This is a genomic window from Kosakonia sp. HypNH10 (assembly GCF_029850615.1).
Taxonomy (GTDB): Bacteria; Pseudomonadota; Gammaproteobacteria; order Enterobacterales; family Enterobacteriaceae; genus Kosakonia; species Kosakonia cowanii.
Genome location: NZ_JAOTIU010000007.1, coordinates 1 through 56,995, shown reverse-complemented (window position 1 = coordinate 56,995; position 56,995 = coordinate 1). Strand labels below are relative to the sequence as shown.

Genomic DNA, 56,995 nt, shown 5'->3' with positions numbered 1-56,995 from the left:
ACCGATGGTAGCTGGCAAACGGTCGTCGATCCGGCGGCGTTGCAGGCGCTGGCAGATGGCACCCAGACCGTGACGGCAACGGTCTCCACCAGCGGCGGCACGCTGATTGATAGCCATGACTTCACGGTGGCGATCAATACGCTGCCGAACGTCACGGTCGATCCGGCATTTGTCGATAACGTGGTAAATATCGCGGAAGCGGCCCAGAGCCAGACGCTGACCGGGAGTACCAATATTAGCGGCGCCGGTCAGACGGTGGTCGCAACCCTCAATGGTCAGCGCTTCAGCGGCGTGGTTAACCTCGACGGCAGCTGGTCACTCACTCTGCCGCAGGGGGCGATGGATCTTTTAGCTGAAGGGCCGGGCAGCCTGACGGTGGTCGCCACCGACGTGGCGGGCAACAGCGCCAGCAGCATCGTCAACTTCACGGTCGATAAAACCCCACCGAGCTTAAGCGTAACGCCGATTAACGGCACCGATGTGCTCAATGGCAGCAATATCGCCAATGGCGTAACGCTCTCCGGCACCACATCTGGCGATGCGGCTTCGGTGGTTATCACCCTTAACGGCAAAAGCTACCCGGCAACCATCACCAATGGTAGCTGGAGCGTAAATCTTGATAACGCTGCGCTGGGCGGTCTGGCGAACGGTGCAAGTTCGTGGATCGTGACTGCAACTGACAATGCTGGCAACGTCACCACCGCGATCCGCACGGTCAGTGTCGATACCACCGCGCCTAACGTGGTGATGGATCCGGTTGCCCGCGACAACATTATTGATTTGGCGGAGCAGAACGCTGGCTTTAGCCTGAGCGGGCGCACCGTACCGGCCGAGCCGGGTGCCACGGTCTCCGTCACGCTGAACGGGCAAACCCTGACCGGCGTGGTAGGCGGGGATGGTTTCTGGACCATTCCGGTCGCCCCTTCGGTCATCAACAGCCTGACCAACGGCACGTACCCCATTTCAGTGACGGTGACGGACAGCGCGGGCAACGCGTCACAGCCCGTATCCAGCACCTTCACCGTCGATACCACCGCCAGCGCGATTGCTATTAACCCGGTCGATGGTGATAACCGGATCAGCGCTGCCGACATTGCTGATGGCCTGACCATCAGCGGCACGTCTGTGCGTATCCCGGAAGGGAACACCATTACCGTAACCCTGAACGGCGTGCAGTACACCGCCACCGTAACGGCGGGCGGCTCCTGGCAGCTGACGGTGCCGAATGCGGATGCCGCTGCGATTGCCGATGGCACCGTTACGCTGACGGTTACCGGAGTGGATGAGAACAACGCGGTTGTCTCGAACGAACTGCCGTTTACCCTGATCACCCACGTGCTGCCGCAGCCGGTGGTGAATGCGCCGTTCGGCGATGGCGTGGTTAATGCCCAGGAAGCGGCCGCGGGCGGCAATCTGGCGGGCAATACCGGCATCGCTGGCGCAGGCCAGAGCGTGACCATTAGTATCGATAACGGCACGCCGCTTACCGCCCAGGTGGATGCGAACGGCAACTGGACGCTGCCGCTGACGCCTGCGCAACTCGGTGCCCTCACCCAGGGCAGCCATACCGTGACGGTAACCGCCACCGATGCGGCGGGTAACACCGTCAGCAGCAGTGCGCCGATGACCGTCGATACGGTATTGCCAACTTTCACTATCGACGACGTCACCGCTGATAACATCATTAACAGCGCAGAAGCCGCTGGCGCGGTCACCATCACAGGTACCGGCGTCTATGATGCGCAGTCGGCGCAGACCGTTATCGTGCTGGTCAACGGGCAGAACTATGACGCCATTATCCAGCCGGACGGCACCTGGAGCGTGGTGCTTCCTGCCGGTGCGCTGGCAGGCGTGCCGGATGGTCCGGTCGCGGTGCGCGTTACCGTTACCGATGCCGCAGGTAACAGCAGCACGCAAACCGACACCTTTACGCTAGACGCCTCTCCCGCCAATGCGCCACAGGTGCAGATCGATAAAGTCGCCGGGGATGATTTCATTAATCGCGCGGAAGCGAACGGGCAGAGCGGGGTAACGATTTCCGGCTCTACGCAGAATGTCGAGGCAGGCCAGACTCTGACGGTAACCTTAAACGGCAAAAATTATCCGGCGACGGTTAACGGCGACGGTCGCTGGTCGGTCACTGTCCCGCCAGCAGATCTGGCACAGGTGCAGGATGGTCGTCAGGCCATCTCGGTTGCGGTGAACGATGTGGCGGGCAACAGCACCATCTCCAGCCATAACGTCACTTTCGCCGCACAGCCAGCCTCGCAGCCGACCATCACCCTTAATCCGGTGGCGCAGGATGAGGTGATTAACGCCCTCGAACATGCTCAGCCGCTGAACATCACCGGGTCATCAACGTCGCTGGCAGCAGGGACGGTCATCACCGTTCTGTTTAACAATAAAACCTATACCGGCAGCGTTAACAGCAACGGTAACTGGACCATTACCGTGCCGCAGGCCGATATGCAGGCGCTGCAGGAGACGGCAAACGGCACGCCGTATGTCGTCTCGGCGTCGGCGGTCGATGCCGCGTTGAATCCGGCGAGCGCCAGCAGCAGTGTGACGGTTGATCTCAGCGCGCCGACGCTGGCGGTGGATGTTGCGAATTCGTTCCTCAGCGATGGCAATATCAACATCGCCGACGCGGCCGTCGATCAGACGGTTCGCGGCACCGGTACCCCAGGCGAAACGGTAACGCTTACCCTCAACGGCACCACGCTCTCAGCGCTGGTCAATGAGCAGGGCGCGTGGAGCATGGTGATCCCGGCAGGGAGTTTGCAGGCGTTGCCGCAGGGCCCGTCGCAAATCACCTTCGTCACCACCGATGCCGCGGGCAATAGCAACCCGCAGCCGGTCGACATCAATGTTAAAACCGTCGATGGCCCGACGTTGGCACTCGATCCTATGTTCGGCAATAACATTGTCAGCATCAGTGAAGCCGCCAGCGACAGCACGCTCAGCGGCAGTGCCAGCGGCCTTGCCAACGGCACGCGGGTTGTGGTGACCATCAATGGCAAAGATTATATCGGTGAGGTCAACGATGGGGCCTGGTCGGCGGTGATCCCGCGCGATTCGCTGGACACCAGCGGGCAATACACCGTGGCGGTCACCGGGGTGGATGCGTTTGGTAACCCGGCGACGGTCAATGGCAATCTTGATGTGGTGCTTACCCGGCCAACGGCCGCTATCACCGAACCGCTGTTTGGTGATGACAATATTCTCGGCCAGGCGGAAGCCAACGCCGGTGTGCAACTGACTGGCTCCACCGGCCAGAATGGGCCTGGGCAGTCAGTAAGCATCATCCTTGATAACGGTCAGGAGTTTACCGGTGCCGTCGATAACAACGGCAACTGGATCGTCTCCCTGACACCGGCGCAGCTGATTGCTATCACCGACGGGACGCACGATGTGCAGATCTCGGTCACCGATCGCGCGGGTAACACGGCGGTTTCTGACCCGGTAAGCGTTGAAATCCGCACCGACCCGCTGCCTGAGCCGCAACTGGCACCGCTCTTTACCGACGGCATTCTCAGCGCCACCGAGGCCGCGGGTTCACAAACCCTGAGTGGGCAGCTTAACCTTGATCCTTCGCGTGTAGCCTCGGTCACCGTCAGCATCAACAACGGTACGCCGCTGGCGGCGACGGTAAATGCGGACGGCACCTGGACTCTGAATGTCGACAGCGCCACGTTGCAGGCGCTGCCGGATGGCGTGCTGCCTGTCACCGTCACGGTGACTGATACGGCAGATAACCAGGCGACCGGGCAGGGCAGTTTTGAAGCGATTATCAATGCGCTGCCGCAGGCCAACTATGTGACGCCGTTTGGCGATTTCACCATTAATAGCGCTGAAACCAAGAGCGATCAGCTCATCACCGGTAACACCGGGGTGCCTGGCACCGGGCAAACCGTGTCGGTGGTGCTGGGCACGAAAACCTACACGGGCACGGTCAATGAGAATGGCGACTGGACGGTAACGGTTCCGCAGGGCGATTTAGCGGCGCTGAGCGATAACGACTCGCTGCCGTTTAGTGTCACGGTGCGCGATCGCGCCGGCAATACCGCCACCACCGATGCGCAGCAAACCCCGGATGTGACGGTGCACACCACGGTACCTGCGCCGACGGTTACTAATCCGTTCGGCGATGGCATTGTCAATATTAGCGAAGCGGCAAATGAGGTGACGCTAACGGGTCTCACCGGCGCTACCGGGCCGAACCAGTATGTGACGGTGAAGATCGACGTTGATGGCGTTACCTATACCGCCAACGTCGATGCCAGCGGTAACTGGTCTGTAGTGCTTCCGGCCGGTACGCTGCAATCTCTCGCCCCGGGCGCGCATCAGATCGCGATCTATGCCGAAGATCAGTATGGCAACAGCAACATCAGCACCGTTGATTACCAGGTGGCGTTGACGCCGCCGTCGGTCACCATCACCGCGCCGGTCTTCGCTGATGGCTATGTCAGTGCGGCTGAAGCGGCTGCGGGCACCACGCTGAGCGGCACCTTCTCAACCTCTTACCCGGCTAACGCGCAGGTCAAAGTGACCATCGGCGATCAAACCTTTAACGCCACGGTGAACGGCAACCAGTGGACGCTGGCGATGGATGCCAACGACTGGAGCAGCATTACCGCGCGCGGTCAGCAGAGCGTCACCGTCAGCGTGACGGATGGCGCGCAAAACGTTGGAACTGCCAGCATCACCACCACGCTGCTGCTCGATCCGCCGACGGTCAGCGTAACCGCGCCGTTTGCGGGCGATAACCTGCTCGACTTTGCTGAAAGCCAGACCAGCCAGGCGATCGGCGGCACCTCAACCGGCTTAGCCACCGGCGATACGGTGCGCGTCACCTTTGCCGGCGGAAATGTCTTTGAGACCACCGTGCTGGCAGACGGCAGCTGGGAGCTGGTGTTAACGCCAACCGATCTTGCCCAGCTTCAGGCCGGGGCCATTACCGTTGAGGGGATTGATAAAGCGGGCAACGTCGGCACCGCGAACAATGGCGGCACACTGACTATCGATCTCACGCCGCCAGAATATTCGGTGAATATGGATCTGGTCGCTGGCGACAACTATGTCAACGCCAGCGAGTTCAGCAGCGGAACACTGCAACTCTCTGGTCGCGCCTTTAATCTCAACGGCACCACGTTGACCATCCTGAATGGGCAAACGACGCTCGGCACGGCGACGGTCAACGCCGACGGCAGCTGGACGCTGGATGTGCCGCGCGCCTCTCTGCCGGACGGTAACTACACCCTGACGGTGCAGAGCGATAGCCAACCAGGCGTGTCGGCCTCACAAGCAGTAGTCGTTGATACCATCGCGCCAACGCTGGCGATGACGCAATTCACCAGCGATGACGTGATCAACAGCAGTGAAAAAGCGGTGGCGCAAACCATCAGCGGCACCTCGGATGCCAACGGCAGCCAGGTCACCGTCACGCTGAATGGCAAAACCTACACCGCGCTGGTGGCTAACGGCACATGGTCGGTCGACGTGCCGCAGTCAGATATGGCGGCGCTCGGCGACGGCAGCTACACCATTACTGCCACCCTGAGCGATGCGGCGGGCAATGCGACGAACGCCACACAGGAGTTCACCGTTGATGCCTCTTCGCCGCTGCTGGAGGTGGATGCGCTCGGCGTTCCGGCGGTGCTGAACAGTGTTAACGCCGTCTCCGGCGTGGTTGTACAGGGGCAGGGCGAGCCGGGCAACAGCGTGACGATTCAGCTTGGGCCATTGAGCTGGACCGGCACGGTCGATCAGCAGGGTAACTGGAGCCACACCTTCCCGCAGCTCGATCTCACTACCCTGACCGACGGGCCGCAGGTAGTCACCATCTCCTCAACGGATGCAGCGGGCAACACCTCAAGCAACACTCTCTCCCTCAACGTTGCGCTGAACAAAGGCCTCGGCGTGGCCATTGACCAGGTGTTTAACGACGGGATCCTCAACGTTGCTGAATCATTGGTCACACAGCTGCTTACCGGTAAGGTGAGTGGCGATTATCGCGGCGCGAAGGTATCGCTCACGGTAATCGGCACGGACTTCACTATTAACGATCTGGCGGTAGCGCCGGATGGCTCCTACAGCTTCTCACTGCCGCCTTCTCTCTGGCAGGGGCTGATTACCGATACCCTGCAACTGCAAGTGAGTGTGGTTGATGCCAATGGCAATACCCGGTATGAAACTGTGGATGTCGGGCTGGCGCTGACCGACCTGCCGGTAGTCAACGATGTGGTGATCGCGGGCGATAATGTGATTAACCTCGTCGAAAGCACAGCGGCGCAGACCCTTTCCGGCACGGTGAGCAATGCCGCCAATGTCACAAGCGTAGTGGTGAACTTCGGTGGCCGGGCGATTAACGCTACCGTGGATGCGCTGGGTAACTGGAGCGCCGCGCTTCCCGCTGAACTGCTGAGCACGCTGCCGGACGGCACGGCGACCGCCAACGTGACGGTGACTGATAAGTTCGGCAACGTCATCAAGAGCGATGCCAGCTTTAACGTCGTCAGCCATAACCTGCCGGCTATCTCTCTCGATCCGCTGTTTGGCGATGGCGTGCTGAGCATTCCTGAACTCGCCAGCGGCCTGCTGAGCGGCACGGCGACTAATCTTGCCGGGCGCGAACTGACCATTAAGATTGGTGATGCCACCGCCTTCACCACCAATGTCGATAATAGCGGACGCTGGTCGGTGAACCTGCCGGATGCGGTGAAAGCCGCGCTGCAAGGGCTGGGCAGCGGTACGCAAACCGTCACCATTACTGCCACCGATCAGTATGGTAACCAGGCGTCGCAGAGTGCGGGGCTGAAGGTCAACCTGGTGGCACCAGTACTCAATAGCGTGACGCTGTTTGGTGATGGTTTGCTGAACGTGGCCGATTCGCTGGTCAATCAGACCATTAGCGGGGCAGCCAGCGGTGTGCCGATCGGCAGCACCGTGCAGGTGGCAATTGGCGCGAAGGTCTTTAATGGTGTTGTGAACGCCGACGGCATCTTCTCTATTGCCCTGACGCCGACGGATCTTGCCGGGCTGGTGGATGGCACCTTTACGCCGTCTATTACGCTGCTCACGCCGGACGGTAACAGTTCAACCACGGCCGGTAGCCAGGTGATTATCGGCGTGAAAAATGTGCCGACGGTGGCGATCACTTCGCTGTTTGGCAACGATGGTTTCCTTAACCAGAGCGAAGCGCTGGCGGCGCAGACTATCTCCGGTACTGTTACCGGGCTGACCTCCGGGCAGGTGTCGGTCAATGTCGGCGGCACAACGTATCAGGTGCCGGTCACCGACGGGCGCTGGTCGCTGGCACTCTCTGCCGGTGCGCTGGCTTCAATCGCAGATGGCACCCTGAGCGTGACGGCAACGGTAACCGATGCGGTGGGGAACACCGCGACCGGCAGCCAGCTGGTGAACGCCATTGTGCAGGCGGTGCCTTCGATCGGTATCAACACGCTGTTTGGCAACGGCACGCTGGATCTTAACGATCTGCTCTCCAACCCGATCCTCTCCGGTACCAGCAGCAACCTGGCGGCGGGCACGCAGATCACCGTCAAGGTCGGGCTGCTCTCCTACACCACTACCGTGGGGGCTAACGGCCAGTGGCAACTGGCGATTCCGGCGGTGTCACTGCAAAACCTGCAGGATGGCAACAATGCGCTGCAGGTCTCTGCCAGCGCGACGGATGCAGCGGGCAATATCGCCAATGTGGTACAGAGCGCCAGCGTGGCGATCCAGGCCCTGCCGACGGTGGCGATCACCTCGCTGTTTGGTGATGGCGCCCTGAGCCTTGCGGATATCACCACCGCGCAGGTGATCTCCGGCACCAGCCAGAACGCTGTTGGTTCGCAGCTGACGGTCACGGTTGGCGGTAAAAACTACCTCACCACTGTGGCATCGAACGGCAGCTGGAGCGTGACGGTACCGAAAGTCGATCTCAGCGCACTGGCTGACGGTACCCAGGCGGTGAGCGTTGCGGTGACCAACGCCGCCGGGAAAGTGGCGAACATCACCAGCCCGCTGGATGTCATCACCCATAATCTGCCGACGATCTCTCTCTCTTCGCTCTTCGGTAATGATGGCTATCTGAACATCAGTGAAGCGGCGAACGGTCAGGTAATCGGCGGCAAAATTGGCGGGGTGGTCAGCGGCTCAAAAGTGGTAGTGACCGTTGGCGGCACGGCAATCAACGCCACCGTTGATGCGAACGGCAACTGGACGGCGACGGTAAACAAAACCCTGTTGCAGGGGCTGAGCAGCGGCGCGACGAAAGTGGGCATTTCGGTGACCGACCGGGTGGGCAACACCACCGCGACGGAAGCCGATGTGCAGGTGAAACTGACCCAGCCGACGCTCAGCACTAACCCGATTACCAACCTGACCAGTGTCCTCGGCAACGTCCTGCTAGGGTTGGTAGGGTCGGCAAAACTGACGATCAGCGGTGCGTCAACTAATCTCAATCAAGGGGCGATTGTTCACGTTAATTTACTCAACCTCGCCATGGCGACGGCGATTGTTGGCGCGGACGGCAAGTGGTCGACGCAGCTTGATGTCGGTCTCGACCTGGCGAAAATCCTCTCGCTCAATACGGTGGTAAACCTCTACACCGCAGATGTGGCGGGTAACCTGGCCTACCTCAACGTTGGCCTTAACGGCAGCAACCCAACCACGACGCCGCCGGCGGGCACCAGTGCATCGCTGATGGCAGAAGCCAACACCTTTTCACTGCTGGCAGCGAGCGCGAGCGAAGAGTCGGACTCCTCCTCCAGTGACAGCCTGAATGCGCAGCATACGGCCACGGTGGAAACGGCGCGTCAGCCAGAGACGGAGACGGCGGCTGCCGCTACGGCAAGCGACGAGGTCTACACCATTGGCGGGCTGAGTATCGATCTTGCCGATGGCACCAGTGAGAGCGGCGAAAGTGTGGAGGGGAGCAGTGGCAACGAAACCATTCATCTCTCTTCCCTCGGCTTTGTACAGATCGACGGCGGCGCGGGGATGGATACGCTGGTGCTTGACGGTGCCAACCTGCTGCTGAACCTGATCGAACTGGGGAGCAAAGTCAGCAATATCGAGGTTATCGATCTCGGTAAATCGGGCAGCAACAGCGTCACGCTGGATGTTAACGAGGCGCTGAGCATCACCGACAAACCGGAAGATGATCTGCTGATCAAGGGCAGCATCGGGGATGAGATTAACCTCAAGCATGGCGTCAGCGATACCTGGGCTATCAGCGGGCAGCGCGATGTGGATGGCATTCAGTTCGACGTTTATCACAACAGTTCGCAGGCCAATACCCTCAGCGATGTGCTGATCCAGCATGGCCTGCACGTCAATATGGTCTGACGTTCTGCCGCCTCAGGGATGAGGCGCATTAAGGAAGAGGTCATTACGGGCGCACCAGGGGTGGATGAATGAAAAGAGCGGTAGGGTTGTTGTTGTTGGTTATGCCCGTTACGAGTTTATTAGCAGCACCCGGCGAAGAGCAGGATTTTCGCTGGCAGAGGGCGCCGAGCGAACAGCGCACGGCGCAGCTTACGATCAAAGACGCGATTTTGCGCGCCTTTGCCCGTAATCCAAAAATTGCCCAGGCGGCCGCACAGATCCGCGTGGGCAAAGCCAATTTAACCGAAGCGGAGAGCGCCTGGTTCCCGCAGCTCTCTTTGCAGGGCAACCTGGGGCGCTCGCACCGCACCGACTCGTCGGGGTCATTAAATAACAACGGTTCCGGCGGCGTAACCTTACGCCAGTTGCTCTACGATTTTGGCAAAACTGGCGGCAGCATCGATGAGCAGCACAATCTCTCTGATGCCTGGCGCTACGATCTCTTCAGCACGCTCAATGAGGTAGGGATGCAGACCCTGCAAGCCTATTTGCAGGTTAAGCGTTACCAGGCGCTGAGTGAGGCGGCGCGCAACAATATCCACTCGCTGGAGAGCGTGCTGGAGATGGCGACGCTGCGCTCCGAAGCGGGATTAAGCTCCTCCTCCGATGGCCTGCAAGCGCAGTCGCGCATCGCCGGGGTAAAGGCCTCGCTTGCGCAATATGAGGCGCAGATGCGCTCCGCCCAGGCGGCGCTCAGCGTGTTGACCGGCGTGGTGGCCGATAACCTGCCCGACCTGCCTGAAGATCTCCTCAAACAAAATATCACCCTCGATGCGCTGCCCTATGAGCGCAACAACACCGTGCGCAGCGCGCAGGCGAAACAGCAGGCGGCCGAGCAGCGTATTCGCCAGGCGCAGGCGCAGCACTGGCCGACGCTTTCGGTGCAGGCGGGGCGCACCCGTTATCAGAACGATCAAAGCAGCTACTGGGATGACCAGGTACAGCTGGTGGTTGATGCGCCGCTCTATCAGGGCGGGGCGGTGAGCGCCCGCGTTGATGCCGCGCAGGGCGATCGCGCCAATGCGCAGGCGGCGGTGGAGGCCAGCAAGCTGGATGTTAACCAGCGGGCGGCCACGGCGTGGGCCGATTTGACCGGCGCGCAGCTGCGCCAGCAGGCGGGCGAGGCGCAGGCCAACAGCGCCGGGCGCGCGCGCGGCGTCTACCGTGATGAGTACCGGCTGAGCAAGCGCAGCCTGAACGACCTGCTCAGCATTGAACAGGATGTCTTCCAGGCCGATACCGCGTCGATTACCGCGCGCTATGACGCCTGGGATGCCGCCGTGCGCTATGCCGCCGCGGCAGACAATCTGCTCGATATGTTGGGGGTTGAACGTAGTCGTACCGTGGGCGATGACCTGCCCGCGCTGTAAGCGCACAACACTGGAGTGGTAATGCAAGAGCCGGATACCGAAAGCTGGATTAATGTGATGGTGCGCGCGGCAGGACGTTTTGGCCTGCCCGCCGATGCGCCCGCGGTGCGTCAACAGATGCGCTGGTTTGAAGCGCTGCCGCTCAGCGCAAAGCTTGAGCGCCTGAGCGGATTAATGGGGTTGCAGGTGCGCAGTGTGCCTCTCGCCCGCATGCGCTGGAATGCGCAAAACCTGCCGGTGATTGTGCAACTGGAGAGCGGTGAGTTGCTGCTGCTCGAGTCGCTGGATGCCGACGGGCTGGCGACCTACTGGCTCGATAACGGCGGCGATCTGGTGCGCGAAGAGCCGCTGGAAACGCTGCTCACCCGCGTGAAGCCTGAGGTGGTGATGCTGGGCATCGCCGCGCGCGGGCGCGATTCGCGTATCGATGATTTTACCCGCCCGTGGGAGGCGCACTGGTTCTGGAAGCACTTTCGCCACAGCGGACGCAAGCTTACGGAGATCGCCCTCGCCTCGGTGGTCGGCAACGTGCTGGCGCTGGCCGGTATTCTCTTCTCGATGCAGGTTTACGACCGGGTGATCCCGGCCCAGTCCTTGCCGACGCTGTGGGTGCTCTTTTTCGGCGTCCTGCTGGCGGCGGCACTGGAGTTCTTTATCCGCCTCGCGCGTACCCACGTCTCTGACATTATGGGTAAACATATCGACCTTAATGTCTCGTCGCTCTTTTTCGCCCGCGCGATGGCAATCAAAAACGATGCGCGGCCCAAATCGACCGGATCGTTTATTTCGCAACTGCGCGAACTTGATCAGGTGCGTGAACTGCTTACCTCCACCACCGTCGGCGCGGCGATGGATATCCCGTTTGTGCTGCTGTTTCTCGGCATTATGGCGCTGGTCGGCGGCCCGCTGGTGATCATCCCGCTGGTTGCCATTCCGCTGATTATCATCCCCGGGCTGCTGGTGCAGTGGCCGATGGCGAAGCTGGCGAAAGCGGGGATGCGTGAGAGCGCAATTCGTAACGCGGTGTTGGTGGAGTCCATCGAAGGGGTGGAGGACATTAAAGCGTTACAGGCGGAGCCCTACTTCCAGCGGCAGTGGGAAAACACTCACGCCGTGGGGGCCAATGTTGGCATGAAGCAGCGCGTATGGGGCGCACGGCTGAGCGGCTGGGCCTCAACGGTGCAGCAGATCACCTATGCCGGGATGCTGGTGTTTGGCTGCTTTCTGGTGATCGATGGCGACATTACTACCGGGACGCTGGTGGCCTGTAGTTTGCTCTCGTCACGCACCATTGCGCCGCTGATGCAGCTCACCATGGTCTTCTCCCGCTGGCAGCATGCCAAATCGGCGATGAGCGGCCTCAACGATTTGCTTAAAAAGCCGCTCGATAAAGAGGCGGATAAGAAGTTGGCGCACTGCCCGGTGCTGGCCGGCCACTTTCAGTTGCAGCAGATGCAGTACAGCTATGACGAAGAGAAGGGCGATCTGGCGCTCAACATTAATGAACTGGAGATCAAACCGGGCGAGCGGGTGGCGATCCTCGGCAAAACCGGCGCCGGGAAATCAACGCTGCTAAAACTGCTCTCCGGCCAGGCGCTGGCCAGCAAAGGGAAAGTGATTATTGATGGCGTCGATATGGCGCATATCGATCCGACCGATGTGCGCCGCCAGGTGGGTTATCTGTCGCAGGATTCGCGCCTCTTTTTCGGCACGCTGCGCCAGAACCTGATGCTCGGGCATCCGCATGCTACCGAGGCGGAGCTGATTCAGGCGCTGCGCATCAGCGGGGCGATCAACCTTGTGCAGCAGGATGCCGCCAGCCTCGATCGGCTGATTAATGAGGGCGGTCGCGGGCTTTCCGGCGGGCAGCGGCAGATGGTGCTGCTGAGCCGTTTGATTGTGCGCAATCCGCAAATCGTACTGCTGGATGAACCAACGGCCTCAATGGATGAGCAACTTGAAGCGTGGGTGATCCGCCAGCTACAACAGTGGCTGACCGGACGCACTCTGGTGCTGGTGACCCATCGCCCGGCGCTGCTCAACTTAGTGGATCGGATTGTGGTGATGGAGAACGGAAAAGTGGTGGCCGATGGGCCGCGCGATACGCTGCTGAAACAGGCGGCGCGCAACAGTAACGTGGCGTCCATCGTCTGAGGAGCGGGAAATGAGTCAACTCTCAATGCAGGATGAGCTGGCGCGTCAGGGGCGCTTCTACTCGTCGGTGATCTGGCTGACGCTGCTTGGCCTGCTGGTGTTTATCGCCTGGGCGACGTTTGCCATTCTTGATGAGGTGACGGTCGGCACCGGCAAAATCACCCCCTCAACTCATGCGCAGGTGATTGAAAGCCTTGATGGCGGGATTGTCAGCGCCCTGATGGTGAAGGAGGGCGATATCGTTGAGCGCGGGCAGATGCTGGCGCGACTCGATCCGACCCGTTTTCAGTCTAACTATGGCGAGGCAGCGGCGCGGGTGCGGGCACTGCGCGCCTCCAGCGAGCGTCTGCGCTCGGAGCTGACCGGCGAGCCGCTGCGTTTTAGCGCCGAGTCGATGCGCGAACCGGATCTGGTCGCTCGCGAACGGCAGTTGTATGAGTCGCGGCGGCGCAACCTCAACGAGACGGTGGCGAATCTGCAAAAAACGCATCAGCTGGTGATGTCGGAGTTGCGCATGACACAGCCGCTGGTGGCGAAGGGTGCGGCGAGCGATGTCGAAGTGATCCGCCTGCAACGCCAGGCGACGGAGCTGAAGGGCAAAATCGACGAGGCGCGTAACCAGTTTGCGGTGCGCGCCCGCGAAGAGCAGGTGAAAAATAATGCCGATCTCGATGCGCAGCTACAGGTGATGGCAGGCAAAGCGGATCAGCTGGATCGCGCGGTGCTTAACTCTCCGGTGCGCGGGATCGTGAAAGATGTGCAGATCAACACCGTGGGCGGGGTGGTGCAGCCGGGTGGCAAGCTGATGGAGATTGTGCCGCTGGAGGATCAACTGCTGGTGGAGACGCGCATCAACCCACGCGATATCGCCTATATTCGCCCCGGTTTACCGGCGACGGTCAAAGTAACGGCCTATGACTCTTCTATCTATGGCGATTTGAAAGGCACTGTTGAGGTGGTCTCGCCGGATACATTGCAGGATGAAGTGCGCCGCGATCAGTTTTACTACCGTGTTTATGTCCGCACGCAGAGCGCGGAGCTGAAGAACCGCAGCGGCAAGAGTTTTCCTATTCTGCCGGGGATGATCGCCAACGTGGAGATTAAAACCGGGCAAAAATCGGTGATGGATTATCTGATCAAACCGTTGAATAAACTTAACGAGGCGCTGCGGGAGCGGTAGGGCGGAGAGTTGATGCCCTCTCCCGGGGTGAGAGGGCAGCGCGGGCGAGCACTTAGCGGCCCGCGTTTTTCATGATGCGGGCTTTATCGAGCTGCCATTCGCGCTCTTTTACATCGGTACGTTTGTCGTGCTGTTTCTTACCTTTTGCCACGCCGATCTTCACTTTGCACCAGGCGTTCTTCCAGTAGAGGGAGAGCGCAACCACGGTGTAACCTTCGCGGTTGATGCGGCCGTAGAGTGAATCGAGTTCGCGCTGGTTCAGCAACAGTTTGCGCGTGCGCGTCGGGTCACAAACATAGTGGCTGGAGGCGACGGTCAGCGGCGTGAAGTTAGCGCCAAAGAGATAGGCTTCGCCATCTTTAAGGATCACGTAGCTATCACCAATGTTGGCTTTACCGGCACGTAAGGATTTTACTTCCCAGCCCTGCAGTGAAAGCCCGGCCTCAAACTCCTCTTCAATGAAGTATTCATGGCGGGCGCGCTTGTTCAGCGCAATGGTGGCTGAACCTGGTTTATATGCTTTTTTCTTCGTCATAGTATCGTGGAGCCATCCGGTAATCTGATATCTGAAACTGACCTCATTGCGTCCTGTGAGGCTGAACGGGTTATCTTAGCATGAGTTAGGGCAACGCGTTTTCCTTTCAACCGGGGGAGATGTTATTATTTAACGATTGTGTGAATGCGGAAAACCTTATGCCTCAGATTAGCCGTACTGCGCTGGTGCCCTATAGCGCTGAGCAGATGTATCAGTTAGTGAACGATGTGGACTCCTACCCGCAGTTTCTGCCGGGGTGTACCGGTAGCCGAATTCTCGACTCCGGCCCGACGGAGATGACGGCGGCGGTGGACGTGTCGAAAGCGGGGATCAGCAAGACCTTTACCACGCGCAACACGCTGGAAGCTAACAAAAGCATTTTGATGCACCTGGTGGATGGCCCGTTTAAATCGCTGAGCGGCGGCTGGACCTTTTCCCCGCTCAGCTCGAATGCGTGCCGTGTGGAATTTCAGCTCAACTTCGAGTTTACCAATAAGCTGATTGAGCTGGCTTTCGGCCGCATCTTTAAAGAGCTGGCGGCGAACATGGTGCAGGCGTTTACCCATCGCGCGAAAGAGGTTTACCGTGCCGGGTAAGATCGCTGTTGAAGTGGCCTACGCTTTGCCGGAAAAGCAGTATCTGCTGCGGGTGAAGCTGGAAGTGGGTGCGACCGTCGAAGAGGCGATTCGCGCATCCGGGCTGCTGGAGCTGCGCGAAGATATCGACTTAAAGGTGAACAAGGTTGGTATCTACAGCCGGACGGTGAAGCTGCACGACACTGTAAATGATGGCGATCGCGTGGAGATCTACCGCCCGCTGATTGCCGATCCGAAAGAGCTGCGTCGCCAGCGCGCTGAAAAAGCGGCGAACGAGAAATCGGCAAACAAGTCGTAACTCCTTTGCCTGGCGCGAGATACAAAAAAGGTGCTCACTGAGCACCTTTTTCTTTTCAGGCGGTTAAACCGGCTGGCGTTTACCGCTTTTTTCAAACTTAGCGCTGGTTGGTCAGCGCCGGTTTGTTGTCGATATTGGTTAACACGCCGTTGCTGTTGAAGGTCAGAGTCAGCGTCTGCTGAGTCACATCTTCATGGCCTGGCTGCTGACGGAAGATATAGAACCAGGTATTAGTGCCAAACGGATCGCTCATCATCGGGGTTCCCAGTGCATACGCAACCTGCTGTTGCGTCATGCCCACACGGATTTTGGCAACGTCGGTGGGCGTCAGGTAGTTCCCCTGGTTGATATCCGGACGGTAAACCACGCGTTCCAGAGTGGAGCAACCAGCGGTCAACATCAGAAGAACCGCTGCGGCAGCAGTCAGCATTTTACAGCGCATAGTGATTTGATTCCTTTTCGGGCCCGAACAGTACGTGGCTCATATGTAATATGCCGATAATAATAGACCTTTCGCCAGTTTAAAACCTTTGTGGCCGGGTCTGTTGTCGTTTTGTCGAGAAGTCAGACCGTCATATTACCGAAAAGTTTACGCTGCCAGCAGCTCTTTGGCATTCGCCAGCGCGTTACGCGTCACTTCGCTGCCGCCGAGCAGACGGGCCAGCTCCTGCAGACGCGCACGCTTATCCAGCGGCTGCATATGGGTTTCCGTCATGGCGCCATCGGTCTCTTTGCTGACATAGAAGTGGTGATGCCCACAGCCGGCCACCTGCGGCAGGTGCGTTACGCACATAACCTGCGTTGATTCGCCCAACTGGCGCAGCATTTTACCGACCACAGCAGCTGTCGGGCCGCTAATACCCACGTCCACTTCATCGAAGATCAGCGCCGGGGTTTCCATCTTACGAGCGGTAATCACCTGAATCGCCAGCGCGATACGTGACAGCTCACCACCGGAGGCCACTTTAGCAATCGCCTGGAGCGGCTGCCCTGGGTTGGTGGTCACGCGGAACTCAATACGATCCGCACCGTCCGCCGTCAGCGTATGGTCATTGAACGCCACATCAATCTCAAACACGCCGTGCGGCATGGAGAGTAAGTGCATACTTTCGGTGATCAGCTGGCTGAGCTCCTGCGCATACTTCACGCGCTGCGCATGCAGCTGCTGCGCGCTCTCCAGCGCCAGCTGGTGATGATGGCTAACAGCAAGCGCCAGCGTCTCCTGCGAATCCGCCTGGTCTTCCAGCAACTGCTGCTCATCCAGCAGAGACTGGTGGAACTGCGGCAGCTCTTCCGGCGCGATATGGTGTTTGCGCGCCAGCGAGATCTGGCGGGAGATACGCTGCTCCAGCTCGTAAAGGCGGTTGGGATCGAGGTCTAAACGGTCGCAGTAGTGGCGTAATTCGTCGCTGGCTTCGCTGATCTGAATCGCCGCCTCTTCCAGCATCTCCAGCACGCCGGAGAGACGTGTATCCATCCCGGTCAGTTCTGTAAGCAGCTGGCGGGCGCTGTAGAGCTGGCTCTGCAGGTTAACGTCTTCGCCATCGGCAAGCACATTCAGCGCATGCTGGCTGGTGGAGAGTAGCTGTCCGCTGTTAGCGAGACGCTTATACTCTTCATCGATCTGTTCGAATTCGCCCGGCTGCGGGCTGAACTCATTAAGCTCTTTCAGCTGATAGTGCAGCAGCTCGGCGCGCGCGGCGCGCTCCTGGCTCTGCTGCTGGTGCTGTGCCAGTTCACGACAGCTCTGATGCCAGGCGCGGTAGCGCTCTGCCATTTGCTGAGTGAGCACATACTCACCGGCATAGCCATCGAGCAGGGTTTTCTGGTGTTCGGATTTAATCAGCAGCTGATGCGCATGCTGACCGTGGATCTGGATAAGCAGCTGACCCAGTTCGCGCAGCTGGGAGAGGGGAACGGCAGTACCGTTAATGAAGCCGCGGGAGCGGCCATCGCTGCTGATGACGCGGCGAAGTAAACACTCACGTCCATCTTCAAGCTGATTTTCTTCGAGCCAGCGCTGCGCGGCAGGGGTATCTTTCAGGGCAAAGCGAGCGCAGAGATCGGCGCGCTGTGCGCCGGCGCGTACCATGTCAGCTTCAGCGCGACCGCCAAGGCAGAGCCCGAGCGCGTCAATCGCGATGGATTTACCTGCGCCGGTTTCGCCGGTAATAGCCGTCATCCCGCTATTAAAATCGATCTCAAGCTCACGAACGATAGCAAAATTACTGATGGTGAGTTGTGCCAACATGGTTGCTTTCCTGTATGAAAAACCATAACTGTGTTTTCGTACAGTATAAACTGGAATTATATACAGTAAAGCCCCGCAGCCTCTTTTCAGAACAATTTTTTCGACCAGCCGAGCTTTGAGCTTAACGTATTGAAATAGCTGTAATCTTTCGGGTGGATTAGGTTCAGATGATAGTCACAACGGCGGATTAACACATCTTCACCCTCCTGGATCGGTAGCGCGATCTGGCTATCACAGCTCACTTCAAGGTCGCTACGGCGATGGGAAAAACGCAGGCGAATGGTGCTGCTGCTGTTAATCACCAGCGGACGCGCCGAGAGGGTATGCGGAAACATCGGCACCAGCGTAATGGCGTCCAGCGAAGGAGTGAGGATCGGGCCACCCGCTGAGAGCGAGTAGGCCGTGGAGCCAGTTGGTGTGGAGATAATCAGGCCATCCGAGCGCTGGGAGAAGGCAAAAACTTCATCTATATAGACTTCAAACTCAATCATGTGCGCCACTTTGCCAGGGTGCAGCACCACTTCATTAATGGCAGTGCTGATGCGCTTCTGGCAATCCTGCTGGCACACCTGTACTTCCAGCAAAAAACGTTTCTCTGCGATGTAGTGACCCTCAAGTACATCGGCCAACTGCTGCTGCGCATTATCGGGGTCGAGATCGGTCAGAAAACCCAGGTTGCCGCGGTTGATGCCAATGACTTTGATGTCGTAACGCGCCAGCGTGCGCGCCGCGCCAAGCATATTGCCATCGCCGCCAACCACCACCGCCAGATCCGCCTGCTGCCCAATGTCCGCCAGCGTACCGGTTCTCACATTCGCGAGTTTCAGCTCATGGGCGATGCGCTGTTCAACCATCACGTCATAGCCTTTGGCATGCAGCCAGCGGTAAAGCATTTCATGTGTGGTGAGCGCGGTAGGGTGGCGCGGGTGCCCGACAATACCAATACACTTGAAATGTTGGGTCATTTTCTGCGGGTCCTTGTGGCGAATGAATGATGACAATCTGACTTGTTCCCTTGAATCCAGGAAACGGATCCCCATAATAATGCAGGTTAGCGAGATGATTGCAAAAAAACGCGGAGAAATTCATGAGTAGTGAAGAACAGAAAACGCCTGACGGGCAGTCCCCGGAAGAAATTATCAAGGAACAGCACGACGACGTTGAGGCAGTAGTTGAGCCTGACGAAGCGGCTGAGCAGGTGGATCCGCGCGATGAGAAAATTGCGAATCTGGAAGCGCAGTTAGCAGCAGCGGAAACCCGCGAGCGCGAGACGGTGCTGCGTATCAAAGCGGAGATGGAAAACCTGCGTCGCCGTACCGAACTGGATATCGAGAAAGCGCACAAATTTGCGCTGGAGAAGTTCATTAATGAACTGCTGCCGGTTATCGATAGTCTGGATCGCGCGCTGGAAGTGGCTGACAAAGAGAACGCCGAGATGGCGCCGATGGTCGAAGGTATCGAACTGACCCTGAAAAACATGCTGGATGTAGTGAAGAAATTTGGTGTTGAGGTGATTGCCGACACCAACGTTCCGCTGGATCCGAATGTGCATCAGGCGATTGCGATGGTCGAGTCGGAAGAGGTCAGCGCCGGCAACGTGCTGGGTGTGATGCAGAAAGGGTTCACCCTGAATGGTCGCACTATTCGCGCCGCGATGGTCACCGTCGCCAAAGCGAAAGCATAAAACTAAAACCCTCTCATCATGAGAGGGTTTTTTTTACTCTGTAACGCTCTCCCGCAGCGCTTTAACCGGGATCACTTTTACCTGCTTAATCATGTTCTCCTGCACATCGAGAATATCGATATCGTACTGCTCAATGCGCACGCGCGTTCCCGCCGCCGGGATCTCCTCTAACTCTTCAAGCACCATGCCGTTAATGGTTCGCGCTTCATCTTCCGGTAAGCGCCAGTTAAAGGCTTTGTTCAGTTCGCGCACGCTGGCGCTGCCGTCAATAATCACCGAACCGTCATTCTGCGGCGTCGCTTCATCCGCCAGCGCAGGCGACATGGAGGTGGTGAAATCCCCGACAATCTCTTCGAGAATATCTTCGACCGTCACCAGCCCCTGAATATCGCCATACTCATCCACCACCAGGCCGACTTTCTTCTTATTACGCTGAAACTTCACCAGCTGAACGCTGAGCGGCGTGCCTTCCGGCACATAGTAAATTTCATCGGCGGCGCGCAGCATCACCTCTTTGGTGAACTCGTTTTTCTCGGTCATCAGGCGATAGGCTTCACGCACGCGCAGCATGCTGATGGTGTCATCCAGCGAGTCGCGATAGAGCACAATGCGGCCGTGCGGCGAGTGGGTCAGCTGGCGCACAATCGATTTCCAGTCATCATTGATATCGATACCAACGATCTCATTGCGCGGCACCATGATGTCGTCGACGTTGACCTTCTCCAGATCGAGAATCGACAGCAGCATATCCTGATTGCGGCGGGAAATTTTCGAGCGCGACTCGTGAACGATGGTGCGCAGCTCCTCTTTGCTGAGCGCGCCGCTGACCACCACATCGGCTTTAATGCCAATCATACGCATCAAAATACGCGTCACACCGTTGAGCAGCCACACCAGCGGCAGCATGATAATTTGCAGCGGGCCGAGCAGCAGGCTGCTGGGAAAGGCGACCTTTTCCGGATAAAGCGCAGCGATGGTTTTTGGCAGCACTTCAGAAAAGACCAGCACCACGAAGGTCAGCACACCGGTGGCGATGGCAACCCCGGCGTTGCCGTACAGGCGCATACCGACAATAGTCGCCAGCGACGAGGCGAGAATATTGACCAGGTTGTTGCCGATCAGCACCAGGCTAATCAGGCGATCGGGCTTACGCAGCAGCTTTTCGACGCGTTTGGCCGCACGGTTGCCCTGTTTGGCCATATGGCGCAGGCGATAGCGGTTGAGGGTCATCATGCCGGTTTCTGAACCGGAGAAATAGGCTGAAACCACGACCATGATGATAAGCGTAATAATCAGCGTCGTGGTGGAGATGTGTTCCAGGGGGAACTCCTTTGCTTTAACTTACGAAATGTTGCAGGACGCGGCTGCCGAAATAGGCGAGCGTTAAAATACCGGCTCCTGCGACGTTGAACCAGACGACGCGGCGACCGCGCCAGCCTTCATGATAGTGGCCCCACAGCAGGACAATATAGACAAACCAGGCGATGATCGAGAGCACCGCTTTATCGATATTTTCCATGCTGAACAGGTTTTGCATGTAGAACAGGCCGGTGCAGAGCGTCAGCGTCAGCAGCACCACGCCGACCTGGGTGATATGAAACATCTTGCGTTCAATCACCAGCAGCGGCGGCATTTCATTGCTGAAAGCCAGCTTTTTATTCTTCAGCTGATAATCGATCCACGCCAGCTGGAGCGCATACATGGCCGCGATAATTAAGGTGGCATAGGCGAACAGCGACAGGCCGATATGCACCATCATGCCGGGCGTGGTTTCAAGATGCGTGATGAACTCATTCGGCATGAAAATGGCGAAAGCGAGATTGATTAACGCGAACGTATAAACAATCGGCAGCAGCAGCCAGCCGCGGTTTTTTGAGGCGACAATGGTCATCACCGTACAGATCATCAGGCTGACCAGGGAACCGACGTTCAGCAGGCTGAGATTTTGACCGCCATCGTCAGGGAAGATGCGCTCTTTCAGCGCGAAGCCGTGGAATATAAGCGCAAGCACCGCTGAAAAGATGGCCATTTTGCGCCAGCCGCTATTTTTTTGTAACAAGCTGGGAACAATCAGCGCAATGCTGGTTGAGTAGGCAACAAGAGCGATCAGGGCAAAAACGGGCATAGGCGTGTCGACAGTTGACTAAGAGAGAAAGAGAAGCAGTATAACGTTACGTGACCCAGCCTCCAACAGTTCCATCACATACAGCCGCGATGTCTTCATGCTATACTGCGGCGAATTTCTGTTATGCGTCGCGCTGGCGGCCAATCGTATCACCTCAGGCGAGAGACAATGTTTGATAATTTAACCGATCGTTTGTCGCGCTCACTGCGCAATATCAGTGGCCGTGGACGCCTCACTGAAGACAACATCAAAGAGACCCTGCGCGAAGTGCGCATGGCGCTGCTGGAAGCTGACGTTGCGCTGCCGGTAGTGCGTGACTTTATCAACCGCGTGAAAGAGAAAGCGGTTGGTCACGAAGTCAACAAGAGTCTGACCCCGGGCCAGGAGTTCGTCAAAATCGTGCGCAACGAACTGGTTGCCGCGATGGGCGAAGAGAATCAGAGCCTCAACCTGGCGGCGCAGCCACCGGCAGTGGTGCTGATGGCGGGCCTGCAGGGTGCGGGTAAAACCACCAGCGTTGGTAAACTCGGTAAGTTCCTGCGCGAGAAGCACAAGAAGAAAGTGATGGTCGTCTCCGCGGACGTTTACCGCCCGGCGGCGATTAAACAGCTGGAGACGCTGGCGCAGCAGGTGGAGGTCGATTTCTTCCCCTCTGACGTCGCGCAAAAGCCGGTCGACATCGTTAACGCGGCGCTGAAAGAGGCGAAGCTGAAGTTTTATGACGTGCTGCTGGTGGATACCGCCGGTCGTCTGCACGTTGATGAAGCGATGATGGAGGAGATCAAACAGGTTCACGCGGCGATTAAGCCCGTTGAGACGCTGTTTGTTGTCGACGCCATGACCGGTCAGGATGCCGCCAACACGGCAAAAGCCTTTAATGAAGCGCTGCCGCTGACCGGTGTCGTGCTGACCAAAGTGGACGGCGATGCCCGCGGCGGTGCGGCGCTCTCTATCCGCCATATCACCGGTAAGCCGATTAAGTTCCTCGGCGTCGGTGAGAAAACCGAAGCGCTGGAACCGTTCCACCCGGATCGTATCGCGTCGCGTATTCTCGGCATGGGCGACGTGCTGTCGCTGATCGAAGATATCGAAAGCAAAGTTGACCGCGCGCAGGCTGAGAAGCTGGCGAACAAGCTGAAAAAAGGCGACGGCTTCGATCTGACCGACTTCCTTGAGCAGTTGCGCCAGATGAAAAACATGGGCGGTATGGCGAGCCTGATGGGCAAGCTGCCGGGCATGGGCCAGATCCCCGATAACGTTAAAGCGCAGATGGATGACAAAGTGCTGGTGCGTATGGAAGCGATCATCAACTCGATGACCTTCAAAGAGCGCGCCAACCCGGACATCATCAAAGGCTCGCGCAAACGCCGCATCGCTGCAGGCTGCGGTATGCAGGTGCAGGATGTAAACCGTCTGCTCAAACAGTTCGACGACATGCAGCGCATGATGAAGAAGATGAAGAAGGGCGGTATGGCGAAGATGATGCGCGGGATGAAAGGGATGATGCCGCCAGGTTTCCCAGGCCGCTGATTCCGGCCTGGCTTATTTGTCATTTTGATACCGGGGTGTGCTCGAAATGCTCACGTACTACGTGTACGCTCCGCTTTCTGCGCGCACGCCGGCACCAAACTGACGGCAACGCCGACGGCCTCGACTCTCACTGAACCGCACGTTCCGATTGCTTTTTAGCAAAAAATGAGTAAAATTTTCGGGCTTTTAATATGACACCAGGCTCCGTTCCTCGATGGGGCCGGGTGTTTTATTCACACAAGAGGATGTTATGGTAACTATTCGTTTAGCTCGTCACGGCGCTAAAAAGCGTCCGTTCTACCAGGTTGTTGTTACTGACAGCCGTAATGCACGCAACGGTCGCTTCATTGAGCGCGTTGGTTTCTTCAACCCGATCGCGTCTGATAAAGAAGAAGGCACTCGCCTGGATCTGGATCGCATCGCTCATTGGGTTGGCCAGGGCGCTACCGTTTCCGATCGCGTTTCCGCGCTGATCAAAGAAGCAAAGAAAGCAGCTTAATCTGTCACGGTGGTCATGATGAGCAAGCAACAAACCGCATCGGCCCCTGCTGAGCCAATTATTGTTGGCAAACTGGGATCTTCTTACGGAATTCGTGGTTGGCTCAGAGTGTTTTCCTCCACCGAAGACGCCGAAAGCATTTTTGACTATCAGCCCTGGTTTATCCAGAAGGCGGGTCAGTGGCAGAGCATCGAGCTGGAAAGCTGGCGCTACCACAATCAGGATATCGTCATCAAGCTGAAAGGCGTTGACGATCGCGATGCCGCGAATCTTCTGACGAATTGCGAAATTCTCGTTGATTCCGCGCAGTTGCCGCAACTGGAAGAGGGTGACTACTACTGGAAAGACCTTATGGGTTGCCAGGTAGTGACTACTGAAGGTTACAGCCTCGGTAAAGTCATCGATATGATGGAAACCGGGTCGAATGACGTTCTCGTCATCAAGGCAAACCTGAAAGATGCGTTCGGTATCAAGGAGCGGTTGGTTCCGTTCCTCGATGGGCAGGTTATCAAGAAAGTCGATCTCGCTACTCAAACCATTGAAGTAGATTGGGATCCTGGTTTTTAAACCTCCGGATATACGGTAAAAGACGGCGCTATGTGGATTGGCATAATTAGCCTGTTTCCTGAAATGTTCCGCGCGATTACCGACTACGGGGTAACTGGCCGGGCAGTAAAAAAAGGCCTGCTGAGCATTGAGAGCTGGAGTCCACGTGACTTCGCTCATGACCGGCACCGTACCGTGGACGAACGTCCTTACGGCGGCGGACCGGGAATGCTAATGATGGTGAATCCTTTACGGGACGCCATTCACGCAGCGAAAGCCGCGGCGGGCGAAGGCGCGAAGGTGATTTATCTTTCGCCTCAGGGACGCAAGCTTGATCAAGCGGGCGTGAGCGAACTGGCTACCAATCAGAAACTGATTCTGGTGTGCGGTCGCTACGAAGGGATAGATGAGCGGGTAATCCAGACCGAGATTGATGAAGAGTGGTCTATTGGTGATTACGTGCTCAGTGGCGGTGAGCTGCCAGCAATGACGCTGATTGACTCGGTTTCCCGGTTTATTCCGGGGGTACTGGGCCACGAAGCTTCAGCAACGGAAGACTCCTTTGCTGATGGATTGCTGGACTGTCCGCACTATACTCGTCCTGAAGTGTTAGAAGGGATGGAAGTACCGGCGGTTTTGCTGTCGGGAAATCATGCCGAGATACGTCGCTGGCGTCTGAAGCAGTCGCTGGGCCGAACCTGGCTTAGAAGACCTGAACTTCTGGAAAACCTGGCTCTGACTGAAGAGCAAGCAAGGTTGCTGGCGGAGTTCAAAAGCGAACACGCACAACAGCAGCAACAGAAACATGATGGGATGGCTTAAGCCCTCCAAATATCAGTTTACCCAGGATAAGAGATTAAATTATGAGCAACATCATTAAGCAAATTGAACAAGAGCAGATGAAGCAGGACGTACCTTCCTTCCGTCCGGGTGATACCGTGGAAGTGAAAGTATGGGTTGTTGAAGGTTCCAAAAAACGTCTGCAGGCATTCGAGGGCGTGGTTATCGCTATTCGTAACCGCGGTCTGCACTCTGCATTCACTGTTCGCAAAATTTCCAACGGCGAAGGCGTTGAGCGTGTCTTCCAGACTCACTCTCCGGTAGTTGACAGCATTGCTGTTAAACGTCGTGGTGCTGTACGTAAAGCTAAACTGTACTACCTGCGTGAGCGCACCGGTAAGTCTGCTCGTATTAAAGAGCGTCTTAACTAAGATTGCGCACGCGCTACATCCAAAGCGTGTTATAGAACAAGGGGTTAGCGTAATGCTAACCCCTTTTTTATTGCCGTTGGCGGCACAGTGGCGGCAGAAAAACAGGCGATCTACAGGCATAAAAAAAGCCTGCGGATGCAGGCTTAATGAGATGGCGACGTTAGCGCAGGCTGGCAGGCGAAGCGGTGGGCGCTGCCGAAGGCCGGACAATATAGCGTGCCAGCGATTCATGGGTGACAAATGTACAACCACACTCTACGTTCTGACACTGGTGATAACGCTCTTTGGTTTCGGTACTGAGGTAGCGGCTTGAGCGCGCATGCGCGGCCTGCTGGCATACCGGACAATGCATCATAATGGGGTCTCCTTCGTGTTTATGCCAGTTATGATAACTCTTAAGCTTGCAAATGCAAGTTATAAGTTGTTTTTGCCCTTTTGTACGATTTCAACTGTTGTGTTCTGGATGTTGACCTCCAGTTCCACTTTGCTGATAAAACCCTGAGTGTTCATGGTATGGGTCACTTTTTTGATCACCCAGAACGTATCGTCGATCGCTTTTTTAAAGCCGGTAACGATGACCGGCATTTCAGGCCGCAGATCTGCCCGACCGAACGCAAGCGTAAGGGAAAATTGTGCACCATAACGTTGAATAGCACTCCATTCTGCCTGAGCCGCCCGTATTGCCTCTTCCTGGTTTGCGAAAGTCGTTGTAAGTACCAGAACATTATCGTCCGCACCGGCCGTGTAGCCTGTCGACTCTGTTTTCTCTTTTGAGGCTGTGGCGCTGCTGACCGCCTGCGGATGGGAAATGGGCGTGACCTTCTGTTGCGCTGATTTTCTCTGCAATTGAACCGTATTCTGGTTTTTGGGCGTGGCGGTATCTTGCCAGTAAGCCGTGACGCCAGAGTAGTTGATGCGATCGGCAACCGAGAAATCATGGCTGTCGCCATCGCTACGGGCTATTGTGGCGGAGGGCATCGTTTTGCCCCCCACCATGCACATACCGGGAACGATGAAGAATAATTTCCCCGATTTGACGGCGATCTCTGCACCGTTACGCCGCGCCAGGCGCGTCAGAAAATCTGCGTCGGACTCTTTAGACTGATCGATATGCGCAATCTTAATTTGCGACAGCGCAGGTGGCAGGCTGGTCTCCAGCTTATTACGTTTCGCAATCTCCTCAACGATGGCACCGAGCGTCGTATCATGCCAGGAGCCAGACTTTTGGCTGTTCAGGCTACCGCGAAAATCCGCGCTTTTGGCGGTAACGCTAACCTGATCCGGCGTGCCTTTATGGCTGACCTGGTCGACGATAAAGGTACCCATTTCAGTCAGCGCAGTACCCTGCCAGCCAATGGCCAGCGTGATAATAGTGCTCCGCTCCGGCATCTCGATTTGCCCGTCAGCATCATCGAGCGTCAGCGTCAGCATATCGGCTTCAAATCCCCGGTTATCGGTGACTATCAGAGATATCAGCCGGGACTGAATATTGCCCGTAATATCCTTTTCCCCGAGTTTTAGCGAAAATGCCGGCGTTCGTACCCGTGCTAAGCCGTTTGTAAATGCATTAAGCATCAGAACCTCTCCAGCATGTCGGTCGCCAGCTGCTTACCCTGGTCATAAATGTCGCCAAACATTGCTTTCAGCGACTCATCGACGCGGGTCAGCTTCAACGTGAAGTTGATTTTGCGCGGCGAGCCGTCCGGGTAAAAAAGAGCGCCGGTTTCGCTGACGCTATTAATCACAAACATCCCGTAAATCATGCCCGTACCCTCAATCAGCGGCCAGGCTTTGCCCTGTTCCGCCATCAGCCGTACCGCCGAAAGTGACAGCGTGCCGCCGGTAATCTCCGGGAAGAGTTCGCCACTGATAGTGATGGTGTCGTTTTCCGGCCCGGTGTACTGAAAGGCGTTGCGTTTACCCATGCGCGCGTTGCTGGGCCATCTGAAGGTGCTATCGCGTTGCATGGTTTGATAGGGCAGCGTCTGCCGCATAAAAACAAAAAGCCCAAGTGCCAGCATCATGAGGCGTATCCTCCTGCCGCGCTGAATTGTGAAAGGGAGTTAGTGCGTTTCTCCTGCTCGTGCTGCGCCAGCAGATCTCTTAACTGACGCGTACCATCGCCGCCGGACGACATATCACCCTGCAGAGTGATGTTGTATTCGCTCTTGCTTTGATCGACATAGGAGCCGCCGGCCGCAGGGCGCGCCGCCTGATAGTTCTCTAAGCGTGGAGGTTGCACCATGCCAAACGCTGCACCGCCAGTGGTCGGTTGGGTTTGCTTATCCGGGCTGGCATCAGCGGATTGTTTGTTAATAACGCCAAGCTTATCCAGCAACCATGCCACCCCCTCGTTCAGCAGCTTTAGCGATTTAAGGGGCCACGTCAGTGCCATAACCAGTACCTGGCCGAATATTTTTCCAGCGTTACCGCAGTTCTCCAGAGTTTGCTGGCTGGATTTGACGGGGGTGAGCAGATCGCCGAACCACCCGGCAATATTACTGATTGCTTTACCTATGCCGTCGAAAAGCGGCTGGAACGGCACAAACAGCTCGGCGATGGGAGCAAACGCCATTTTGATGCCTTCAAAAACGCCACCAAAAAAGGCGCTAACCGGCTCCCAAAACTTATATATCAGCAGTGCAGCTGCGGCGATGCCGGCAATAGTGGCGACAATCGGTAGCGTGAGCGAGCCGATAACTGCCGCTATCCCGCCGAAAATAGTGGTAAATACGCTGCCGAGCGTCGTCGCGATGGTGATAAGCGTGCTGATGCCGGTGAACACCGGCGCGATAACGCCCGCCACGGTGCCGACGGCACCCGCGATGCCCACCACGACCGTGGCGATAAGCCCAAAACTCTGCACCAGGCCCTGATTATTTTGCACCCACTCCTGCAGCTTCCCGACATAGTGGGTCGCAGTCTGCACCAGCGAGCGCAGGGATGACTCCTGGGTGCTGAAAATATCAACGCTCAGCGACTGATAAGCCGCCTGCAGCGCCTCAAGATCGGTACCCAGGTTGCCGACACTGCTCTGCATCGCCACGGCGGGGCCGGAAGCGCTATTTTGCAGTGCTGCGACCGCCGTTCCCGGAACACCGGCGCTGTTTTGCAGGGTAGCAACGGCTGTTCCTGAGCTGTTTTGCAGGGTAGCAACCGCTGTTCCGGAGGCGGGGGTACTGTTCTGCACGTCTGACTCTGCGTTATCAGACGCTGTCGCAGGCGCAAGCGGGCTGTTTTTCAGCGACGCTTCATAGCCCGGCTGCATAATTTTTTTGCCGAGTTCAAAGCCGGTGGTGGCAATCGACTTGCCTCTCTCGCCAATGGCGGAGACCTTTTCGCCCGCACCCAGAATGCGCTGCTGCACGGCCTGGATTTTTGCCGCACGTAGCTGGCGCTTCTGGTGCTGCTCCTGTTTGAGCGCCTGGCGCTGGGTGATCAACTGTGCCGACTCATCGCTGATACGGCTATTGAGCTGGAGTCGTGCGGATAACGGCGTTCTCGCCTCAATACCGGCTGTCTTCAGGGAGGTCTTATTAGCTTTGATCGTTCTGCGCAGGGTAAGACGTTCCTTTTTGAGCGCTTTCTCCGACTTGGGTTTTCCGCTCCAGGGATCGATAATCGCTGGCACTGCTGTGCCGTTGGCGGCATTTTGCCTGTTCTGTTTGATGTCGTTCAGCTGCGCATTGACGGATGCAAGGGCTTTTTCCGCGCGCATGATGTCGTCGACCTGCGCAAGCTGACCGTACAAGCCGCGCAGGTTTTTCTCCGTTCCTTTCACGCTGTCAGACAGAGAGAGACTCTCTGTCTGCAACGATTGAAACGGGCGCGTCGCCTGATCAACAGCCGTGAGCAATTCCTCTAATTTTGCGCTGTTACTCATATCTGTTTCCGCTTCGCTGTAGCGCTTTCTCGCGCCAGGTGATGAGTTCTGTCAGGCTCAGGGGGTAGAGTTCTGACGGCGGCCAGTGAAAGATCACCGCAATATCCGCCATCAGATCGTCAACCGACAGAGTGGCCGGAAAAGTTACTGTGCCGAAGCCGGTGACAAAAAACCGACCACCTTGCCCGCCAGCGCCACCATATCGACCAGGTCGAGGGCACCCACTTCCTGCTCCGTCAGCGACGGGGAGGTGATGCGCGGCAGCACTTTAATCAGCGCGTCGACATCGGCGTTCGCCACCGACGCCAGGCTCAATCCGCGCAGCGTGCCAGCATTGGGTTTCATCAGCGTCACGCTGTTAATCAGCTGCTCACCGCGCTTAATCGGCGTTTCCAGGGTAATTACGTTGTCAGTTTCGTTGCTCATGGCATCCTCACTCTCTTCTTCGCGGGAAAAGGTACCCGGCCAGCAGGCTGACCGGGCGGTTATTACAGGCCGATGTTACGGCGGTGCTGCTCAAGGCGATCGACGCCGTTCACTTTCTCCACCATGTTGACGGTGTCGATTTCTACCAGCTCCTTGCCATCCATCGTCAGCTTGAAGTAGCTGCAGACCACGGAGATTTTGGACTCGGTATCTTCGCCCGGCTTGTTCTCGCCGGTGTCGATCTCTTTCTGACGACCACGCATCACCACTTCAACGGCAACCGTTTCGCCGGTGTCGTCGCGCTGGTAGGAGCCGGCAAAGCGAATCGGAACCGCATCCGCGGTGGTGGCGCCATAGAGTTCCCAGATGGCAGCATCCGGGAAACCGCCCAGCGACCACTCCATTGACAGGGCTTCGTCATCGAGACCCATATCAATCGGTGCTACGCCGTTCATGCCTGCGCCACGGTAGTTCTCCAGCTTGCGGGTCAGCTTGGGCAGCGTGATGGATTTGGCGATCCCCTGATAGCTAAAGCCATTGAGGAACACGTTCATATATTTAAGTTTTCGCGGCATTGCCATCTATCTGTTCCTTACTTGCTGTTAACTGAGGAGACCAGGTTCGCCAGGTACTTATCCGTGATGCGCTGGCGCAGGGTCAGGTTTTCCAGAGGCGGCACCGGCGTATAGTCGTAATCGATATAGAGCTTGCCCGCCTTCAGCGATGCGGCGTCGTTAGCCTCTTCATCGAACCAGCAGGTGGCATCGATGATGTAGCCATTGCTTTTCAGTTCGCGGAATTTGGCATTGATGCCGTCGATGATGTCGCGGATCAGCGATGCGGTGATCGGTTTGTCCACCGCCCACATATGCGCATCAGCCATGGTGTCGGCAATCACCTGCGCGGTACGGGTGTAGTTTTCAAACAGGAACAGCGGATCGTCGGAGCAGGTGCGGTTGCCCCAGAAACGGAAGCCATCTTTGCGAATCAGCGTGGTAACGCCCGCTTCGTTCAGCAGATCGGCATCGGTGCCCGACTCCTGCAGATCCCAGAACACCGGGGTGCTGATGCCGGTAACGCCATTGACGCCGACATTGGAGAGGGTTTTATGCCAGCCGGCGGACTGGTCGATCGCCGCACGCAGACCCAGCGCGCGAGCCGTTGAGTAGGCCACGGCAGAGCTGTTGCTGGCGGTGTTCCAGGCGAGGAAATCGGGCCAAATGACCATCAGTTCGCGCTGGCTGAAGTTTTCGCGATACTTGATCGCTTCAGAAATGGTTTTACAGCCCCAGGCGCTGACATAACCGAAGGCGCGCAGCTTCTGGCAAATCGGTGCCAGCGCGGTAGCGACTTCGAGGCTATCAAGACCCGGTACGCCAAGAATGCGCGGTTTCACGCCGGTCACCGCTTCGGCGGTCAGCAGCGCTTTCAGGCCGGTATATTTACCGTTTTCGTCGGTGGTGCCGATGATATTGGAGAGGGTTTGTGCTTGCGCATCCTCACCGCTGCCTTCAGCAACGCGAACAACAACGATCACCGGTTTCGCCTGGTCAGCAATCGCCTGCAGCGATGCCGCCAGTGTGCCTTGCTTGCCCGCTTTGGCGATCGCGCTCTGCACGTTAGTAATCAGAACCGGTTCATTAAGAGGGAACATCCCTGCGTCTGCATCGCTGGCGGTACAAACCATGCCGACAATGGCCGTTGAGACTGTGGAAATGACGCGCGTGCCATCGTTGATTTCGATGACCTGAACGCCATGATGGTAATCACTCATCCGTTTAACTCCGTGGTGTTGGGGTGAGTGCTATTTTCGAGTGTGGCGTCGCGGCGCGCTATTTGTCCGGGTTGGGTGCTGCGCAGGACAACAACGGTCAATAAAAAAAGCGGGCTTACGCCCGCCTGGTTTATGCTGGCCTTTCCGGCCAGATAATGTCTGATGCCTCAGTGTCTATCCTGTTGAGAAACACCCGGTATTTTTTCCATGCGGCAAGCTGTAACTGCTCCTTATCCGAGGCAATTTCAAGCTCAACGGCATCCTGCAATGGTGCAATGGCTTCACTGGCCTGCGTCATCAGTACGCTTTTCAGCTCCGCCATTTCCAGCTTCCTGGCCGCGCGTTCCGCTTCAGCGTCATCAACCCATTTCTTGCCGTCCCACTTCTGATAATTACCGGTGGGGGAAAGCAGGGTGACATTGTCTGGTAATGGCCCTAGTGCAGAAATATTAAGTTGCTTACCGGTATTAATATCAAACACCGTCAGGCCGCGGTGATCCTCCTTCACTTCCCAGCTTGTAGTGAGGGAGTTAAATACCGCGATCTTGCTATTTACCGTCTTCGGCGGTTCGATGTCAGTGCAGTGCGCAGGCAGGCCCGTATGTGGAGGTATGTACGCACTACCTTTTCCGATAAGTTCACCAGTTTCCGTACTCAGGTTATATACGGTGATCGTCCTGGGTTTGTCGATCATTCTGAACATTATGCAAGCCTCACGATGTAGTTAAATGCGATGTTTTTAACGGTGTTTTCATGGTTGCCCACCCCGGAGACCGTTGCTGTATGACTGTGTGCACCAATCGCGACGGTGTGTGAGTGTGCGCCAAGGGCGACGGTGTGGCTATGGGCCCCGATGAGCACGCTGTGCGCATGGTTACCTGCGGAAGCGGTAATTGCCGAGGTGCTCGCACTTCTGCTACCCGCTGTGTAATTCCCTACCTCGACAGACGTAACACCGTAAAGCGCCACATCAGGCGGTGTCCTCACGCCCGATATGTGCGTATGTGCGCCTGCAGCATTGGTTGATTTTGTACCGTAATCGAACGCGCTCGTTTCACGGTTACCGTAGTCAAATGCGCTGGTTGTCCTGGCCCCTAAATCAGTAGCAGACACGCTGACGGGGTGGTCATGAAACAGGATGCCGTCGAGTTCCTGAGATAACACCGCGCGACCCGCTGCCGGTTTGCCTTTCACCGTCCAGCCACGCATATCCGGGATCACACCTGACGGATAGGCCGCCGTCAGAAATGGATACGCGCTGGTATTAAACGCCTGTCCCGCCATGAGGGCATAACCTGTCGGAATGGTATCGGACGGCCACGGAATCGGAGTGCCTACCGGACAGTTGTTATAACCGTCGTGGTGGATCATCTTCCACGGGTTAAATTTACCGTCGCAGACAGCAGCAAAGCCGATTAAATTGCCGTAAAAATCAATGCCGATAGTGGCGTTAAAACCGACGCTATTGTTATGTGCAGAGTTAATGTAATGCTTCCAGGGGTGTCCGCCGGGCATCCCATTTAACGCGGATGGAGCATTAAAAAAACCTGAACGCTGGCGTAGTTCAACAGCAACATCACTGACTAACTCAGCATATGTGTTGAGACCTGCACCTTTCGGTACACGCCCCTCGGCATTTTCATTAGCTTTTGTTGCGGCATCGAATGCTGTTTTGACGGCCTTCGGTGTGGCAGCGAACACCTCAGAGTTGCTGTCGGTACCGCTATATAGCCGGATAATGCCTTTTTGCGCCGTGGTAGCGTCCTGCGCGACGTATTTTGTATTGGCAAAATCAAAGACCGCTTTAAGCGCTTTCGATGTGACTGCATACGCTTCTGACTCGCTGTCTGTCGCGCTGCTGAGTTGCACGATCCCTTTTTGCGTCGTGGTGGCGTTCTGCGCGGTGTATTTGGCGCTGGCAAGGTCATACGCCGTTTTCACCGCTTTCGGTGTGGCGGCGAGCGTCTCTGACAGGCTATCGGTGGCGCTGCTGAGTTGAGTAAAGCCTTTTGCGGTAAGCGTGGCGTCGGGATGACGACGCGACTGCTCATGCTCGAGGAGCTTGCTGTCGACATAGTCCTGTGAGGCGAGCACGGTTGTTGCATCGATACTTAGCTCAACGGATGCCAGATCCGAAAGAATGATAACCATGCGCAATGTCTGCGCGCGCCCGGATCCCTCTTCGAGTTTGGGCTTATAACTCTCGGCCATATTGCTGACGGCAACCAGCGTGCCGGTGTCGTCATAAAGCCCCATTTCGCGCAGCCAGAATCCGCCCGTTTCCGGCGGGATAACCAGCTCGGCTACGATGTAATTTTTATATTTATTGTCCTGGCTGATTTTATTCAGCTTATTGCGCCAGACCTCATTAATGAGCTTCGTCTGGCTGGCTGCAGGCTCAGGAAGATTACCGCCGCCATCTCCGACCGCCATCGCAGTAATATTTACTTTTTTACCGCCTGGTGTAAGCGCAGCAGCAAATTTTGCCGCGCCTGCGGTGGTGACTACCGTTCTGTATTTCGTTGTCATGCTGTTCTCGCTTAACCCGGATAAACCGTAATAATGTCGCCGTCGTAATGTGTCCCACCGGCGAAGAGATAACCCGCAACATCCTGAATGATATTGAGCCCGATGAGATGGCGGCTGGCAGGCTTCGCATCGGTGATAAGCCGCTCCATCTCGTTATACATTTCCTCCGTGATACCCGTTTCCAGTACGCCAATATCAAGGCGGAACGTACCTGGCGGGTCGTTGTTTTCCCACCACTCAATTATGTTGATGACATAGCCGAGTGGCTCAACGACACGCCGCACCGCGCCGATGGTTCCTTTGTGAGAGTGAATAAAATAAGCACTGCGAATAACGTCGCGCTTGGTCTTTTCCGGCCAGGCTTCATCCCAGCGGTCAACGGAAAATGCCCATGCCAGCCAGGGCAATAAGTTTGCCGGGCAGGTATCAGGGTTCCACAATCTGCGCAGCGGTATTGGCGTATTTTCTATGACCGCGCAGGCACGCGACGCCGCCACCTCAAGCGGGGTTGACCCCACGGGTAACAAGCGCGAATTACTCATCAGAACCTCCGATCTCGATGTTGAAATCAGAGCAGTAAGAGGCCTGAGTTTTATCCAGCACGATATCTGCGGCTGGTGAAGCAAGCTCTACACGCTGTACTCCCTCTACATGGAGCGCTGCATAGATGGCTGATTTACGGATATCCCGGCCGAGCCGATGCTGCGCCGTAATATAGGCTCGCAGTTTTGCTGCAGCGGCGGCACGAACAGGCTCGCGTTCAGGCCCGGGATAAAGGAACAGAGAAGCGCGGATTTGATAGTCAACGATACTGGCTGATTGTACCGTCACGCGATCGGCCACCGGCCTGACATCTTCGCCACTTAACGCGTTGCTAACTGCTGTGAGCAGATCGGGTGATGCTTCACCATTGCCGTCGCGGGATAGGACGGAAATAGTGACGCAGGCTGGCGCCGGGCTTACGACAGAGATATCCGCCACGCGTCCGTCAGCGCTCCGGCCATGAAACTCATAGGCACCGACCGACCCGGCTACACTCAAACCTTCCAGTGCTTGCTGAATACGCAGACGAAAATCGCTGTCCGTTTCCAGCACGGCTGCAACAGGTGGGATAGCCGTATTGTCTGCGGGTGTGATAACCAGGCGAGACACATTGTAGTTCGCCCCAAGTACATCGAGATCGCCGCCTGAGGCATACGCCAGCATCACCGCGCGGGCCGCTTCGTTGACGCGCTGGCGCCAGACCACTTCGCGGTAAGCATTCTCTTCGAGAAACTTGGTCAGCGGCTCGGACTCCAGCGCCAGCGTACGGGCGATGGCCTCCTGCTGATCGGCGGGAAACAGCGAAACAAGGGTGGTTTTGCGCTCATCCAGGATGCGCTCATAATCCAGCGCCTCGACAACATCGGGCGCGGGCAGTTGGCTCAGATCGATAATCGGCATGGTATCAACTCACAGGAAGGGTTAAAGAGAGGGACTCGCCGGTGCTGGCAAGCTGACCGGTCAGATTGACCACCATCTTGCCGTCGAACTGACGTTCGGCCGTCACCGCGCTGAGGGTAATGCGCGGCTCCCATTGCAGCAGCGCCATATAGCAGGCCACCTGAATTTGCAGCGCCAGCGCCGGGGTCTGCGGCTGATCGAGCATATCGAACAGCAGCGAACCGTAATCGCGGCGCATCACGCGCGAGCCCACCGGCGTGCGCAGAATATCGCTGATGCTCTGGCGAATATGGTCGATGTCGGTCAGGCTGCGCCCGCTGGTGCGATCGAGGCCGAAATAACGTGCTGTCATAAAGGTGCTCCTGTGGTACCGCCGCTGTCGCCAGGGTGTTGGTGGCTATGCAGCACTTTGCCGTTGGAGGTGAGCGAGCCGCCGCTGTGGGTCATATTGCCGCTCATCGTGCCGCCTTTTTGCACCTCCAGCGTGGCGGTGATCAGCTTATTGGTGCAGACCACTTCCGGCGTATCGAGGGTGATGCGCGTCGAGGCTTTCACCAGCACTTGCGGCACGCTGGCAGTAATCGACTCGGACGCAGTGATATCGGCAGTTTTAATCCCGCTCACCTTCAGGGCGCTGGTCTGCGGTTCATATTCAAACACCGCGCCATCGGGAAAAGTGACGTGCCAGGCGTCCGCCGAGGCAGAGGGTGCCGGATGATCGTTGGCATAAATCCCCGGCATAACGAAGGCGGTCTCCAGTTCGCCACCGACGGCGAGCAGTAACACCTGCTCATCGACGGAGGGTGCCCACCAGCTGCGCGAACGCCCGGCACGGTGGGTTAACCACTGTAGCCAGTCGGTCACCATACCGCCGGTCTGCACCCGGCAGCGCCCGGCTTTCAGGTCGACCTCAGTGATAATTCCGGTGCGGATCATATTGCGAAGCTGGCGGGCCAGTTCGTGAAGCGAAAGTTGTCTGTTCATAAGCGAAATGATGCTATGCGTCCCCGGTTTTGAAAATTGAACAAGGCTGTCCGGCTTTTGGCACAACGCAGCCCGTGGCGTAGGGTGCAGGCGATCACGCCTGCCAGCGGCTCACCAGCTCGCCGTTGATATAGAGCTCTTTCGGCCGGGTGACGAAGGCCGGCGGCAGCGGCTCCGGCAGCGTTTCGGCAATCAGCGCGCCGTTGACCTCTTTCACCTGGGTGCGCTCGGTCAGTTGCAGCACCATCGTCACATCCTGAGTGCCGTCGGCGTTGGTCAGCAGCGTCCAGCTAAAGCCGCCTTTCTGCCCCGCTTCGACGGAGAGAATGTCGGGCTGGTTATCGCGCAGCCAGGCCATCACCGGCACAAACAGCGTGTCGATATCGCCGCCAAAACCGCTGATGGCGACGTTGAGGCTGAACTGTTTTTCAAACGATAAGGAGCTGGCGAGCGTGGCGATATTGCTGCCTTTGTCGACCCACAGGCGCAGCATCGAGGGGGTATCGTGCAGCGCCGGGACGGCGTTAATCAGGGCGCTGCGCAGAGAGTTGGGTTTTAGCATTGATCTCATCCTGGCAATGTTTAAGGGTTTCAACTTGCAGCGCGCACTGCACCAGCGCGTGCTCAAGCTGGCGAATATCGGCGCTCAAATCGCCGTTAGTTTGCGGCGCGCTTGCCGGCATCGGACAGAGGCTGACCTGCGGGCAGCTGTTGTAAACAATGAGCGGCGGAGGGGCAGGCGGGGCGCTGGTGCACCCGGCGCACAGCATCAGGTAACTCAGTGCGATACCAGTGGCGAAAAGCCTCGTTCTCATTTAATAACCTCGCAATCGCGTTTTCTCGTTGCAGCGCCTGCGCGCTGGCGGCATCGAGCTGCTGGCGCAGCGTGACCTGCGCCTGCTGGTTCTTCGCCGCCAGTTCGGCGGTGGCGTTGAGGGCAGTTTTAAGGCGCGTCAGCGTGGCGTTCTGCTCCTGCGCCAGCTGCTGCGCGTTGGCTAAAGAGGCCCGCAGAGCGTGGTTTTGCTCAAACAACCACAGCCCGGTCAGCGTCGCCAGTAGCGCGGCCACTATCACCAGGCGGATGCTCATTTCACCCCCTTCAGGCACCAGTCGCGCTCGCGCTGGCGGCGGTTTTCCAGCCCGCGGTTGCGCACGCCATCAACATAAACCCAGCGCGGGAGCTGATCGCAGGCCTGTTTCCACGCCTTCTGGCGCAGGTGCCAGGCAAGCGTTGAGGCGCACGCCGCGCCGCTACCGACGTTAAAGGTGAAGCTGACTACCGCGTCATACACTGGTTGCGGCATCTCCACCGGCACGCACTGCGCCAGGCGGCGTTCAACGTGCAGCACGTCGGCGACCAGGTTGACGGCGGCCTCTTTTTCGCTGATATCGCGCGCAGGGATAACTTTCGCCGTGTGACCAATCCCCGATGTCCAGACCCCCGCGCTGCACTGGTAGGGGCGCAGCCGGCAGCCTTCGAGATCGGTAATCAGCGCCAGCCCCGCCTGCGAGGTGTGCAGCAGATGAAAATCGGGCAGCAGCAGCGCCAGCGCCAGTACGGCCGCCGCGCTACAGCGTTTAACGGGTAAGCCCATTGACCACCTCCTGGCTCACCGCACAGGATTTGAGGAACAGATAGCTTTTACGGCGGTAATACCAGTTCACGCCGACGGTCATGGCGACGCCGAGCGCGCCGAAGTAAGCGGCAAAGTCTTGCGGCGTCATGGCGCCAAAAAAGGTCAGGGCGACGCTAATCCAGTAGGCCAGCGACGAGCTGATTCTCTCGATACTTACGCCCATAGATTTACCGTCTCCTGCATGGCCTGAACCGCGACATCGGGCAGGGTGAGGGTGGTGCCATACGGGAGCACGACGCCCAGTTCGGCAAGACCAGGATTGGCGGCCAGCACGCGTTCGACGACGCCCGCCGTTCGCCCGTAGTAGCGCAGGCAGATCAGATCGAGGGTGTCGCCTTGTTGTGTTATCGCATTCATCGTTTTGCGTCTCTTACCATCCGGAAGGTTTTTTCCATGGTTAAGTTTCCGCAACAGAGAGGCTAAGGGCTATGGCCTGGTGCTGGCGCGTGGCTGGCACAACAACGGGGGGAAAAGCGACGCACCGGGCGAGGGAAAGGCTAACCGGTGCGTAAGAGTACGGTAAAGAGAGTGGCCGGAATGGCGGTCGGCGGGCTATTCGGCTTTGTAATAAATATCCTCATCATCGGGAGTAGTGTTCTCGCTTTCTGCCAGGTCCGCAATCAGGCTCAAGGCCAGCTTCAGGTCAGAAGGCTTGCAGTTGGCGATAAGCGACACCTCGGCAATGAATTGCACGCATGCCCATTTGTGCTGAGTCTTATTTAGTCGTTCAAAGACCATGAATTCCTCTCATGAATTCTCTTACTGTATGTTTATACAGTATCATAGGCTGGATATTTATGGGAAGCGAAGATTATTTTGTCTAATCACTATGTCGCTGATAAAAAAACAGTATTGTGAAGTGACAAATATTCTGACCATCTATCGCTTGCCAAAAAGTCATTATTCTCAAAGATGTTGAGATCGGTTTTTAACCTCCCGTTTCGTTCACTGAGGATCCCTTCCCGCAGCCGGCGAGTGAGTTGCCGCCGTTCATAATTCGTTAGCGGTTTACCCGGCTCGAAGGGCGTACAGTTATTGACAGAACTCCAAGCGGGCGCAGCCGCGCCCTGAAAAACCGCCGCCGCGCGCTTCGGCACAATGGTCCACTTCTTCAGACGCGTCAGCACCGGTGAACCGCTGCCGATGGCGGTGTCATACACGCCGCGAATACGAACCGTCGGTTCGCCGTACTGGTTAAACTCCTCCTCTGCCTGATACAAGGTGCGTACCTGCAGATCGTCACGACGCACGAACGGGCCACCCTGAGCGTTAACGTAGCCAGCCCAGTCGCCGTTATCGGCGGCATCATGTACTTCGGCGAACTCCACGCTCAGCCCTTTGGCCGTGGCGCTGTCGGCCATTTTGCGTAACTCCCGGTAGACGGTGACCGGCGCGCCGCCGACAAACTGGAACTGGCGGATATGCCAGCGCGCCGCCCAGGCGGAGACCGCGCAGGCGCTCTCTTTCAGCGGCGCGTCCGTTTCGTGGTCGGTTTCATTATCCAGCGCGTAGCCGTCGATATTCTTGGCGATATACTTCGCCACATATCCTGTCGCGCTCCCTTTTTGCGCATCGATCGCTTCGGCATGAAAACGGGCTTTCCGCGCCTTGTCGCTGCGCAGCTCCTCGCTATCTTGCTGGTGGGCAAAATCACGCAGGATCTCGCGCACCTTCTCTCTCTCCTGCGGCTGCATAAACAGCAGCAGATGCCAGTGTGGAGTGCCATCGTGATGCGGCTCCGCAACGCGAATACCAAAAATGCGCAGGCCATCGCGGTGCAGCCTGGCGCGAATGCGCGCCCACAGACGAGTGAAGTAACCCTGGGTTTGCGCCGGGCTGGCGCCGTTCCATTTCAGGTTGCGATGCCCGGTGTGGGAGGTGGCGTGAAAGGCGGCTGGGGCGGTCAGCGTGTAAAACTCACCGACGTAGCCAAGGGATTGACAGATAGTTTCGAAACCGCGGATGCGCGTCATCAGCTCGCAGCGGCGGATCGCCGGGTTGGCTATCGACCCATCATACTTATCAATCAGGCTGATGCGGTTTCCCTCTTCATCCTCCAGCTCCATGCTTTTGAGAAATGCGCGGTGGCGGCGCTTTTGTTCGCGCCAGCTGGTGATGCAGTCCCGGCTGGCGTAGGGCTGCGTTTTACGGCTGACCACGCCCAGCGCGATGTGCAGATGCTCGCGCCACTGAGCCGCTGCGCGGCGAAGATGACCGCGCCACCACTGTTCACTGAAAAGACGGATCACCGCCGGGGCGAGATCCTCCGCGCAGACGCGGTGTTGCGTCACGCGCTGCCAGTGCGGCGGGGTGATATTAAATTGCAGGGCGATAAGAGCAGCGTGGTGATACCAGCGGTGCAGGGTTTTCAGCTCGGTCTGCTCATCGGCATCGATATCTGCCAGCTCGCCGCGGATAAAGTGGGCGATATCTTCTGCCAGGCGATCGACGCTGGCCCGGTTGCAGTCCGCTAACTGGTTATAGCGGTGAACCAGATCGACCAACTGGCCAGCCAGCGCCTGCTGGAAAGCCGTATCAAAATGGCTATTGAAAACTGCCTTTGAGACGCGTGATTGCAGGCCATCGAGCTGGTAGCGAGCATTCACCGCCTTCAGCCGTGGCAGAGTTTGCCTGGCGAAGCGCAGCAGAAAGGCGTGCGCCCGCGCAGCGCCATGCGCCTTTTCCAGCGCTTGCTCTGTGCGGCTGATGGAGAGGCGCACGCAGCCAGGTTGCAGCGCCAGTGCATGACGCGCCTGCAGCACCGCCGCAATGTGCTGATTGCGGCGGTGCTGTTCTGCGTGGGTCAGGTAGGGGCTGGCAATAGCGCTGCGCGGCGCGTTCCAGGGGTAGGCCAGGCTGACAGCCACTTATCCTCTCCTGAAGTGCTTATCTTTCAGTTCGGCGATCTGCTGGCAGCTGACGCAGCAGGTCACGCCCGGCAGCGCCATGCGACGCGCCTCGGGGATCGGCATGTCGCAGCATTCGCAGGTTAAGCGTGAAGGGAGGAGTAAACGGCGGCGGGCGTGCAGGATATGCCGCTCGCGCTCCTCCATTTCGCGTTGTTGAACGCCATCCATTTCATCGGCCATCAGTGCAGCTCCAGCGCCTGGTTATCGATATGAGTCGCCTCCTGGCGCAACAGCTCGGCGGCGTCGCTCCAGTCGAGGCGCTGGGAGGCAATAAAGCTCGCCAGCGTATCAAGGCGGGCAGAAACGGCCCCGGCGCAGCGCAGGCGTTCGTTATTGCGGGCTTCAGCCAGCAGCAGCGTGACTTCATCGCCGCTGCGGGTGGGGGAGTGAATCGCGGTCTTTCTCATGGTAACTCTCCTGATTTTGGGCAAAGGGATGCCCGACGGGTTGACGTCCTGGGTTGAAAGTTGGGGTTAAAGCGGCATGGTTAGCCGTTTCGGAAACAGGCTGACGACGGCGCGAAAGTGGTTCATGGCGGCGATCAGCGCGCGCTTCTCCTCGAGGGTAAGCTGATGCGGGTCGAGCGCCTGGCGAGCGGTGGGGACGCGGGCGAGAAAGAAGATCGCCGCCAGCGCCCGGGCATTTGCCTCATACTGCTCATCGCGTCTGTCGCGCATATCGTCGATAAAGTTCGCCACCTCGCTCCAGCTGTCGCCCCAGTGGCGACCGCGAAGTTCGCTGATGTGGTTTAACCCGGTAAGCCGCTCGCCGGCACTCAGCGGTGCGCTGGCGGCAGGTGAGGTGATCGCCATAGATCCTCCTGCGTGAGCGTGAACTCGCAAATGCAAAATTAACCGAATGAGGTGGCGGAGCGCCGATCGATGTAGCGGCAATCGATAGCCTGCTGCGTTAATTTATCGCGCCAGGCTTTGACATTTATCAACGTGCGGCTGCGTTTACCGGCATCGTTATGCTCGCGGGTAGGGGCTTTAAGCAGCACGCCCTCATCGAGCCACTGCCACACCAGACGCTCGCTGATGCCGCGCATTGCGGCGAAATCCTTCACCGTCATCGCATCGGACATCGCTGAGCGGATCAGGGTTTGCAGCGCCGGCAGCAGGGCAGACATCAGCTCATCCATCTGTCCATGCGAAAAGGTGCTGAATTGCATTTGAGAGCCGGATAACGGATGCGACGGCATTGATTTTGCATCTGACATATCGCATTATCTCCTGTTGTTTGAAATGTAGTGCACTGCTGTGCATTTTGGTCGATGAACAGCAATATAAATCGCAAATGCGATTGTGTAAATCACTTTTTCGATGTTGGTGTCCATGAGTGAAAACAAGATGAGTGTTCAGGATGTGGTGGATCGCATTGCAGCGTCCTACTCCGTATCCAGTCAGAAAGCGCTTGCCGAGGCGCTGGATGTGCCGGCGAACAATATCAGCAGCTGGATCCAGCGGGAAAGCGTGCCCTATAAAGCGGTGGTCAAATGCGCGCTGGATACCGGCGCGGATCTGCACTGGCTGGTAAACGGTGAGTTTGCAAATGCGAATCTGGTCGAGAAGCCGCAGGTAAAAGGCAAGGCATTGTATGAGGAGATCCTCTCGGCGGGCGGACGCCCGGTGCTGCGTCGCATTCTTGATGCCTATGGCTTCCAGATGCAAAAGGATCTGGGCGATTTGCTCGATATCTCTTCAGGCACCATCAGCACCTGGGTGCGCCGGGACTTCTTCCCCGGTGATGTGGTCGTCACCTGCGCGCTGGATACCGGCGTCTCGCTGAAGTGGCTGGCAACCGGGCAGGGTGAGATGTATCCGGCGCCGGCTGCTGCGCAGAACGATGCTGTTATTACCATTCCGAAATTCCGCCATGAGTCTGGCGAGCTGAAAGAGGCAGGCGTCTGGACATTAGATCCTTCGCTGGCGCCAGCAGCTACCGATAGCCTGCGCTTTATTGACGGGCTGCATGCCGGCTGGCTGGTGGATACCGCCGCGCAGAAGATTGGCAACGGGCGCTGGGTGATTGGCATTGATGATGCGCTGGATGTCTTTGATGTCGTGCGTTTGCCCGGCGGCAAAGTGCGTCTGAGCAATAACGCGGTCGATTTTGAGTGCGGCGTAGCGGAGATCGAACCGTTCGGCGTGGTGCTCTTCACGCTGGAAAAGCATGTGTAAGCGGCAATGACGGTAAGCAAACAGAAGGGCGGAAAGTGGCTCTGCGAAGTCTATCCGCAGGGGCGCGACGGGCGGCGTATCCGCAAACAGTTCGCCACCAAAGGCGAAGCTGAAGCCTTTGAAACCTGGGCGAAGCGGGAAGCTGAAGAGAAACCCTGGCTCGGCGAGAAGGCCGACCGCCGCCGCTTAAGCGAGCTGATTGCGCTGTGGTACAAGCTGCACGGTCAGTCGCTGGCGGCGAGCAAATCGCGGCTGGCGAAGCTGGAGATTGTCTGCCGCGGGCTGGGCGATCCCATCGCCGCACAGCTGACGGCGAAAGCCTGGGCCCACTACCGCGATAAGCGCCTGAGCGGTGAGATCGACAATGGCTATACGCCGGACCCGGCAAAGTGGAAAGTGAAGCCCATCACCGTCAACCGCGAGCAGCACTACCTTAGCGCGGTGTTTAATGAACTCACCCGGCTGGGCGAGTGGTCGCTGCCTAATCCGCTGGAGAGCGTGCGGCCGTTTCGCGAAAAAGAGCGCGAGATGAGCTGGCTAACGCAGGCGCAGATCGCCGAACTGCTGGCGGCCTGTGTCCGTTTCGGCAATGTCGATTTAACGCGGGTAGTGAAAATTTGTCTCGCCACCGGCGCGCGCTGGCGGGAAGCAGAATCTCTCACCCGCACCCAGCTGGTACCCAATAAGCTTACTTTTGTTAAAACCAAAGGCGGCAGGAACCGCACCGTGCCGATCCCGCAGTGGCTGTTCGACGAGCTGGCTCCGCTCGAGGGAGCGCTGTTTCAGCCCTGTTATGCCGACTTCACCCGTATGCTGGCCACTACCTCTCTGGCCCTTGCCGAGGGGCAGAAAACCCACGTTCTGCGCCACACCTTCGCCTCGCACTTTATGATGAATGGCGGCAATATCCTCGTGCTGCAACGCATCCTTGGCCATGCCAATATTCGTGAAACCATGCGTTATGCCCACTTCGCTCCCGATCACCTCGAAGAGGCGGTGACGCTCAACCCGCTGGCGGCATTTAATGGCGGCAACGTGGCGGCAGAAGATGCATAACCCTGCATTTCGCTGCACTTAACTTGCCTGGCGTACCGGGAAAATCAGCGTTCAGGCCAGATGGCGTGGGCGGGCCTGCAAAAGCGGCTTAACTAACTTATCTGGCCTTTTTACGCCACGCCGTTTTGTCTCTTCGGGTAAAATTATTAACCTTCTGGTGATGTTTAATTTACAATGCCGCTTCGACCTGAAGGAGACGCGGTGAAGCACGTTTTTCATCTTACGAGAGCCCAACGCTCAGCCCTGTGGCTGGCGCTGTTTGCGATCCTGCTGATCCTCGTCGCCCCCCTTATTTCTACTGCCCTGCAAAAAGATCCGATGAGCGCGATGCCCGGTATGCATCATGAGATGAGTATGCCGATGCCCGCGCAGAACGATCATGCACACCACGATCATTCACACCATGAGATGTCGCAGCCGGAGAGCCCGCCGCCTGCCATGCCGCTCGACCATGCCGAAGCGTGTGGTTACTGTGTGTTGCTGGCCCATGTTCCCGGCCTGATTTTCCTGCTTGTTCTGCTGCTGCTGGGACGCGTGCTGCGCGTGACCTGCGTGCCTGCCCGCACGCGCCCGCGGTTGTGGCACTTTATCCCCTGGCTTTGGCCGGACACCCGCGCGCCGCCATCTTTACGCTTTTCCTGACCCCAAAATAGTGTTCCGCCTGCGCGGAATGGCACACCTTTGCGCTTTTTGAGGAAAAGTATGACTTCCTGCACCCCTCGTGCGGCGTGGCTTAACCTGCTGCGACGCCTCCATTTCTATATTGGCCTGTTTGTTGGCCCCTTTATCTTTATCGCCGCGTTGAGCGGCACGCTCTACGTTGCCACGCCGCAGCTGGAGAACTCGCTTTATCACGATGCGCTGTATGGCGTGGAGAGCAGCGAGCGGCAACCGCTGGCCGACCAGCTTCGCGTCGCCGAACAGGTGACGGGCGGCCATCTGCGCTTACAGGCAGTGCGCCCCGGCCTGAGCGGCAATGAAACGACGCGGATGATGTTTGCTGACCCGCAGCTTGGCGTCTCCGAGAGCCGGGCGATTTTTGTCGATCCGGTGACGTTACAGGTGAAAGGGGATATGACCGTTTACGGCACCAGCGGTATTTTGCCGCTGCGCCAGTGGATTGATTATCTTCACCGCTCGCTGCTGCTGGGCGATACCGGCAGGCTCTACAGTGAGCTGGCGGCGTCGTGGATGTGGATCGCCGCGCTCGGCGGCATTGCGCTGTGGTTTTTTACCCGGCCGAAGCGGCGCATCAATAACCGCGTGCAAAACCATCGCCGCCTGCACGTCATGCTCGGCTGGCTACTGCTGGCCGGGATGCTGCTCTTCTCTGCTACCGGCCTGACCTGGTCGCAATGGGCGGGCGGCAACGTCGATAAACTTCGCGCTGCATTTAACTGGATGACACCGCAGGTGAATACGCAGCTTCAGGGCGAAGCCGCACCGGCCGATCCCCATGCCGAGCACCATATGCATCACGCAGGGATGGCGATGTCCGGCATGGCGCTCAACCCGGCACAACTTGACGCGGTGCTCGCCCGCGCACAGGCGGCCGGGATTACGGCGAAGAAAATTGAAATTCGCCCGCCGCGCGATACGGAACATGCCTGGACGGTCACGGAGATCGATCGCCGCTGGCCGACGCAGGTAGATGCGGTCGCCATTGCGGGGAGTTCGCTGGCAGTGATCGATCATGTGCACTTCGCCGATTTCCCGTTAATGGCGAAGCTGACACGCTGGGGTGTCGATTTCCATATGGGCGTGCTGTTCGGCATCTTAAATCAGCTGGTGCTGATCGCCTTTGGCAGCGCGCTGTGCGTGATGATTATCGTCGGCTATCGTTTGTGGTGGATCCGCCGTCCGGCGGCGAGCGAGACGTTGCTCCACGCCTGGCTGCAACTCCCCGTCGTGGGCCGCTGTGTAGTGCTGGTCGTCGCCTTGTTGCTGGGGCTGGCAATGCCGGTCATGGGCGGTAGTTTACTGCTGTTTATGCTGTTTGATGTTCTGCGCTGGCAGCGGAAAAAGCAGCCCGTTAACGCAGTGTAAAACGCCTGTGGCCGCCATCTGTAAAATTATAATTACAGTTGGCGGCCATATAAGCGCTATTAAAGTTGGTTGTGTAACGATATCTGTACGATTTGTGGATTGAAATCTTTACCTGATGTGATATGGTGTCAGCTCCCTCGCTTGAGGAAACCTATCGCACACGAGCCATACAGGATTTGATCATGCAAAAAGACGCGCTGAACAACGTACACATCACCGACGAGCAGGTTCTGATCACTCCGGAACAGCTGAAAACCGCATTCCCGCTGACCAGCGAACAAGAGGCGCAAATCGCGCAATCCCGCCAGACCATCTCCAATATCATTGCCGGGCGCGATCCGCGCCTGCTGGTGGTCTGCGGTCCTTGTTCCATTCACGACCCGGAAGCAGCGCTCGAGTACGCCCGTCGGTTTAAAACCCTTGCCGCAGAGGTCAGCGATAGCCTCTACCTGGTGATGCGCGTCTATTTTGAAAAACCCCGTACCACCGTTGGCTGGAAAGGGCTGATTAACGATCCGCATATGGATGGCTCGTTTGATGTGGAAGCTGGCCTGAAGATTGCGCGTCGTCTGCTGGTGGAATTGGTCAGCATGGGCCTGCCGCTGGCGACCGAAGCGCTCGATCCGAACAGCCCGCAGTTCCTCGGCGATCTCTTTAGCTGGTCAGCGATTGGCGCGCGTACTACGGAGTCACAAACCCACCGTGAAATGGCCTCCGGTTTGTCGATGCCGGTCGGCTTCAAAAACGGTACCGACGGTAGCCTCGCTACCGCCATCAATGCAATGCGCGCCGCTGCGATGCCGCACCGCTTTGTCGGCATCAACCAGGCCGGCCAGGTCTGCCTGCTGCAAACCCAGGGTAACCCGGATGGCCATGTGATCCTGCGCGGCGGCAAAGCGCCGAACTACAGCCCGGCGGATGTTGCGCAGTGTGAAAAAGAGATGCAGCAAGCGGGACTGAAACCGTCGCTGATGGTAGATTGCAGCCACGGGAATTCCAATAAAGATTACCGTCGCCAGCCTGCCGTTGCTGAGTCCGTTGTCGCGCAGATCAAAGATGGCAACCGTTCGATTACCGGCCTGATGATTGAGAGCAACATTCACGAAGGCAATCAATCATCCGAGCAGCCGCGCTGTGATATGAAGTACGGTGTTTCTGTTACCGATGCCTGCATTAGCTGGGAGGCAACCGAAGCGCTGCTGCGTGAAATCGACAGCGATCTGCGCAATAGCCTGGCGGCGCGTTTTGCATAAGAGGGTGTTATGGTTGCTGAACTGACCGCGCTGCGCGATCAAATTGATGAAGTGGATAAGGCGCTGCTGGATCTGCTGGCGCGCCGGCTGGAACTGGTGGCGCAGGTGGGCGAAGTCAAAAGCCACTACGGGCTGCCGATTTACGTTCCCGAGCGTGAGGCTTCAATGCTGGCCTCGCGGCGTAAAGAGGCCGAGGCGCTGGGCGTGCCGCCGGATCTGATTGAGGATGTGCTGCGCCGCGTGATGCGCGAATCCTACTCCAGCGAAAACGACAAAGGGTTTAAAACGCTCTGTCCTGCGCTGCGTCCAGTCGTCATCGTTGGCGGCGGCGGCCAGATGGGGAAACTTTTTGGCAAAATGCTGACGCTCTCGGGCTACCAGGTGCGTACGCTGGAGAAAGAGGATTGGGCGCAGGCGGAAACGCTGCTGGCGGATGCGGGCATGGTGATTGTCAGCGTACCGATCCACGTCACCGAAGCGGTGATTGCGAAGCTACCGCCGCTGCCGGAGGATTGCATTCTGGTCGATCTGGCGTCGGTGAAAAGCGGTCCGTTACAAGCGATGTTGTCGGCGCATAATGGCCCGGTGCTCGGTCTGCACCCGATGTTTGGCCCGGACAGCGGTAGCCTCGCTAAGCAGGTAGTGGTGTGGTGTGATGGCCGTAAACCGGAAGCCTATCAGTGGTTCCTGGAACAGATTCAGGTGTGGGGCGCGCGGCTGCACCGCATCAGCGCCGTCGAGCACGATCAGAACATGGCCTTTATCCAGGCGCTGCGCCACTTTGCGACCTTCGCCTATGGCTTGCACCTGGCAGAAGAGAACGTGCAGCTTGAGCAGTTGCTGTCGCTCTCATCGCCGATTTATCGTCTTGAGCTGGCAATGGTTGGGCGCTTGTTCGCCCAGGATCCGCAGCTCTATGCCGACATTATTATGTCCTCGCCCGATAACCTGGCGCTGATCAAGCGTTACTACCAGCGCTTCGGCGAAGCGATTGGCCTGCTGGAGCAGGGCGATAAGCAGGCGTTTATCGACAGCTTCCGCAAAGTTGAACACTGGTTTGGCGATTATGCCCAGCGTTTTCAGAGCGAGAGCCGTACCCTGTTACGCCAGGCCAACGACAGCCGGGCGTAACTTCAAAAGCCGTTTATACTGAAAAGCCAGTGGTCACCCGCTGGCTTTTTTTATTTAAGGGATGCGCAATGGCTGAGTTGCAGAGACTGTTTGATTACACCGGACATTTACCTGAGTGTCCGACCTGGAGCGAAGCCGAACAGGCGCTCTACTGGGCTGATATTCTCGAAGGTGAAATCCACCGTTACCGGCTGGAGACGGGCGAGCATACGGTGCTCTCGTTCCCGGAAGAGGTGGGCTGCTTCGCGCTGCGTGAGAAGGGCGGTTTTATCGTCGCCATGCGGCAGGCCATCTGGCTGACGGACGAACGCGGGCTGCTGCGACAGAAAGTGTGCGATAACCCATCAAATCCGCAGCTGGCGCGTTTTAACGATGGCGGCACCGATCACCATGGGCGCTTTTATGCCGGCACCTTCTGGGCACCGGGCGATTACAACGGCGCGCTGCTGCTGCGCGTGGATAACGATCTGACGCCGAAAGTGGTGCAGTGCGATATTCACGGCGCAAACGGCCTGGCCTTCAGCCATGACAAACAGTGGATGTTCACCTCTGACACGCCGCACGGCGTGATTTACCGTACGCCGCTGGATGAGCAGGGCGAGCCAGGGCGGCGCGAGCTGTTCCGTCGCTTTAACCCGGGAGAAGGGATCCCGGACGGCGCGGCGATGGATGTCGAAGAGTGCTACTGGAGCGCAATGTATGACGGCTGGCGCATTGCGCGTTTCTCACCGCAGGGCGAACAACTGGAGGAGTACCGTTTGCCGGTGCGCTGCCCGACGATGGTTTGCTTTGGCGGGGCGGATATGAAAACCCTGTTTATCACCACCACCCGCGAAAATATGGATGAGCAAGAGATTGCCGATTATCCGCTTTCGGGGGCAATCTTCACCCTGCCTGTGTCGGTGGCAGGGATGAAGAAAGCGCTCTTTATCGAGCGTTAAACCGGATCGACCGGCACGACGTTTTCGCTGGGGTAGCAGCCCAGTACTTTCAGCGAGCGGGTGATGTTGCCCAGCTCGCGTAGCGCTTTTTGCATCGCGCTGGCGTGCAGGTTGGCCTGAATATCCAGATAGAACATCTCTTCCCACGGATTACCGTGGATCGGGCGCGACTCAAGCTTGGTCATGATCAAGTTGTGGTTGCGCAGCACCAACAGCGCTTCTACCAGTGCACCCGCCTGTTGCCCGGTCGCCATCAGTAGCGTGGTTTTCGCCGGTACCTGCTCAGAGACATCAATCGCTTTACGCGCCAGCACCACAAAACGGGTGATGTTCTGCGTCTGGTTTGCCAGGTTGCGCTCCAGCACCTGTAAACCATACAGCGCGCCGCCCGGTTCATTGCCCAGCGCCGCGACGTGCGGTGAGTTCAGTTGCGCGACTTTCTCCATCGCCGCCGAGGTGCTTTCACAATACTCAATCTTCCAGTGCGGATAGCGGTTCAGGAACTGGCTGCACTGCTGGAACGGTTGCGGATGGCTGTAGACCGTCTGGATCTGCTCAAGAGTTGTGGTACCTGATACCAGCACGCAGTGGTCGATCGGCACAGTCAGCTCGCCAACAATCGACAGGCTGGTGTGCTGAAGCAGATCGTAGACATCGTTAATCGCGCCAGAGCTGGTGTTCTCCAGCGGCACGACGGCGTAATCCGCCTGGCCGGTTTCGACCTGGTTAAAAATATCCTGAAAACGCGCGCAGCCGCTCTCGATAAACTGTTCGAAATGGCGTGCGGCATACTGCCGCGCGGCAAGATGCGAATAGGAGCCTTTTGGGCCAAGAAATGCGATGCGCGCAGAGCGTGGATTGATGTTGTTGAGGTGGTGCTGGAGCAGAGCTTGCTGGGTGAGAACAGAGTCTTCAATGATGAGCTGAAACAGGCGGGTGATGTAATGGGCATCTAAATGATGCGTTTTGCCAAGCTCGATTAAATGTTCCAGCAGGGCCCGCTCTCTGTCTATATCGCGTACCGGGCGGTGGGAGGCGAGTTTCGCTTTGCCAACTTCAACGGAGAGCTGGCGGCGCTCGGCCAGCAGCGTCAGCAACTGCTCGTCGAGCGCGCTGATCTTCACGCGTAAATCCAGTAAGGGGTTTTCAGCCGTCATGTTGTTGCCTTTCATTGTTATCAATAAAAAAGCCTCCCGGCTTGGGAGGCTTTATTGTTCGTCTTCGCACTTTTTCTCACAAAACGAATCGCCTCCCTAACTGGGGAAGGTAAAAAAGAGTGCGAAGAGAAACGGGGTAGTTTTCATCATTTTTCCTGTTGAGCGAGGGAGTTAAAGTAACTGCTCTCTTTTCGCTCTGTCAATAAAAAACGCGCCCGCAGGCGCGTTGGAAACTCAATGTAGAGACTACTCTTCTTCTTCTTCAACGAAGTTGGCATCTTTCACCGATGTTGCGGCGCGACGCGCTTCGCCTTTGTGCTGCACTTTATTGAGCTGCCGTTCCAGCTTGTTGATCAAATCGTTGATGGCGATATACATATCATCGTGTTTAGCGCTGGCGACAAGCTGCCCGTTAGGCGTGTTGATGGTCGCATCGGCGGTAAAACCCTGTGGCTCTTTAGAGAGGACGATATGGGGATTAATCAGCTGAGTTTGCCATTTATCCAGTTTGGCGAGACGGTCGGTGACATGCTGGCGGATTGCCGGAGTAATTTCCATTTGTTTACTGGTAATGTTCATTGTCATACATCTTACCTCTCTGTCTTTCCGTCTAAGTCATTTCAGCATAGCGCGCCTAATGTCAAAATGTGTGATTAAAATCACGTAATTTTGTCACTTTTTGTCAAAGACGAGGGGTTTGTGAGGCAGGGCAGGAAGAGGGGAAATTTAGCTTGTCGGATGCGAAGTTAGCAGTCATAGTTGATAGGTTGCATCGGCGCGAAAGCGCGTCAGCCATGCATCCAACGGATAAAAAAACGGCAGCCCGCGGGCTGCCGTTTTGCGTTTACAGGCGTTATGCGTTGCTGTTATTGGCGGCGATAATTTTCGCCACTTTGTCAGCCTGCGCATTGAGCTGCAGCTCGCGGTAAGCGTGCTCCATCAATGGCAGCGCATCGCGCGTTGCTTTGGTATCCGGGAAATCACGCAGCATGCCTTCCACGCGATTGGTCACCGCAACCCACGCACCGCGATCGGTGTAGTACTGCGCGACGGAGTATTCATACTTCGCCAGGCGATCTTTCAGGTAGACCAGACGCTTGTTGGCATCGGTCGCATACTGACTTTGCGGATAACCGCGCACCAGACGTGAGAAGTCATTGAACGCATCACGCGCATGAGCCGGATCGCGATCGCTGCGGTCAACGCCGAAGAAGCCCTGTAGCGCGCTGTCATCAAGCGCCATGTTAGTCAACCCGCGCATATACATCACATAGTCGATGTTCGGATGCGTTGGGTTAAGACGAATAAAGCGATCGATGGCGGCCTGCGCCAGCGGCAGATCGGCGTTTTTGTAGTAGGCGTAGATAAGATCTAACTGCACTTGCTGGGAGTAAGGACCAAACGGATAACGATTATCCAGAGCTTCCAGTTGCGTTATTGCCGCCTTCCAGTTACCGTCTTGCAGCTTTTGCTGGGCGGTCGCGTAGATTTCGTTTGGTGGATTATCAGGTACCTCTTCCTTAGAACCGGAGCAACCTGCCAAAGCCAGACTTAACGTGGCGGCTGCCACCAGATATTTCAAGCGCGTCATAACGTTTAGACTTTCCTCAGAATGTTCATGCGGGAGATTCTTTACTCCTGCTCCCGACTAAGACCAGCTACAATAGCACACTATATTAAACGGCGAAGCCGTAAAACCCAACGTTAACGAAGAAGCTGTATATGGCACAACTGGTACAACTCACCGCAACGGTATCCGAGAATCAACTCGGTCAACGCTTAGATCAGGCTTTGGCCGAATTGTTCCCTGATTATTCACGTTCGCGTATAAAAGAATGGATTCTTGATCAGCGCGTGCTGGTCAACGATGTCGTTAGCGACAAACCGAAAGAGAAAGTGTTGGGCGGTGAGCGCATTGCCATCAATGCGGAAATTGAAGAAGAAGCGCGCTTTGAGCCGCAGGATATTCCTCTCAATATCGTCTATGAAGATGACGATATTCTCGTCATTAATAAGCCGCGCGACTTTGTCGTGCACCCCGGTGCCGGTAATCCTGACGGTACCGTGCTGAATGCGCTGCTTCACTACTATCCGCCGATTGTCGACGTACCGCGCGCTGGTATTGTGCACCGTCTGGATAAAGACACCACTGGCTTGATGGTTGTAGCGAAAACCGTTCCGGCGCAAACCCGGCTGGTCGAATCTTTGCAGCTGCGTGAAATCACCCGTGAATATGAAGCGGTTGCCATTGGTCATATGACTGCCGGCGGTACGGTGGAGGAGCCTATCAGCCGCCATCCGACCAAACGCACCCATATGTCCGTTCACCCGATGGGCAAACCGGCCGTCACGCACTACCGCATTATGGAGCATTTCCGTATCCATACGCGCCTGCGCCTGCGTCTTGAAACCGGCCGTACGCACCAGATCCGTGTGCATATGGCGCATATCACCCATCCGCTGGTGGGCGATCAGCTTTACGGCGGTCGTCCTCGTCCGCCGAAAGGCGCGTCGGATGAATTTATTGATGCGCTGCGCAAGTTTGATCGTCAGGCGCTGCACGCGACTATGCTGCGTCTGTACCATCCAATTAGCGGTATCGAAATGGAGTGGCATGCGCCAATTCCACAGGATATGGTCGATCTTATCGCCGCGATGCGCGCGGATTTTGAAACCCATAAGGATGATGTCGCCTGGTTATGACCAAACTGATCGTCCCGGACTGGCCGCTGCCGAAAGGCGTGGCGGCCTGTAGCTCAACGCGTATCGGCGGTGTAAGCCTGCCGCCCTATGATGCCATGAACCTCGGCGCGCACTGCGGCGACAATAATGAGCATGTCGAAGAGAACCGCGCTCGCCTGTTTGCGGCTGCCGGGTTGCCTTCAAAACCGGTCTGGCTTGAGCAGGTGCACGGCACGGCGGTATTGAAGCTCGACAGTGAGCCTTATGCCTCGAAACGCGCGGATGCTTCATACAGCAACACGCCGGGCACGGTGTGCGCGGTGATGACCGCCGACTGCCTGCCGGTGCTGTTTTGTAACCGGGATGGCAGTGAAGTGGCGGCAGCGCACGCTGGCTGGCGCGGACTGTGCGGCGGCGTGCTGGAAGAGACGGTAGCCTGTTTTGCCGACAAACCTGAAAATCTGCTGGCATGGCTTGGCCCGGCGATTGGTCCGGACGCGTTCGAAGTGGGCCCGGAAGTGCGTGAGGCATTTATGGCTCACGATGCCGCAGCCGAAAGCGCATTTCGCCCGCAGGGTGAGAAATATTTCGCTGATATTTATCAACTGGCGCACCAGCGGCTGGCAAGCGTCGGCGTCGAGCATATCTACGGCGGCGAACACTGCACCTTCAGGCAGCAGAGTGATTTTTTCTCATACCGTCGGGACAAGACGACCGGGCGTATGGCAAGTTTCATTTGGCTGATATAACCTAACGAATCAAGACGATCCAGTGCGCGTAAGTTTTCTTCGCATAAATCAGGTCATTCACCTTGAATAATTGAGGGATGACCTCATTTAATCTCCAGTAGCAAATTTGACCTGTTATGGGAGGAGTTATGCGTCTGGATCGTCTTACTAATAAATTCCAGCTTGCTCTTGCCGATGCCCAGTCGCTCGCACTGGGGCACGACAACCAATTCATCGAACCACTTCATTTAATGAGCGCCTTACTGAACCAGGAAGGCGGTTCGGTTCAACCTTTATTAACCTCTGCCGGCGTCAATGCTGGCCAGTTACGTATTGCTATCGAACAGGCGCTGAGCCGCTTACCGCAGGTAGAAGGTACCGGCGGTGATGTGCAGCCTTCGCAGGATTTGATGCGCGTGCTTAACCTTTGCGACAAGCTGGCGCAAAAACGGGGTGATAACTTTATTTCGTCAGAGCTGTTTGTTCTGGCTGCGCTGGAGTCACGCGGCACGCTGACGGATTTGCTGAAATCCGCTGGTGCAACGACCGCGAACGTGACCCAGGCTATCGAGCAAATGCGTGGGGGAGAGAACGTGAACGACCAGGGGGCTGAAGACCAACGTCAGGCCTTGAAAAAATTTACCGTCGATCTGACCGAGCGTGCCGAGCAGGGCAAACTTGACCCGGTCATCGGCCGTGACGAAGAGATCCGCCGTACCATTCAGGTTCTGCAGCGCCGTACCAAAAACAACCCGGTATTAATTGGTGAGCCTGGCGTTGGTAAAACCGCCATTGTAGAAGGGCTGGCGCAGCGCATTGTGAACGGCGAAGTGCCTGAAGGGCTTAAAGGCCGTCGCGTGCTGGCGCTGGATATGGGCGCGCTGGTCGCCGGGGCAAAATATCGCGGTGAGTTTGAGGAGCGCCTGAAAGGAGTGCTCAACGATCTCTCCAAACAGGAAGGGAACGTCATCCTGTTTATCGATGAATTGCATACCATGGTCGGTGCCGGTAAAGCCGACGGCGCAATGGATGCCGGGAATATGCTTAAACCGGCGCTGGCGCGCGGTGAGCTGCATTGCGTCGGCGCAACTACGCTTGATGAGTACCGTCAGTACATCGAGAAAGATGCCGCGCTGGAGCGTCGATTCCAGAAAGTGCTGGTGGCTGAACCCTCTGTTGAAGACACCATCGCTATTCTGCGCGGTCTGAAAGAGCGCTATGAGCTGCACCATCATGTGCAGATCACCGACCCGGCGATTGTTGCGGCGGCATCGCTCTCCCATCGCTACATCTCCGATCGCCAGTTACCGGATAAAGCCATCGACCTGATCGATGAAGCGGCATCCAGCATCCGTATGCAGATTGACTCGAAACCGGAAGAGCTCGACCGGCTCGACCGACGCATTATCCAGCTCAAGCTGGAACAGCGCGCGTTGATGAAAGAGTCTGATGAGGCGAGTAAAAAACGCCTCGATATGCTGAACGAAGAACTGGAAGAGAAAGAGCGTCAATACTCCTCCCTTGAAGAGGAGTGGAAGGCCGAAAAAGCTTCCCTTTCCGGCACACAGACCATTAAAGCAGAGCTTGAGCAGGCGAAAATCGCTATGGAACAGGCCCGTCGTAATGGCGACCTGGGCAGAATGTCTGAATTGCAGTACGGGAAAATCCCCGAGCTGGAGAAACAGCTGGCGGCGGCAACGCAGAGCGAAGGCAAAACCATGCGCCTGCTGCGTAACCGTGTAACCGATGCTGAGATTGCAGAAGTACTGGCGCGCTGGACCGGTATCCCCGTATCGCGAATGATGGAAGGTGAGCGCGAGAAACTGCTGCGCATGGAACACGATCTTCACCATCGCGTGATTGGTCAGGATGAGGCTGTCGATGCGGTCTCTAATGCCATTCGCCGTAGCCGCGCAGGGCTGTCCGATCCGAATCGCCCGATTGGTTCCTTCCTCTTCCTTGGGCCGACCGGGGTCGGGAAAACCGAGCTGTGCAAGGCGCTGGCAAACTTTATGTTTGATAGCGACGACGCCATGGTGCGTATCGACATGTCCGAGTTTATGGAGAAACACTCCGTGTCGCGGTTGGTCGGTGCGCCTCCGGGCTATGTCGGCTATGAAGAGGGCGGTTATCTGACGGAAGCGGTTCGTCGCCGTCCCTATTCCGTCATTCTGCTTGATGAGGTGGAGAAAGCGCATCCGGATGTCTTCAACATTCTGTTGCAGGTGCTTGACGACGGTCGGTTGACGGACGGGCAGGGCAGAACGGTGGACTTCCGTAATACGGTGGTCATCATGACTTCGAACCTGGGTTCCGATCTGATTCAGGAACGTTTTGGCGATCTCGATTACGGCCATATGAAAGAGCTGGTTATGGGCGTAGTGAGCCAGAGCTTCCGCCCTGAATTCATCAACCGTATAGATGAAGTCGTTGTGTTCCATCCATTAGGTGAAAAACACATTGCTTCTATTGCGCAGATTCAGTTGCAGCGTTTGTATAAACGTCTTGAGGAGCGCGGCTACAGTGTGACGCTTTCTGACGAGGCGCTGAAACTGCTTAGCGCCAATGGTTACGATCCGGTATATGGCGCACGGCCGTTGAAACGTGCGATCCAGCAACAGATTGAGAACCCGCTGGCGCAGCAGATCCTCTCCGGTACGCTGATTCCGGGCAAGCCGGTGCAGCTTGTGGTGAAAGATGACCGCATTGTTGCTGTTCAATAAAAGATAAAAACTGAAAAACGGGCCTCTTGGGGCCCGTTTTTGTTTAATAAAAGAGCAGAAATAGACTCTTTTCACAGTTTCTGCCTGGAAATTGAGCGAACGGTAACTTTTTTCAAATTAAGGGTTGTCAGGGAGAATTAACTG

Annotated in this window: 58 protein-coding genes and 1 other annotated feature (1 of these 59 cut by a window edge); of the genes, 22 read left to right on the top strand and 36 right to left on the bottom strand. The window is 57.2% G+C overall.

The features are described from left to right. The 4 genes from N7V53_RS18270 to N7V53_RS18255 all read left to right on the top strand — a co-directional run. Nucleotides 1-9,351 carry the 3' portion of an Ig-like domain-containing protein gene (locus N7V53_RS18270; RefSeq protein ID WP_279794345.1) on the top strand. It extends 2,832 nt beyond the left edge of the window, so 9,351 of the gene's 12,183 nt are visible here — the last part of the coding sequence; the start codon falls outside the window, past its left edge; its stop codon occupies nt 9,349-9,351. A 101-nt stretch (nt 9,352-9,452) separates the two neighbouring features. Further along, on the top strand, nt 9,453-10,760 hold the full coding sequence (locus N7V53_RS18265; protein WP_279794498.1) for a TolC family outer membrane protein: 1,308 nt from the start codon (nt 9,453-9,455) through the stop codon (nt 10,758-10,760). A 21-nt stretch (nt 10,761-10,781) separates the two neighbouring features. Then, on the top strand, nt 10,782-12,914 hold the full coding sequence (locus N7V53_RS18260; RefSeq protein WP_279794344.1) for a type I secretion system permease/ATPase: 2,133 nt from the start codon (nt 10,782-10,784) through the stop codon (nt 12,912-12,914). A 10-nt stretch (nt 12,915-12,924) separates the two neighbouring features. After that, nucleotides 12,925-14,094: an HlyD family efflux transporter periplasmic adaptor subunit gene (locus N7V53_RS18255; RefSeq protein ID WP_139568127.1), complete on the top strand. Its 1,170-nt coding sequence runs from the start codon at nt 12,925-12,927 to the stop codon at nt 14,092-14,094. Nucleotides 14,095-14,146: 52 nt separating this feature from the next. Here N7V53_RS18255 and smpB read toward each other — a convergent pair whose 3' ends face one another. After that, complete coding sequence (gene smpB, locus N7V53_RS18250; RefSeq protein WP_023480573.1) at nt 14,147-14,629, bottom strand: SsrA-binding protein SmpB; 483 nt, start codon at nt 14,627-14,629, stop codon at nt 14,147-14,149. A gap of 158 nt (nt 14,630-14,787) precedes the next feature. On the opposite strand from smpB, the gene N7V53_RS18245 reads away from it, so the two are divergent. Both N7V53_RS18245 and N7V53_RS18240 read left to right on the top strand, forming a co-directional pair. After that, nucleotides 14,788-15,225, top strand: coding sequence for a type II toxin-antitoxin system RatA family toxin (locus tag N7V53_RS18245; RefSeq protein ID WP_023480643.1), 438 nt, complete (start codon nt 14,788-14,790; stop codon nt 15,223-15,225). After that, complete coding sequence (locus tag N7V53_RS18240) at nt 15,215-15,523, top strand: RnfH family protein (RefSeq protein ID WP_279794343.1); 309 nt, start codon at nt 15,215-15,217, stop codon at nt 15,521-15,523. Before N7V53_RS18245 ends, N7V53_RS18240 begins: the two co-directional genes overlap by 11 nt. 97 nt (nt 15,524-15,620) lie before the next feature. Here N7V53_RS18240 and bamE read toward each other — a convergent pair whose 3' ends face one another. The 3 genes from bamE to nadK form a co-directional block, all read right to left on the bottom strand. Then, complete coding sequence (gene bamE / locus N7V53_RS18235; protein ID WP_023480683.1) at nt 15,621-15,965, bottom strand: outer membrane protein assembly factor BamE; 345 nt, start codon at nt 15,963-15,965, stop codon at nt 15,621-15,623. 147 nt (nt 15,966-16,112) lie between these two features. Further along, nucleotides 16,113-17,774: a DNA repair protein RecN gene (recN, locus tag N7V53_RS18230; RefSeq protein WP_023480618.1), complete on the bottom strand. Its 1,662-nt coding sequence runs from the start codon at nt 17,772-17,774 to the stop codon at nt 16,113-16,115. A gap of 86 nt (nt 17,775-17,860) precedes the next feature. Then, entirely contained in the window at nt 17,861-18,739 is an 879-nt protein-coding gene (gene nadK / locus N7V53_RS18225) for an NAD(+) kinase (RefSeq protein WP_023480522.1), read from the bottom strand. Between the two features lie 122 nt (nt 18,740-18,861). Here nadK and grpE point away from each other — a divergent pair, with 122 nt between their 5' ends. Further along, a complete protein-coding gene (gene grpE, locus N7V53_RS18220; RefSeq protein WP_023480606.1) occupies nt 18,862-19,458 on the top strand; it encodes a nucleotide exchange factor GrpE in 597 nt (198 codons plus the stop codon). A 33-nt stretch (nt 19,459-19,491) separates the two neighbouring features. Here the strand turns inward: grpE and N7V53_RS18215 are convergent, their stop codons facing one another. Beyond that, nucleotides 19,492-20,778 (bottom strand): HlyC/CorC family transporter, encoded by a 1,287-nt coding sequence (locus N7V53_RS18215; RefSeq protein WP_071789534.1) that lies wholly within the window; start codon nt 20,776-20,778, stop codon nt 19,492-19,494. Between the two features lie 16 nt (nt 20,779-20,794). Continuing rightward, a complete protein-coding gene (locus N7V53_RS18210; RefSeq protein WP_023480617.1) occupies nt 20,795-21,583 on the bottom strand; it encodes an inner membrane protein YpjD in 789 nt (262 codons plus the stop codon). A 168-nt stretch (nt 21,584-21,751) separates the two neighbouring features. Here N7V53_RS18210 and ffh point away from each other — a divergent pair, with 168 nt between their 5' ends. The 5 genes from ffh to rplS all read left to right on the top strand — a co-directional run bounded on the left by ffh (nt 21,752) and on the right by rplS (nt 25,369). Continuing rightward, nucleotides 21,752-23,113: a signal recognition particle protein gene (ffh, locus tag N7V53_RS18205; protein WP_023480583.1), complete on the top strand. Its 1,362-nt coding sequence runs from the start codon at nt 21,752-21,754 to the stop codon at nt 23,111-23,113. Nucleotides 23,114-23,363: 250 nt separating this feature from the next. Continuing rightward, a complete protein-coding gene (rpsP, locus tag N7V53_RS18200; RefSeq protein WP_023480584.1) occupies nt 23,364-23,612 on the top strand; it encodes a 30S ribosomal protein S16 in 249 nt (82 codons plus the stop codon). A gap of 18 nt (nt 23,613-23,630) precedes the next feature. Continuing rightward, nucleotides 23,631-24,179, top strand: a complete 549-nt coding sequence (gene rimM / locus N7V53_RS18195) for a ribosome maturation factor RimM (RefSeq protein WP_023480523.1) — start codon at nt 23,631-23,633, stop codon at nt 24,177-24,179. A 30-nt stretch (nt 24,180-24,209) separates the two neighbouring features. Continuing rightward, nucleotides 24,210-24,980, top strand: a complete 771-nt coding sequence (trmD, locus tag N7V53_RS18190; protein WP_023480607.1) for a tRNA (guanosine(37)-N1)-methyltransferase TrmD — start codon at nt 24,210-24,212, stop codon at nt 24,978-24,980. Between the two features lie 41 nt (nt 24,981-25,021). Continuing rightward, nucleotides 25,022-25,369, top strand: coding sequence for a 50S ribosomal protein L19 (rplS, locus tag N7V53_RS18185; RefSeq protein ID WP_006178051.1), 348 nt, complete (start codon nt 25,022-25,024; stop codon nt 25,367-25,369). A 160-nt stretch (nt 25,370-25,529) separates the two neighbouring features. On the opposite strand, the gene N7V53_RS18180 is transcribed toward rplS, so the two are convergent. The 26 genes from N7V53_RS18180 to N7V53_RS18055 form a co-directional block, all read right to left on the bottom strand. Continuing rightward, a complete protein-coding gene (locus tag N7V53_RS18180; protein WP_023480556.1) occupies nt 25,530-25,724 on the bottom strand; it encodes an ogr/Delta-like zinc finger family protein in 195 nt (64 codons plus the stop codon). 59 nt (nt 25,725-25,783) lie between these two features. Further along, a complete protein-coding gene (locus N7V53_RS18175; protein ID WP_279794342.1) occupies nt 25,784-26,944 on the bottom strand; it encodes a phage late control D family protein in 1,161 nt (386 codons plus the stop codon). Then, on the bottom strand, nt 26,944-27,393 hold the full coding sequence (locus tag N7V53_RS18170) for a phage tail protein (protein ID WP_023480638.1): 450 nt from the start codon (nt 27,391-27,393) through the stop codon (nt 26,944-26,946). The genes N7V53_RS18175 and N7V53_RS18170 overlap by 1 nt, the downstream gene beginning before the upstream one ends. Continuing rightward, nucleotides 27,390-29,252 (bottom strand): phage tail tape measure protein, encoded by a 1,863-nt coding sequence (locus N7V53_RS18165; protein ID WP_279794340.1) that lies wholly within the window; start codon nt 29,250-29,252, stop codon nt 27,390-27,392. The genes N7V53_RS18170 and N7V53_RS18165 overlap by 4 nt, the downstream gene beginning before the upstream one ends. Next, nucleotides 29,245-29,364 (bottom strand): GpE family phage tail protein, encoded by a 120-nt coding sequence (locus N7V53_RS18160; protein ID WP_034813568.1) that lies wholly within the window; start codon nt 29,362-29,364, stop codon nt 29,245-29,247. Before N7V53_RS18160 ends, N7V53_RS18165 begins: the two co-directional genes overlap by 8 nt. Before the next feature lie 32 nt (nt 29,365-29,396). After that, on the bottom strand, nt 29,397-29,678 hold the full coding sequence (locus tag N7V53_RS18155; protein ID WP_042713148.1) for a phage tail assembly protein: 282 nt from the start codon (nt 29,676-29,678) through the stop codon (nt 29,397-29,399). A 62-nt stretch (nt 29,679-29,740) separates the two neighbouring features. Then, nucleotides 29,741-30,259, bottom strand: coding sequence for a phage major tail tube protein (locus N7V53_RS18150; RefSeq protein WP_023480575.1), 519 nt, complete (start codon nt 30,257-30,259; stop codon nt 29,741-29,743). 11 nt (nt 30,260-30,270) lie between these two features. Continuing rightward, complete coding sequence (locus N7V53_RS18145) at nt 30,271-31,452, bottom strand: phage tail sheath protein (RefSeq protein ID WP_279794339.1); 1,182 nt, start codon at nt 31,450-31,452, stop codon at nt 30,271-30,273. Between the two features lie 130 nt (nt 31,453-31,582). Then, a complete protein-coding gene (locus tag N7V53_RS18140) occupies nt 31,583-32,158 on the bottom strand; it encodes a tail fiber assembly protein (RefSeq protein ID WP_279794495.1) in 576 nt (191 codons plus the stop codon). Beyond that, on the bottom strand, nt 32,155-33,981 hold the full coding sequence (locus tag N7V53_RS18135) for a phage tail protein (protein WP_279794338.1): 1,827 nt from the start codon (nt 33,979-33,981) through the stop codon (nt 32,155-32,157). The genes N7V53_RS18140 and N7V53_RS18135 overlap by 4 nt, the downstream gene beginning before the upstream one ends. An 11-nt stretch (nt 33,982-33,992) precedes the next feature. Next, nucleotides 33,993-34,523: a phage tail protein I gene (locus tag N7V53_RS18130; protein WP_023480579.1), complete on the bottom strand. Its 531-nt coding sequence runs from the start codon at nt 34,521-34,523 to the stop codon at nt 33,993-33,995. Then, entirely contained in the window at nt 34,516-35,424 is a 909-nt protein-coding gene (locus N7V53_RS18125) for a baseplate assembly protein (protein ID WP_279794337.1), read from the bottom strand. The genes N7V53_RS18130 and N7V53_RS18125 overlap by 8 nt, the downstream gene beginning before the upstream one ends. 4 nt (nt 35,425-35,428) lie before the next feature. Beyond that, entirely contained in the window at nt 35,429-35,776 is a 348-nt protein-coding gene (locus tag N7V53_RS18120; protein ID WP_279794336.1) for a GPW/gp25 family protein, read from the bottom strand. Then, nucleotides 35,773-36,408 carry a phage baseplate assembly protein V gene (locus tag N7V53_RS18115; RefSeq protein WP_279794335.1) on the bottom strand — a complete coding sequence of 212 codons (636 nt, stop codon included), beginning with the start codon at nt 36,406-36,408 and terminating at the stop codon, nt 35,773-35,775. The genes N7V53_RS18120 and N7V53_RS18115 overlap by 4 nt, the downstream gene beginning before the upstream one ends. Before the next feature lie 94 nt (nt 36,409-36,502). Then, nucleotides 36,503-36,970: a phage tail protein gene (locus tag N7V53_RS18110; RefSeq protein ID WP_279794334.1), complete on the bottom strand. Its 468-nt coding sequence runs from the start codon at nt 36,968-36,970 to the stop codon at nt 36,503-36,505. Next, nucleotides 36,933-37,178 carry an Rz1-like lysis system protein LysC gene (lysC, locus tag N7V53_RS18105; RefSeq protein WP_232045289.1) on the bottom strand — a complete coding sequence of 82 codons (246 nt, stop codon included), beginning with the start codon at nt 37,176-37,178 and terminating at the stop codon, nt 36,933-36,935. Before lysC ends, N7V53_RS18110 begins: the two co-directional genes overlap by 38 nt. Then, on the bottom strand, nt 37,066-37,491 hold the full coding sequence (gene lysB / locus N7V53_RS18100) for an Rz-like lysis system protein LysB (RefSeq protein ID WP_279794494.1): 426 nt from the start codon (nt 37,489-37,491) through the stop codon (nt 37,066-37,068). The genes lysC and lysB overlap by 113 nt, the downstream gene beginning before the upstream one ends. Nucleotides 37,492-37,493: 2 nt before the next feature. After that, nucleotides 37,494-38,003, bottom strand: coding sequence for a lysozyme (locus N7V53_RS18095; RefSeq protein ID WP_279794332.1), 510 nt, complete (start codon nt 38,001-38,003; stop codon nt 37,494-37,496). Beyond that, nucleotides 37,987-38,208, bottom strand: a complete 222-nt coding sequence (locus N7V53_RS18090; RefSeq protein WP_023480641.1) for an HP1 family phage holin — start codon at nt 38,206-38,208, stop codon at nt 37,987-37,989. Before N7V53_RS18090 ends, N7V53_RS18095 begins: the two co-directional genes overlap by 17 nt. Then, a complete protein-coding gene (locus N7V53_RS18085; RefSeq protein WP_279794331.1) occupies nt 38,199-38,402 on the bottom strand; it encodes a tail protein X in 204 nt (67 codons plus the stop codon). Before N7V53_RS18085 ends, N7V53_RS18090 begins: the two co-directional genes overlap by 10 nt. A gap of 195 nt (nt 38,403-38,597) precedes the next feature. After that, the gene (locus tag N7V53_RS18080; protein ID WP_023480627.1) at nt 38,598-38,783 is read right to left on the bottom strand and encodes a hypothetical protein; all 186 of its coding nucleotides are present in this window, start codon (nt 38,781-38,783) and stop codon (nt 38,598-38,600) included. A gap of 89 nt (nt 38,784-38,872) precedes the next feature. After that, entirely contained in the window at nt 38,873-40,912 is a 2,040-nt protein-coding gene (locus N7V53_RS18075) for a replication endonuclease (RefSeq protein ID WP_279794330.1), read from the bottom strand. After that, nucleotides 40,913-41,134 carry a TraR/DksA C4-type zinc finger protein gene (locus tag N7V53_RS18070; protein ID WP_124967547.1) on the bottom strand — a complete coding sequence of 74 codons (222 nt, stop codon included), beginning with the start codon at nt 41,132-41,134 and terminating at the stop codon, nt 40,913-40,915. Then, a complete protein-coding gene (locus N7V53_RS18065) occupies nt 41,134-41,361 on the bottom strand; it encodes a DUF2732 family protein (RefSeq protein WP_279794329.1) in 228 nt (75 codons plus the stop codon). The genes N7V53_RS18070 and N7V53_RS18065 overlap by 1 nt, the downstream gene beginning before the upstream one ends. A gap of 66 nt (nt 41,362-41,427) precedes the next feature. Further along, a complete protein-coding gene (locus N7V53_RS18060) occupies nt 41,428-41,766 on the bottom strand; it encodes a DUF5347 domain-containing protein (RefSeq protein ID WP_023480646.1) in 339 nt (112 codons plus the stop codon). Between the two features lie 38 nt (nt 41,767-41,804). Next, nucleotides 41,805-42,173 (bottom strand): hypothetical protein, encoded by a 369-nt coding sequence (locus N7V53_RS18055; RefSeq protein ID WP_023480610.1) that lies wholly within the window; start codon nt 42,171-42,173, stop codon nt 41,805-41,807. Between the two features lie 115 nt (nt 42,174-42,288). On the opposite strand from N7V53_RS18055, the gene N7V53_RS18050 reads away from it, so the two are divergent. From N7V53_RS18050 to N7V53_RS18020, 7 genes are all read left to right on the top strand, one after another. Continuing rightward, nucleotides 42,289-43,134: a helix-turn-helix domain-containing protein gene (locus N7V53_RS18050; protein ID WP_279794328.1), complete on the top strand. Its 846-nt coding sequence runs from the start codon at nt 42,289-42,291 to the stop codon at nt 43,132-43,134. Nucleotides 43,135-43,140: 6 nt separating this feature from the next. After that, entirely contained in the window at nt 43,141-44,190 is a 1,050-nt protein-coding gene (locus N7V53_RS18045) for a site-specific integrase (protein WP_279794327.1), read from the top strand. A gap of 201 nt (nt 44,191-44,391) precedes the next feature. After that, nucleotides 44,392-44,832 (top strand): DUF2946 domain-containing protein, encoded by a 441-nt coding sequence (locus N7V53_RS18040; RefSeq protein ID WP_279794326.1) that lies wholly within the window; start codon nt 44,392-44,394, stop codon nt 44,830-44,832. Nucleotides 44,833-44,892: 60 nt separating this feature from the next. After that, nucleotides 44,893-46,236 (top strand): PepSY-associated TM helix domain-containing protein, encoded by a 1,344-nt coding sequence (locus N7V53_RS18035; protein ID WP_279794324.1) that lies wholly within the window; start codon nt 44,893-44,895, stop codon nt 46,234-46,236. Between the two features lie 182 nt (nt 46,237-46,418). After that, on the top strand, nt 46,419-47,489 hold the full coding sequence (aroF, locus tag N7V53_RS18030) for a 3-deoxy-7-phosphoheptulonate synthase AroF (RefSeq protein WP_023480662.1): 1,071 nt from the start codon (nt 46,419-46,421) through the stop codon (nt 47,487-47,489). Between the two features lie 9 nt (nt 47,490-47,498). Beyond that, nucleotides 47,499-48,620: a bifunctional chorismate mutase/prephenate dehydrogenase gene (gene tyrA / locus N7V53_RS18025; RefSeq protein WP_270222395.1), complete on the top strand. Its 1,122-nt coding sequence runs from the start codon at nt 47,499-47,501 to the stop codon at nt 48,618-48,620. Between the two features lie 68 nt (nt 48,621-48,688). Beyond that, nucleotides 48,689-49,561 carry an SMP-30/gluconolactonase/LRE family protein gene (locus N7V53_RS18020; RefSeq protein WP_279794323.1) on the top strand — a complete coding sequence of 291 codons (873 nt, stop codon included), beginning with the start codon at nt 48,689-48,691 and terminating at the stop codon, nt 49,559-49,561. Here the strand turns inward: N7V53_RS18020 and pheA are convergent. From pheA to bamD, 4 genes are all read right to left on the bottom strand, one after another. Beyond that, nucleotides 49,558-50,718 carry a bifunctional chorismate mutase/prephenate dehydratase gene (gene pheA, locus N7V53_RS18015; RefSeq protein ID WP_270222394.1) on the bottom strand — a complete coding sequence of 387 codons (1,161 nt, stop codon included), beginning with the start codon at nt 50,716-50,718 and terminating at the stop codon, nt 49,558-49,560. The genes N7V53_RS18020 and pheA overlap by 4 nt on opposite strands. 22 nt (nt 50,719-50,740) lie before the next feature. Then, nucleotides 50,741-50,866, bottom strand: a sequence feature (Phe leader region). After that, entirely contained in the window at nt 50,815-50,865 is a 51-nt protein-coding gene (pheL, locus tag N7V53_RS18010) for a pheA operon leader peptide PheL (protein ID WP_200134660.1), read from the bottom strand. Its footprint overlaps the feature before it by 51 nt. A gap of 98 nt (nt 50,867-50,964) precedes the next feature. Then, a complete protein-coding gene (raiA, locus tag N7V53_RS18005; protein WP_023480581.1) occupies nt 50,965-51,303 on the bottom strand; it encodes a ribosome-associated translation inhibitor RaiA in 339 nt (112 codons plus the stop codon). A gap of 268 nt (nt 51,304-51,571) precedes the next feature. After that, nucleotides 51,572-52,309, bottom strand: coding sequence for an outer membrane protein assembly factor BamD (bamD, locus tag N7V53_RS18000; protein ID WP_023480633.1), 738 nt, complete (start codon nt 52,307-52,309; stop codon nt 51,572-51,574). 131 nt (nt 52,310-52,440) lie between these two features. Between bamD and rluD the strand changes: the two genes are divergently transcribed. From rluD to clpB, 3 genes are all read left to right on the top strand, one after another. Further along, on the top strand, nt 52,441-53,421 hold the full coding sequence (gene rluD, locus N7V53_RS17995; RefSeq protein ID WP_270222393.1) for a 23S rRNA pseudouridine(1911/1915/1917) synthase RluD: 981 nt from the start codon (nt 52,441-52,443) through the stop codon (nt 53,419-53,421). Beyond that, nucleotides 53,418-54,149, top strand: a complete 732-nt coding sequence (gene yfiH, locus N7V53_RS17990; RefSeq protein WP_279794321.1) for a purine nucleoside phosphorylase YfiH — start codon at nt 53,418-53,420, stop codon at nt 54,147-54,149. Before rluD ends, yfiH begins: the two co-directional genes overlap by 4 nt. A 128-nt stretch (nt 54,150-54,277) precedes the next feature. After that, complete coding sequence (gene clpB, locus N7V53_RS17985; protein ID WP_023480639.1) at nt 54,278-56,851, top strand: ATP-dependent chaperone ClpB; 2,574 nt, start codon at nt 54,278-54,280, stop codon at nt 56,849-56,851. Nucleotides 56,852-56,995 lie beyond the last annotated feature (144 nt).

Coding starts and splice junctions, on each gene's coding strand:
- N7V53_RS18265 (WP_279794498.1), top strand. CDS start 9,453: ATGCCCGTTACGAGTTTATTAGCAGCACCCGGCGAAGAGCAGGATTTT.
- N7V53_RS18260 (WP_279794344.1), top strand. CDS start 10,782: ATGCAAGAGCCGGATACCGAAAGCTGGATTAATGTGATGGTGCGCGCG.
- N7V53_RS18255 (WP_139568127.1), top strand. CDS start 12,925: ATGAGTCAACTCTCAATGCAGGATGAGCTGGCGCGTCAGGGGCGCTTC.
- smpB (WP_023480573.1), bottom strand. CDS start 14,629: ATGACGAAGAAAAAAGCATATAAACCAGGTTCAGCCACCATTGCGCTG.
- N7V53_RS18245 (WP_023480643.1), top strand. CDS start 14,788: ATGCCTCAGATTAGCCGTACTGCGCTGGTGCCCTATAGCGCTGAGCAG.
- bamE (WP_023480683.1), bottom strand. CDS start 15,965: ATGCGCTGTAAAATGCTGACTGCTGCCGCAGCGGTTCTTCTGATGTTG.
- recN (WP_023480618.1), bottom strand. CDS start 17,774: ATGTTGGCACAACTCACCATCAGTAATTTTGCTATCGTTCGTGAGCTT.
- nadK (WP_023480522.1), bottom strand. CDS start 18,739: ATGACCCAACATTTCAAGTGTATTGGTATTGTCGGGCACCCGCGCCAC.
- grpE (WP_023480606.1), top strand. CDS start 18,862: ATGAGTAGTGAAGAACAGAAAACGCCTGACGGGCAGTCCCCGGAAGAA.
- N7V53_RS18210 (WP_023480617.1), bottom strand. CDS start 21,583: ATGCCCGTTTTTGCCCTGATCGCTCTTGTTGCCTACTCAACCAGCATT.
- ffh (WP_023480583.1), top strand. CDS start 21,752: ATGTTTGATAATTTAACCGATCGTTTGTCGCGCTCACTGCGCAATATC.
- rpsP (WP_023480584.1), top strand. CDS start 23,364: ATGGTAACTATTCGTTTAGCTCGTCACGGCGCTAAAAAGCGTCCGTTC.
- rimM (WP_023480523.1), top strand. CDS start 23,631: ATGAGCAAGCAACAAACCGCATCGGCCCCTGCTGAGCCAATTATTGTT.
- trmD (WP_023480607.1), top strand. CDS start 24,210: ATGTGGATTGGCATAATTAGCCTGTTTCCTGAAATGTTCCGCGCGATT.
- rplS (WP_006178051.1), top strand. CDS start 25,022: ATGAGCAACATCATTAAGCAAATTGAACAAGAGCAGATGAAGCAGGAC.
- N7V53_RS18180 (WP_023480556.1), bottom strand. CDS start 25,724: ATGATGCATTGTCCGGTATGCCAGCAGGCCGCGCATGCGCGCTCAAGC.
- N7V53_RS18175 (WP_279794342.1), bottom strand. CDS start 26,944: ATGCTTAATGCATTTACAAACGGCTTAGCACGGGTACGAACGCCGGCA.
- N7V53_RS18170 (WP_023480638.1), bottom strand. CDS start 27,393: ATGATGCTGGCACTTGGGCTTTTTGTTTTTATGCGGCAGACGCTGCCC.
- N7V53_RS18165 (WP_279794340.1), bottom strand. CDS start 29,252: ATGAGTAACAGCGCAAAATTAGAGGAATTGCTCACGGCTGTTGATCAG.
- N7V53_RS18160 (WP_034813568.1), bottom strand. CDS start 29,364: ATGGCGGATATTGCGGTGATCTTTCACTGGCCGCCGTCAGAACTCTAC.
- N7V53_RS18155 (WP_042713148.1), bottom strand. CDS start 29,678: ATGAGCAACGAAACTGACAACGTAATTACCCTGGAAACGCCGATTAAG.
- N7V53_RS18150 (WP_023480575.1), bottom strand. CDS start 30,259: ATGGCAATGCCGCGAAAACTTAAATATATGAACGTGTTCCTCAATGGC.
- N7V53_RS18145 (WP_279794339.1), bottom strand. CDS start 31,452: ATGAGTGATTACCATCATGGCGTTCAGGTCATCGAAATCAACGATGGC.
- N7V53_RS18135 (WP_279794338.1), bottom strand. CDS start 33,981: ATGACAACGAAATACAGAACGGTAGTCACCACCGCAGGCGCGGCAAAA.
- N7V53_RS18130 (WP_023480579.1), bottom strand. CDS start 34,523: ATGAGTAATTCGCGCTTGTTACCCGTGGGGTCAACCCCGCTTGAGGTG.
- N7V53_RS18125 (WP_279794337.1), bottom strand. CDS start 35,424: ATGCCGATTATCGATCTGAGCCAACTGCCCGCGCCCGATGTTGTCGAG.
- N7V53_RS18120 (WP_279794336.1), bottom strand. CDS start 35,776: ATGACAGCACGTTATTTCGGCCTCGATCGCACCAGCGGGCGCAGCCTG.
- N7V53_RS18115 (WP_279794335.1), bottom strand. CDS start 36,408: ATGAACAGACAACTTTCGCTTCACGAACTGGCCCGCCAGCTTCGCAAT.
- N7V53_RS18110 (WP_279794334.1), bottom strand. CDS start 36,970: ATGCTAAAACCCAACTCTCTGCGCAGCGCCCTGATTAACGCCGTCCCG.
- lysC (WP_232045289.1), bottom strand. CDS start 37,178: ATGCTGTGCGCCGGGTGCACCAGCGCCCCGCCTGCCCCTCCGCCGCTC.
- N7V53_RS18095 (WP_279794332.1), bottom strand. CDS start 38,003: ATGGGCTTACCCGTTAAACGCTGTAGCGCGGCGGCCGTACTGGCGCTG.
- N7V53_RS18090 (WP_023480641.1), bottom strand. CDS start 38,208: ATGGGCGTAAGTATCGAGAGAATCAGCTCGTCGCTGGCCTACTGGATT.
- N7V53_RS18085 (WP_279794331.1), bottom strand. CDS start 38,402: ATGAATGCGATAACACAACAAGGCGACACCCTCGATCTGATCTGCCTG.
- N7V53_RS18080 (WP_023480627.1), bottom strand. CDS start 38,783: ATGGTCTTTGAACGACTAAATAAGACTCAGCACAAATGGGCATGCGTG.
- N7V53_RS18070 (WP_124967547.1), bottom strand. CDS start 41,134: ATGGCCGATGAAATGGATGGCGTTCAACAACGCGAAATGGAGGAGCGC.
- N7V53_RS18065 (WP_279794329.1), bottom strand. CDS start 41,361: ATGAGAAAGACCGCGATTCACTCCCCCACCCGCAGCGGCGATGAAGTC.
- N7V53_RS18060 (WP_023480646.1), bottom strand. CDS start 41,766: ATGGCGATCACCTCACCTGCCGCCAGCGCACCGCTGAGTGCCGGCGAG.
- N7V53_RS18055 (WP_023480610.1), bottom strand. CDS start 42,173: ATGTCAGATGCAAAATCAATGCCGTCGCATCCGTTATCCGGCTCTCAA.
- N7V53_RS18050 (WP_279794328.1), top strand. CDS start 42,289: ATGAGTGAAAACAAGATGAGTGTTCAGGATGTGGTGGATCGCATTGCA.
- N7V53_RS18045 (WP_279794327.1), top strand. CDS start 43,141: ATGACGGTAAGCAAACAGAAGGGCGGAAAGTGGCTCTGCGAAGTCTAT.
- N7V53_RS18035 (WP_279794324.1), top strand. CDS start 44,893: ATGACTTCCTGCACCCCTCGTGCGGCGTGGCTTAACCTGCTGCGACGC.
- aroF (WP_023480662.1), top strand. CDS start 46,419: ATGCAAAAAGACGCGCTGAACAACGTACACATCACCGACGAGCAGGTT.
- tyrA (WP_270222395.1), top strand. CDS start 47,499: ATGGTTGCTGAACTGACCGCGCTGCGCGATCAAATTGATGAAGTGGAT.
- N7V53_RS18020 (WP_279794323.1), top strand. CDS start 48,689: ATGGCTGAGTTGCAGAGACTGTTTGATTACACCGGACATTTACCTGAG.
- pheA (WP_270222394.1), bottom strand. CDS start 50,718: ATGACGGCTGAAAACCCCTTACTGGATTTACGCGTGAAGATCAGCGCG.
- raiA (WP_023480581.1), bottom strand. CDS start 51,303: ATGACAATGAACATTACCAGTAAACAAATGGAAATTACTCCGGCAATC.
- bamD (WP_023480633.1), bottom strand. CDS start 52,309: ATGACGCGCTTGAAATATCTGGTGGCAGCCGCCACGTTAAGTCTGGCT.
- rluD (WP_270222393.1), top strand. CDS start 52,441: ATGGCACAACTGGTACAACTCACCGCAACGGTATCCGAGAATCAACTC.
- yfiH (WP_279794321.1), top strand. CDS start 53,418: ATGACCAAACTGATCGTCCCGGACTGGCCGCTGCCGAAAGGCGTGGCG.
- clpB (WP_023480639.1), top strand. CDS start 54,278: ATGCGTCTGGATCGTCTTACTAATAAATTCCAGCTTGCTCTTGCCGAT.